Origin of the sequence: Pandoraea sputorum (assembly GCF_000814845.2) — a bacterium.
GTDB lineage: Bacteria > Pseudomonadota > Gammaproteobacteria > Burkholderiales > Burkholderiaceae > Pandoraea > Pandoraea sputorum.
Genome location: NZ_CP010431.2, coordinates 5,231,019 through 5,288,483 on the forward strand (window position 1 = coordinate 5,231,019; position 57,465 = coordinate 5,288,483).

The following is a 57,465-nucleotide window of genomic DNA, read 5'->3' on the forward strand; positions in this document are numbered from 1 at the left end:
TCTGGCGCTCGCCATCCCGCGATTATCTTACTCGCGAGATCCGAGCAAGACTCCGGGTGCCCAAGGCAATTGTTGATCGCTTCGTTCTGCGCCGAAAGTGCCCCTGCCGCCGCATTCTGTCCCGCTAGCCCGGCGACGCCTCCTCCGGCCAAACTCGCAATCGCGCCGAAGAGTGAAATTTGCGCTGCATTTAGGCCACGTCCTTCGGATATCAAAGCGTTCACCAGGAACGGAGTAAGTGCGGCACTGACTGCTCCTCCAATAGCTCCGCCCGCGCAACCGGTGCCTAACGCCGCTGAACTTGCGCACCCCAGCACTGCATGCGCGCCCACATAACCCAGCTCCCCCAACGACTTCGTCCCCAAGTCGCCGATTTGGTAAGCCAGCGCGGCACTCAGATTGCTGACTCCACTTGCCTTCAACGCATCAAGGAAACTCCCACCCTGAATCGTCGATTGCACGCCTGCCTGAATCACAGACTGACCTAGGATCGCAACGCCCTGAGTAATTGAGAAGCCTGCTGACGCCGTACCTGCCTGGCTCGCCGTACCTTCGACGAAAGTCGGCTTCACGCCCGCGAGGCTGGCCAGGCTATTCGGAGACGCCGTCGTCGAGAACCCCAATCCATCGGCACTCGAATACGTGATCCCGTTCAGCAAACCCGGCCGTAACCGCCGCCGACAGGCCCGTCTTGAGCACCGAGCCGAAGTCCAGCGAGCCGGTGAACATGACTTGCGTGAGGGTGGAACTCGCCATGGCGGTAAGCGCTGCGCTCGCCATCACGTTGCCCAGTCCGCCCGCTATGAATGTCGCGGCCGTCGTGCCCAGTTGGGCTGCGATCATTCCCGAGAACAGCGGACCTAGTGCTGCACCCGTCATGGCGGCCGCCATGATCATCCCAACCTGCTGAATCCCGAAGCTGCCGCCCTGCTTCACGAAATCCGTATGCAGGTCGTTCTGCAGCGTCTGCTGGACGAAGTTGTCGCCTAGTTGTGCAGCAACACCCGCAATGAACGCTTGCGTTGCCGCTTGGTCGACTTGACCGTTCGGGTCTAAGAGTTGGAGTGCCCCACCGATCTGATTGAACTGATCGACGTTCAGCGTCAACCCGCCCGCTGCTGCGCTCATGAAGCCGCCCGGCTGCACCATCGTGCCGGTGGTCTTCAGGTAGCCCGCGTCCTTGATGTAGCTCCAGATTTCACCGACGTCCACCACGTTCGCGCGGTTCGTCAGCGTGCCGGTGTTGACCGTCAGTGTCCCGCCTGAGGTGATAGAACCCGTGTTCAGGATGCTGCCGCCCGTCGCCGTGCTGCCGAAGTTCAGCGACAGGTCGTTACTCGCCAGAATCTGCCCGCCTGCGGACAGCGCTGTGAAGTTCTCCGGCAGGTATACCTGCGGCATTAGCGCCGTCACCGTCGGGCATTTCGCATTGCCTGTTGCCGCGCATCCCGGCTCAGGGACCGTCTGCTCGACGTACCACAGCATCGGTTGCGACAACCCTGCCACCTGCTCAGGTGTCAGTGCTTGGCCCAACTGGATGTTGTTCGTCTTCGCGTACTCCACCGCGTTGCCGTACAGCACCAGCTTCTGCTGGTCGTTCACCGTCAACTGTGACGTGCTGTCCGTCGACAAACCATTGATGAAGCTCGCCTTGCCCGTTTGCATCAGGGCCGCTTGCTGGAGTTGAATTGCTTCTTGCTGTGGAGAGAAGTAGAACGTCGTCGTGCGCGGTTGCAACGACGCGGGCAAGTTCGAGATCAGTACTTGCGGGGACACCGGATCGAGCGTTGCACCCAATCCGTCTCGCCGCTGCCCCTGCTACCGCCTAGTGCCAATATCGAACAACTCTTTCAATTCCCCATCGGAAACATTCCCAAGATATTCCTAAGAGAAAAATGATCGTTTCCTGGCGGAGTCCAAAATGGCAATCTATCAATGCCGACTCTAACAATTTGAGCTCGCCTTTTCAGGTCATCTGGTGGCAAGTTCATTTCATTATCTGTGGTCACTTCGTGCAACTCATCGAGTGACAGCGCCGACGCCACTCCACTCAACCTCCCCACTAGAAATTGATTCGTAACGACAGTCCAAGTATCAGAATCGAGCCAAAATACCAACAAGGGATCACCGTAGCCATCAATGTTCGAAGCAATTTCCCTCCCACCCTCTTTGTTTTTCCCGCAGAACTCATTCCACAGTCGAGATTTCATACCTAGCTTCCCGGCGCGCCACAATATTCTATTCTCGTACCAATCGCTTTTTTTCATTTTTTATTAACGGGAAATTTGATTATGTAATCACCAGTTGAGCTTGGTTTCTTGACGACCTGACCACCGTAGAGACTTCTTCCGCTTTTTGCGAAGCTTTCCAATAGTGCATCCAACTTAGGATTGGCGAGGAACCCGGAATCCACTTCCACTGAAGTTGCTCCTAAGGTTCCAGCATAGTTCACCAACGTTTGTACGTCGTTGTAACTCATCGTATTGGTTATACCAATCTTCACTTTGGCGACTCCATCGTCGCCCACCTTAACTGCGTCTAGATTAACACCGAGGTTCTGGGCGGCCGACTTTACCGCCGACGTGGTGTTGGCCCCAGCTCCGCTTTGGTTGCCGACAGATGCAATTATGTTCGAACCGCCACAGTCAGTGCAGATAGGCGACGAGGTCCCGGTGTTTCCCCACTGCCCCAGTTGATTCGGCAGTTCAGTTCCAAATATCTCCTGCACAAACGTCGGGAACGAGGTTATAAGTGCCTGCCATTTGGCTCGTTCGTCCGGAGAAACAGTTGTCGTCGGCCCCGAAAACTCGTCAGATTGATTTGGTTTTGACGTTCCGGGCGCGCCTGCAGGCTTCTGCAACTGGCTCATAGCAACCAGAACCGCAAGAAACAAGATGGCATGCAGCGCACTGTTGTTGACGGCCTCGTTCTGAGCTGCCGTAGCACCCGCGTTTGCGTTTTGTCCCAGTGCTCCCGCCGCTATGCCCCCCGCTAGCGACGCCATGCTACCAAGCAAAGCGATTTGATCTGGGCGAAGTGCGGAACCTTGATTTTGCGCGATTGAATTGGCAACCCAAGACGCCAGCAGTGCACTTGTGGCCCCGCCAATCGCCCCTCCTGCGCACCCCGTTCCCGACGCGGCAGAGCTTGCACATCCCAAAGCGGCATGCGTCAACGACGAGCCCAGTGCGACTTTGATTTGATCGGGGAACTCCGTAGAAAACGCATCTCCGAACACCCCACGCAGTTTCGCGTCACCAATCTGATACGCTAACGCCGCGCTGAGATTGCTGATCCCACTCGCCTTCAACGCATCAAGGAAACTCCCCCCTTGAATCGTCGACTGCACACCAGCTTGAATCGCGGACACACCCGCCATCGCCGCCAGTTGCCGCGCTATGTCACTGGTCGTCGATTTCACCGCATTGCTTGCGATCCCCTCTGCGATGCTCGGGTTCGTCCCCGCCAGATTTGCGAGGCTGTCCGACGATGTTCCTGTTGAGAAACCGAATCCGTCGGCGTCGCTATACGTAATGCCTCGGGTCAGCCCCGCGGTAAGCGCCGATGCCGCGCCCGCCGTCAGTACGGCTCCAAAGTTGAGCTTGCCGTTGGTCATCACTTGCGACGCGGCCGAAGCGAACGCGCTGGCGGCAAATGCCGATGCCATTGCATTGCCCAACGTCCCCGCTGCGAACAGCCCGCTGGAGAACAAGCCACCGGTTGCCGAGACAGCGGCTGTCTCAGCCATGGTTGCCGTCCCGCCCTGCATTAGTGCTGTTACCGCAGCGTCAAGTGCTGCTTGCTGTGCACCGGTTTCCGCTGTCGCCAATGCTAGCGATGCCCCCTGCGTTGCGATAACCGTCATGGCCATGATGACGAGCATCCCAATCTGCTGGATGCCAAAGTCACCACCCTGCTTCACGAAATCTGTATGCAGGTCGTTCTGCAGCGTCTGCTGGACGAAGTTGTCGCCCAGTTGTGCAGCAACGCCCGCGATGAAGGCTTGCGTCGCCGCTTGGTCGACTTGACCGTTCGAGTCTAAGAGTTGGAGTGCCCCACCGATCTGGTTGAACTGATCGACGTTCAGCGTCAACCCACCCGCTGCTGCGCTCATGAAGCCGCCCGGCTGCACCATCGTGCCGGTCGTCTTCAGGTAGCCGGCGTCCTTGATGTAGCTCCAGATTTCACCAACGTCCACCACGTTCGCGCGGTTCGTCAGCGTCCCGGTGTTGACCGTCAGTGTCCCGCCTGAGGTGATCGAACCCGTATTCAGGATGCTGCCGCCCGTCGCCGTGCTGCCGAAGTTCAGCGACAGATCGTTACTCGCCAGAATCTGTCCGCCTGCGGACAGCGCTGTGAAGTTCTCCGGCAGGTATACCTGCGGCATTAGCGCCGTCACCGTCGGGCATTTCGCATTGCCTGTTGCCGCGCATCCCGGCTCAGGTACCGTCTGCTCGACGTACCACAGCATCGGTTGCGACAACCCTGCCACCTGCTCAGGCGTCAGTGCCTGACCCAACTGGATGTTGTTCGTCTTCGCGTACTCCACCGCGTTGCCGTACAGCACCAGCTTCTGCTGGTCGTTGACCGTCAACTGCGAGGTGCTATCCGTCGACAAACCATTGATGAAGCTCGCCTTGCCCGTTTGCATCAGGGCCGCTTGCTGGAGTTGAATCGCTTCTTGCTGTGGTGAGAAGTAGAACGTCGTCGTGCTAGGTTGCAGCGACGCTGGTAAGTTCGAGATCAGGACTTGCGGGGACACCGGATCGAGCGTTGCGCCCAATCCACCCACGATGTAGTTCGGGCCGTTCTGCTGGCCTGTGGCACCCGTCAGGATTGACGACCCTGCGCCGCCGAGGCTCGCTGGAATCGTCAAATTCAGGCCACCGTTTGCCGGAGCCAGACTGATCACCTGCGGTGCGTTGCCGACTTGCGGCGTGTAGGTGTTCGCCGTCGTGATCCCGTTCACCAAGCTCGTGCCTGTAAGCGACACCGACTGACCCACCACGTTGCCCACGTTGACGATCTGACCGCCTGACGTCACCGTCAGATTGGGCGCTTGAATCGTCGCCGCGATGTTGCCCACCGGTGTCGGCGGGTTGATGACCCCGCCTACGCTCGTATAAGCATCCCCATACAGCGACGTACATTCCGCAGCACTGCCACAACTCCACACATCATGACGCTTGTCCGACTCGAACATGCCCGTCTCTTGCACCCAGTGCGAGTGCCAGTAGGCATTGAGCGTCTGCGCGCTGTTGACCACCGGACCACTGACGTTGATCGTCGCGTTAAGGCCCGCTGTGATCAGGCTGCCGACGTTCGTCAGCGACCCCGCGTTGATCGTCAGATTGTTCCCCGCGCCGATGATCGACGAGTTGCCTGACTGCTGATCGACGTATGCCTCGCAGTAGCTTTCCTTGTAACCACCCGCCGTCATACAGCCCGAGTACTTTTCGAGCTTGCCGTAGTTCTCGTGCACCTGAACCGGCGGCGGCAGCGTGTTCGTGATGCCACCTGCGACGTTCAGCGTCAGGTTGTTACCCGCGAGGATGTTGCCTGATGTATTGGTGAGCGAGTCGGCTGCGGTGGTGCCCGTCGCCGACGAGCCAACCCCGCCGATTACAAGATCGTGACCCGCAATCAGATCGCCGTACTTGTTTTTGATCGTGCCCGCAGCAATCGTCAGGTTGTTGCCCGCGATGATTGCAGCGTTGTTCTGGGCGTAGGTGAATGAGGTGGTGTTCGGGTTCTCGCCACGAATCTCGTTCCCCTTGTAGCAAGCGGCGATACTCGTACCCGGAGCACATCCGGCTTGCGTCGTGAACTGCTGCGTATTCCCGCCCTGATTCGTCAGACTGGCTGCTGTGATACTGACGTTGTTCTGGGCGTAGATCATGCCCTCGTTCACCAGATTACCGCCAGCGATGCTCAGATTGTTCGCCGCCGTCATGAGGCCGGTCGATGACGACCAATTGATCGCCGACGTGGATGTCGGTGCAGTCGAGTTTGCGTTGATCGTGAAACGCACGTCGGGCGACGCACCCGTCGGCCCACTATCTTGCGCTGGCGCCAGAACGAAATCACCCAACGAGTTCAACTGATTCAGGAACGCCGTGTACTGCCCCTGATCGACCCAATTGACGACGTTGCTCGTCGTGGTCGGCACAATTGCACCGTTCGACATCGATCCCACATTGAGCGTCAGATTCCGACCCGCACCGATCTGCCCGCCCTTATTCGAAAGGTTCGCCGTGGTGATCGAGATGTCGCCCCCCGCCACCATGCTGCCTTTCTCGCCCATCTGCAACGTGGAACTGGTTTGGTAGACCGTGGGCAACGCAATCGGAACGCTCGCCTGCGCACCGGCAATCGGACTGGCGCTGACTTTCCAGTAGGTGAAGCTGACGTAGTCGTCCCCGCTCTGCTTCGTCCCCGTGAGCTTATTGAGATAGACAGTCCCGCTGCCCGCGAGGGGATCGGTCACACCGACCGTGCAAATGCTCGGACCGAAAAGTGCGCACGTCTGACCTTCCCACGGATTCGCACCTGCGGGCTTGCCCTGCGCCGTCGCCCCGGTAGGCGAGAGCAAATCGCCGAGTGTTGCGTCCGCGTGTCGATTCACCGGAGACGGCGTTCCCGGGTCCCCTTCACTGACGTTGATGCGCGGCCCGTCATAGGAAATCCAATCGCGGCTCCCCACCAGACCGCTCCACAAAAGCGTTGGATCGGTGATGACGCTATTGGTGGTGGTCAGGCCGCTGCCCGCCGCCTGATCATTAATCACCGCCCCTGCATTCACCGTCAGGTTGTTCCCTGCGATGATCGTGCCGCCGATGTTGTTCAGCGTGCCCGGCAACGAGAACGTGATGTCGCCCGCCGCCTGCGTCTTTGCACCGGCGTTCGTGAAGTTACCGCCGGTCGCGCTCAGGTTGCGGTTCGCTTCGATCAGACCGCTGTTGATGACGTCGCGCGTCAACGACAGATCGCGGTCGGCGTGAATCGTCGCGCCCACACCATTGATCGTCGCCGCGTTGATCGTCACATCGCTGCCACCCACCACGCTGCCGATGTTCGTGAACCAGCCATTACTCGCAAGCGTCAGCGCACCGTTGCTCTGAATCGTGCCGCTGTTCAGGAACGACGCCAGCCCCGTCAGTACCGTGTTCGCACCGCCCAGTTGCAGCAACCCGGTGTTGTTGATGACGTTGGCCGTGATCGACATGGTGCCGCCAGCCTGCAACGCACCACCCGTCACATCGAACGTCGCCGCGCCCATCGACGCTGCAAGATTGCGCGTCGCGGCCAGCTCGCCACCCGCCGTCGTGACCGTGCCCGCGCCGTTGACCGTCAGCGCAAGATCCGCGCTCGCCGGTGATGCGCCCGTCACGTCGCCCGCGAGGATCATGCCGCCGTTGTTGTTCAACCCGCCGACGTTGAGCGTGACGCCGTTCGCGCCGAGCACCGTCCCGGTGTTGGTGAGCGCACCGCTCGCCGTGACCGACGTCGTGCTGCCGTTCATCAACCCGTTGTTGACGATATTGCCGGTGGACGTCAGCGTCAGTGCCTTCGTCGACGCCAGTTGTCCGCCCGCCTCGTTGACAATACCGCCCGCGTTCACCGACAACGGCCCGGCGCTCAGTACCGACGCACCGGCTGAGTTGGTGAACGTGCCCGCGCCTGCATTGAAGGTCGTCGCGCCATTGATGAGCGCGAGGCCGTGCGTCCTGATCCATTGCGTCGCCGTCACGTCCAATGCGCCGCCGACGATCATCGCGCCCGTATCGACACGTGCGCCGCTCAGCTTCGCGTCTTTGGTGACAAAGAGTTGCCCGCCGCTTGCGTCAAGTGCGCCGGTTGCCGTGACAGTGAAGGATTTGGATGCCGTCGTGGCACCGGTGATGACAACGTTGCCACCATTAAGCGTCATGTCGCCGACGACGGTGTTGGTACCTCCCAACGTGAGCGTTTGACCCGCACGCAGCGCGACGGTGTCGTTACCAGAGACGTTTGCGACGCTGAGATTGCCGCTCTGCGCGGTCAACGTCATCGCGCCCATGCTCGACACGCCTTGCAGTGCCGTCAGATGCGTCGCGGCAGTCGCATCGAGTGTGCCGCCCACGAGCACCTTGTCCAGCGTCAGACTGCCCGACGTGCTGGTGAGCGATGCCTTGCCCATCGAGGTCAGTGCGCCAAGCGACATGTCGCCCGCCGACGTCACCTTCACATCACCCGCCGTATCGACGCCGCCAAGCGTCAGCTTGCCGCCCGACGTGATCGACACATCCTTGCCGAACGTCAGCGCTCCATTGCTGCCGGTGATGTCGCCGCCGGATTGCAACGTCGCCACGCCCTTGCCGATCAGGTGTCCGCCCAACGCCATCGTCGTGCCGGACGTCAGCATCGTGTCGCCGTTGACTTGCGCAGCCCCCATCGTCAGCGCACTGCCCGCCTTCGCCGTGAAGTTCTGAATCGCAGTCACGGGGCCAGTCAGCGTGACGCTGCCTTGCGTCGCGGTTAGTGCGATGTCCTGATTCGCCGACAGCGCGCCGGTCACGCTCAGGTCTCGCGCAGCGGTGACGGTCACGCCCTCACCCGCAGTCACTGCGCCGCCGAGCGTCACATCGCGTCCTGCGTTGACCGTCAGGCCGGTGCCTGCGCCGACGTCGCCCGCAACGCGAACGTCACCCGTACCGCCCGCCGTGAGCGTGGCTGACTTGCCCGCCTGGATAGCGCCCACAGACAGGTCGCCCGTCGTGGTCATCGTCAGGGCATCGCCTGCGACGACGGTTCCTGTGACTTGTGTCGCACCACCTGACACGGTGGTGAGACCACCATTGCCAAACGTGAGCGACGTAGCGCTGAGCTTGCCGCCTGCGGTCAGCAGCCCGGCGACGGCATCTGCGACGACGCTGCGCACGTTGCCCAACGTCATATCGCCGCCGGACGTCAGACGCACCAGACCGTTGGCCGTCGTGTCGCCTTGCATCGTCAGTGACTTGCCCGCATTGACGCTCACGTCGCCCTGCGCGCCTGCATTGCCCGTCGTGATTGCGCCGTTCGCCGCCGTCAGCGTGAGGTTGCGCTCGGAAGCCGTGTCGCCTTGCAGACGAATGTCGCCCGTCGCAGCGCTCACCTTGACGTTATCGCCACCGACTGTCTTGCCGGTCACGGCGACATCGCGTGCGCCGGTCAGCGTCACCGTGCCGAGTGCGGCGGCGTCGCCAGTGATGGCCACATCGCCACCATCCGCCGCTACCGTCAGAGCCTTGGTCGCCTGCACGTTATGCAGACCCGCGTTGTTCGCGGCGTGGACGTCGACGTTCTGGCCGGACAGTGCGCCCGTCAGCGCTGTGTTGCGCCCAGCATCGAGTGCGACGTCGCCACCGAACAATGCCGTGCCGTCCCCGAGGATGTCGCGACCGGCGCGCAGCGCACCGATGCCCTGCACGTTGGTTTGCCCCGTCAGCGTGAGATCGTTGGTAGCGGACGCACGCAAGTCGCCCTGCACGCTCAGCTTGCCGCCAAGCGTTGCGTTGCCCACGCTCGTCGCCAGCAACGCACCGGCAGTCGTCACCTCACCACTGATGGCGAGATCGCCCATCCGCGTGATCAGCGAGAGATCACCCATCGTGAGTGCCGTCCCCGTCACCGACAGATTGCGTTGTGCGGTCAGTTCGCACGCCGCACCGCACGCCACGCTGCCTGCAAGGAGGATATCGCGCGCGGCCGTCGCCGAGAACGCATTCGGCGACGACACTGCACCGTTGAAGACGATGTCACCCGGACCACCCAGCGCGCCCGCCGTGCCGGTCGTCGTGACCTTGATGCCGGTGGCCGAGTTGAGGACGCCGAACGTCGCATTGCCTCCCGCTGTCACGTCGATGGCATTCGCCTGCACGCCGCCCGTGAGTCGCGTGTCGCCCGCCGATGCGAGTGTGGCGTTACCCGTGAAGACTGCCTTGCTGGTGCCGTCGCCAGTGTCGAGCAACGTGCGGCCCGCTGTCAGGTTCGCATTCACGCCGAGCAACACCGCGCCGAGTTGCAGATCGCGTCCGGCGTTGATCGTGACGTCGCGCAACGCACTCGTCGACTGACCCAGCGCAACGTCTTGTGCTGCGTTGAAGAAGAGATTCGACCCGCCACTCACACCGCCCGTCGCGCGAATGCTGCCGCCGCGCGCCGTCAGGTTAGCGTCGCCGACCGACTGAATCGCGCCGCCCACCACGATGTCGCGCTGCGCATTGAGCGTGGTGCCCGCGCCGCCGCCGAGCGTACCCGCCACGGTGATGTCGCGCGCGGCTTGCAACGACACCGTGCCCGGTGCGCCGGATTCACCATTGACGATCACGTCACCACCGCCCGCGAGACCCTTGGCGGTCAGTGTCAACGCGCCGGTCGACTGCGCATTTTTGACGGTCACGCTGTTGCCCGCGACGACCGTCAGACCACCGCCCTGCAACAGACCGCTCTGGTCGACGTCGCGCGCGGCGCCCACGTCGAGCGCACCGGCGAACGACGCCGAGCCTGCGCCGCTCACGTCACGGCCTGCATCGATGCGTCCGGTGCCCTGACCGTTCAACGCACCCTGGACGATTGTGTCGCGACCCGAGGTCAGCGCCGTGTTGCCCGCGACCGCCGTCAGCCCATCCATGACAACGTCCGTCCCTGCTGATGCGGTCAGTTGCGCACCCACGCCGAGCTTGCCCTGCGCGTCGACGTTGACACTGCCTTGCGTTGCCGTGAGCGTCGCATCCTTCGCCGTGCGGACGGTGCCCGTGATGTTCACGTCGCGTGCGCCGGTGAGCGTGGCGTTTTCGCCCGTCTGCAAGATGCCTGCGACTGTGACGTCGCGCGCGCCCTTCAAATTGACTGCGCCGACCACGCTCGATTCACCATTGACGACGACGTCGCCACCGCCCGCGTTGCCGTTGGCCGATACCGAGAACAGGCCATTAGACGTGACGCTGGAAACGGTCGCGTTGTTGCCCGCCGTCACACTCACGCCGTTGCCCTGCAAAACGCCGGACAGATTGACGTTGCGGCTCGCGCCGAGCGTTGCGGTGTTGGTGAACGCTGAAGCCCCTGTGCCGACGAGATCACGTCCGGCTTGCAGGACACCCGCGAGTCCGACCAGCGCGCCATTCAGCACGATGTCCTGTCCTGCGGTGACCGTGGCGTTGCCGATGGCGCTCGTCTGCAGTGCGCCGAGCGTCACGGATTGCCCGGCAGTCAATGCAAGCTGACTATTCGTGCTCAGGTTCGCGGTCGTGTTTAGATTGCCAGACGTCGCGGTAATCGCCACGTCACCGACGGCCGCCACACCACCGTCGAGTTGTGCGTCACGCTGTGCCGTGACGACGAGCTTGTCGTTCGCCTCAACCTTGCCGGTGCTGGCAATGACGACATCGCGCGCGGCATTCAACGTCGCCACACCGAAGGACGCCAACGGTCCGGCCACGCGGATGTCGCCGCTGCCGTCGAGACCGCGCGCCAGCACGTCGAGCGTGCCGCCGGTCTGGACATCGCCCAGCGTGACCGCGTTGCGGCTTGTGACGACGAGGTTCGCCGTCTGCAACTTGCCGCCAAGCGTGGCGTTCGCACCGGACGTCAGCCAGGTGTCGCCGAGGAAATGCGCGCCGCCGCCGATGTCGAGATTGCCACCGGCGTCGAGCTTGCCGGTGCGTTGGCCGGACACGTTGCCCGTCACGCGCATGTCGCCGCCGGATTGCAGGGCGACGTCGCCCGCGGCGCTCGCGCTGCCAGCCACGTCGATTGTCGTACCGGCCTTCACCTTGATGTCCGCGCTCGCCTGAATCGTGCCGGGAACGGTAACGGCATTGCCCGCAGTGATCGTCAGCGCGTTCGTGGTGCCCGCCGTCTGAAGCGAGCCCGCGACGTCGACGTCGCGCGAGGCGTTCAGTGTTACGGCATCCGCACCCGCCGTGGTGCCGTTCACGAGAATGTCGCGCGCCGCCGTGAGCGCCGCCGCGCCGTAAAACGAGACCTTGCCTTGCAGGGCGATGTCGCCACCGCCTGCATTGCCCAACGCACGCAATGCGGCGACACCGGTGCTCTGCACATCGGCCAGCGAGATGCCGTTCGCGGCTTCGACGTCCAGCCCGCCTGCGAGCAACGCCCCGGTCAGCGAGATGTCGCCCCCGGCGCGCAATGTGGCATCGGTGCCGAAAGCGAGCTTACCTTTGCCTGTGACGTCGCTGCCTGCGTGCAGCGTCGCGTCGGCTTGGCCGAGCAACGTGCCGTCGACGTTCAGCGTGTCGCCCGCGCTCAGGCGTGCGGTGCCGCTCGACGCCACGTCGCCCTGCACGTCGAGGCGGCGATTCGACGTCATGTCGAGTTGTGCGCCGGACGCCAGCGTGCCGTCGATGCGCGTGTCGCCCCCCGATTGCGTCGATACCGCGCTGTGGCCCGTCAGACGTGCACCCTGTGCGATCTGGAAATCGCCACCGGTGACGATAGACACGTTACCTGTGGCGCCCGTGCTGTCGGTGACGACAAGACTGCGCGCAGCGTTTGCGACGAGGGTGCCGCCCACCGTCACCGGTCCCGTCAGACGGATATCGCCCAGCGCACTGTCTTGCGTCGCGAGCAACAGATTGCCGCCGATTTGCGCGTCCTTCAGCGCCAGCGCCTTCGTCGCACTCAACGCGGTGTCGCCGTTCGACTGAACGTTCGCGAGCGTGAGATTGCCGCCCGCCTGCACGTCCATCGCCTTGCCCGATTGCAGCGAACCGGCCGACGTCACATCGCCAGTCGCCGTCAGCCGATAGCCGGTCTCACCGAGTCCCGTGCCGGTGAGCGCGACGTTGCCCGCACTCGTCATCTGCACCTGCTGCTGGGCTGCGTGGTTAGCGACGGTCAAATCGCCGCCCGAAGACAGCGTGAGGTCGCCCGTCGTCGACGCGAGATCGCCCGCCATGCGCACACCGAGACCTGCCGTCGTGCCGATGACCTGAATCTGTCCGGCGGTCATTGCGCCGAAGCGCGTCGCGTCGATGGCGAACGCTTGTGCGTTGCCCGTCGCGCTCTGGATGGCCTGCGCCGTATTGGCCGCGCCGTTGGCCGACGTGATGTAGCGCGTGCCCGTGCCGTCTACGGCACCCGTCAGGACCTGTTGATTGCCGGTGATGACGTTGATGCGCGTGCCCGCGTACAGGGGCGCATTGATGCCAACCGTCTGTCCGATGAGATCGATCGCGCCGACAGTGCCTTCGATGCCACTGCCGGGACCGTTCATTCCGGCGTTCCCTTCCAATTGGATGTGGCCGCTGTTGACGTTGTAGCCGAGCGCGTTGGCGTTCGCGAAATCGGTGGGTGTGCCGCCCGGCCCGGAGAGGAACTGCGGTGTACCGGTCGTAAGCGTGACACCGATGGTGTTGGTGAAGCCCGCGCCACGCACGGAGATGCCGTTCGGGTTCGCAATGATCACCGTGGCGGGCGCGCCGAAGACTTCGAGCGGACCGTTGAGTGCCGATGCGTAAGCGCCGCCGGACGACGTCACCTGATTGACGATGGTGCTCGCGGTGCGGCCCGACAGATTCGGGTTGGCGGCAATCGCGCCGCCGTTGAGCGACGTGCCGTTGAGCAGACTGTTGTTGAGGATCAGGCCCGCGGCGTCGACGTTAAAGCTCTGATACTGATTGAGCGAGATGCCGGCGGCGTTCGGGGCCGTGATGTTGACGACGGGTACGCCGTTGCCGCTCGTGGTGATCTTCGGTGCAAAGACGACCGGGGCGGTCGGATCGGTGATCGGCGCGGCGGACGCTGTCTGCATGTCGACGTGAAGACGCAACGACGCGAGCGAGCGCAGCACCGTCAGGGCGGTCTCGTCGAAGCCCGCTTTCCCGGCGGCATTCGCCGCCAACTCGCGTGCGGCCGACTGACTCAGTTCGAACGTTACTGAGATGGGGCTGACGAGCAGCGTCAGCGCAACGCAGGCCGCAATGGCTCGCTGCCACACACGTATCGCAGGCTTCTCCGGGAAGTGGAAATCGATCGCCTCGTCGTCGACATTCATCGACTGACGTGCGTTTTCTCCAGCTTCGGTGATTCCTCGCGAAGATGCGTTCATGGCGTGACCTGTTCGTTTTTTGGACGTGCGTACCGCGAGGCCGCCACACAACGTGCGGCGGCCCGATGACCTGCCGGATTACTGCTGGATTACTGCTGGATGCGTGCGCTCTTGACGAGATCGCCGATCATTTGCGCCGTGGCCTTTTCCATCGCCACCTGTTCGAGTTGCTTGCGCAGCAACGGCGCGCTCTCCTCGAACTTCGGAATCTGCGTGGCGCGTTTGTCGTCAACGCGCAAGATCCACAGTTGATCGCCGATCTGCAACGGCTCGCTCGACACACCGCCCTTGGGCAGCTTCACCAGCGCTTCGGCAATCGGCTGCGGCCAGTTCTGCGTGTTGCCCGCCGTGATCGGCGTCTTGAAGGACACCCAGTTCAACTGACCGCCCTGTGCGGCATTCGGCCCCTGGCTGTACTGACGCGCCAACGCCGCGAAGTCGCTGCCCTTCTTCAGTTGATCGAGCACGGTTTGCGCGGTGACGGCGTCGCGCACGGCGATCACACTGGCGTGGTACTCGTTCTCGCCCAGCGTGGCGACGACCGCGTCGTACTTCGCCTTGACGTCGGCGTCGCTGACCGGTGCAGCGTTGAGGTGCTCCGTCATGAACGCGCGCGTGACGATCATCGTCTTCGCCGCTTCGACGGCCGCTTGCACTTCGGGGCGCGTGTCATAGTGTTGCTTCTGCGCCGCCTGCTTGAGCAACTCGTTGGCGATCAGTTGCCCCTTGAACAACTCGCGCAGTTGCGGGCTGTCGGGCTGGCCGCTTGCCTTGACCATCGCGTCGACGGACACCTTCGAGATCGCCACGCCGTTGACGCTGGCGACTGCATCCGCCGGTAACGGCTTCTGTGCGCTCGCCTTGCTGTCGACTTTGTTGTCGCCCTTGGCATCGGCCTTCGCTGACGACGGCGCAGCCGCCGACTTGGCCGCCATCGCCGGTAACGTCACCACGCTCAATGCTACGCATACCCCTGCAGCCATCCACATACGGCTGAACTTCGCTTTCATCGATACCTCTCCCACAACGTTGACGGACGCTGCGAGCCGGTCGCCCGCACGTCCGCATCTTCGGAATTCATCCCGCCCAGTTGAGCGTGACGAGAACGACACTGCCTTTCGGTCCCATGGACGACGGCTGCACGAGCGCACGGCCCGCCATCAACTCGCCAGAGAATGTCTGTCCACGGAACTGCCATTGGGCGCGAACCCCGGCACCGGCGCCGATCAGCGTCGGCCAGCCAGCTTCGGCCACCAGATGTGCTTTGCCGCCGTCGAGGAACACGTACGGCTCCCAGCGCAGGCCTTGCCAGACAGGTGCGTTGGCCCACACAGCTTCGTTGCGGACGTAGAAACCGCTGTCGCCCGCGATACCGCCCTGCATGAAGCCGCGCACGGAATCCGTGCCACCGAGGAAGATCTGCGCATTGCCGAACAGGGCGACGGCGCTGTACTGGCCGGTGAGCGTGGTGCGCCATGTCCAGACCGTCGGGCCGATCTGCGCGAGCGGCATCTGGACGGTCGTGCTGGCGTCGAGCTTGGTGAACTGCGCGTGGGCGTCCTGCTTCTGAATGCCGTCGAAGTCGCGCGAGGCGTCGAGCCAGGGCAAGCCCTGCGAAACACCGAGCGACGCCGTCAGCGCGCCAGGCTGGCCGTTGCGCGTGAAGCGCCAGAGGCCGGAGACGCCGACGCGCAAGATCGTCAGGTCTTGTGGCGAGAGCGGAATGTCGTTGACGTCACGCTCGGTGGAGAGCTTCGTGAGGGTGACGTCGAGACTCACTCGCCCCGATGACGAACGTCTGAGAACGTTGTTCCAGCCGAAAATCTGGCTCAGCGTGCGGCCGTAGAGCAAAGCCGTGCCGCCGATGATCTGCTGGTATTCGGAGAGAGCTGCGGTGTAGCTGAACGTCTGAAAACCGTAGGGGACGGCCGCCGATACGACGAGCGCATTGCTGTCGCGCGTGCCCACGTACGAGAAGCTCAACGATTCCTGCAAGCCGATGACGTTGCCCGCCTCCACCGACGCGCGTGTGCGCCATTTTCCGGTTGCCGTGCTGCCGTAGTTGTCGAAGCCGACGTTGTAGTTCAGACGGCTGCCGAACGGGTTCCGGATCGCCACAATCGATTCGCCCGCCGCCTGCCCGGGGAGAATCTGTATCTGCGCCTGATTTCGACGCAGGCGGTTGATCTGGTCGACGCCCTGTTCGAGCGCGGGAAGTTCGAGCACATCGCCGACCGATGCAGGAAAGGCCCATGCCGTACCGGCGTCCGTCAGCAGACCGCCCCCGTCACCTTGTTTGCCATCGCCCGTGGCCGAGGGACGCAACGCGCCTCCGTTCAATGTGAAGCCGCTGATACGGCCTGCGACGACCGTAATCGCCAGTGTGCCGGATGACAGGTTCTGCGGCGTGGCGAGGTAGGCGCGCGTAGTGATGAGACCGCGTGCGACGAAGGCCTCCGTCAGGCGACGCATCAGTAAGTCGATGCGTCGTCGCCCAAGCGACTTGTGCAGGAATGGTGCGGTGATCCGGTCGAGTTCCGATGCACTGAGGACGGTGTCGCCTTTGAAGACTATCCGGTCGATGCGAAACGTCGGCTCTGGGTCCGGCAACGTGTCGATGTCGGCGTCTGCCGGGAGGTCCGGCACCTGTGGCGACGCCGCTGGCGCCACTTCGATCTGCGCGGGCTGCCGGTCGAGTTCGCGCTGCAACTCGCGGCTGCGTTGTTCGTCGAGCAGGCGCTGTGCGGGGTCCTGTTGCGGCGTAATGCCTGCGGAAGCCGACGGTATCGGCGGCAACCCGGGGGGCGTCTGCGCGAATGCGTTGTGCATCGTGCCTGAGATGCCCATCAGCGACGCGACCACGATGCGCGGGAGGTGCGTGCGGCGAAATGTGTGCTGCATGATCATAGGCCGAACCACGTCGTCAGACCGAGATGCGTGCCGATCCTGACCGGGTCGCGATACGGCACGAAGGCCGTCTCGATGCCCTGCGCTGCGCGCACGCCCTTCGCCCCGGCAATGACACCGCCCTTGATCACGCCGCGCCCGGTCAGCACGACCTCACCGGAGGCCGCAGAGAACAAGCCGCCGTCGTTCTGCGCGTAGATCGCCGCCCAGCGATTGCCGAACCACGCCTTCAGGCCACGCGTACCGTTGTAAGCGGTGTATCCAAGCAGGCCCTGTGCGGTGACGAGTGGCGCGTCGACCGTGAGATTGCCGCTCCAGGCGATGACGTTGCCGCCGATGTTCGCCGCACTTTGTCCGGCGGCGAGCGAAATGTTGCCCGATGCCTGCATTTGGCCGCCGAATGACGCCGTCGTGCTCGATGCCTCCGCCCGGCAAAAGATGAAGCACGAACGCTGGTACGACGCCTGTCCCGTCATGATCGCCTGATTGACGAGCGTGTTCGTCGCCGTCACGCGGATATCGCCGCCGTTGGTCAGCACGGTGCCGCCCGTGTTGTAGACGTTACGGCCCGAGAGGGTGACGTTGCCTGCGTCCGCAATGATGTACGAGAGCTGGCCCGGTGCAGGAAGCGAGCCGTAGTCGACGGAGAAGCCTTCGTCGCGTGTGGAGAACAGCAGCCAGCGTCGGCCACTATTGGCGTAGGCGGTCGCGACGCCGCCGTTCGCGCCTTCGGTGTGGGAGATGACGTCGCTGAGATCGCCTTGCGCCACCATCGTGACCGACTGGTTCGATTCGACGCGCGCGTTCAGGTTGACGATGTCGCGTGCTGCGCGCATGACGACGTCGTCGTTCACACCGAAGACGACGCCGAACGCACCGCCCGGATTGGCTTGGTCCGAGGTGTTGGTGATCGTCCCGCCAGCGTTGAACGTGATTGCGCCTTCAGACGACGTCAATGCGCGCTCGCGCGTGACACCCTGAATCAGGCTGCTGATGTTCGTGATGTCGCCCTGAGCGTTGACGACGATGCCGCTGCGCGAGGAGACGAGCGTCGATTGGATTGCGCCCGCGTTCGCCACGAGTACGCTGCCGCTGGACAGGTTGATTGAGCCGCCGGTGAGGATCGACGCGCCGCGCATCGCGGTTTGTCCGCTCGCTTGCCATGACAGATTGTTAGCGACGTTGATCTTGCTAGACGGGGCGAGGAGCACGTCGCCTGCGGAAGTCAGGGAAAAGTCGCCCGCGTTGGCCATCATCGCGCCCGCGTGACGCACGCCCGCGCCGAGGTCCGTCGTCAACAGCTGAATCCGGCCTGATGTGATGCTACCGATCGGCTCGATGTCGAGGGCGATGGCGTTAGGGTTGGATTGTTGATTGTTGGCGAAGGTGATCCAGTCGTTGTTGTTGTCGTCCGGCGAAAAGCTTGTGTTGAGCGAGACCTTGCTGCTACCGGCGATAACGCGCACATATGCCGTGGGCGACGAGAAGTCGTTGGTGATGGGGGCACTCACCTTGACCGTCTTGGCGATGAGTTCCAGACCGATCAGCGTTCCAGCGAGTCCGCCGCCGGTGACTTCGATGGTGCCCTGGCCGGTATTGAGCACGACGTTGCGCTGGTACAGGCCGGGGGCGACGAGAACGTCGCTGAACGACACTTGCCCGGTACTGAGCGCGACGTGGCCGGTGTTGACGAATGATCCCCCGTTGACGGTGATGCCGTTCGGATTTGCGAGGATGACGTTCGCGCGCGGCCCGGCCACGGCGATCTGCCCCTGAATCAGGCTGGGGGCGGTTCCCGTCACTTCGTTGACGATTGTCCGTGCGTTCACCCCCGTGTTGTTCAGGGTCGCACCGGCGCGGTCGACGTTGAAGCTGGTGTACGTGTTATGTGAGACGCCGTAGACGGGGGCTGCGATGTTGACATTCTGACGTCCGTTAGCGCCAACGGTGACGGAGGTCGCGGTGCCGCCGTCCGGGACAATGCCCGCGGCATGGCAATGCGCGGCCGCGGCGAGCAACGTCGCCAGGCCGTACCTCGATACCCGTTGAAACTGTTGAAACCGCCGAATCCCCGAACTGCGATTGCTGCGTTTGCTGTGCCCGCCAATCCCGCCGGCCAACGGCGAGACTTCGCGCGTTGATTGCCAAGGCATCTGATCTTCGTTCTTTTGATTGTGATACTGCTCGCAACATCCGAAGGACGCGTCGAATGTGACTCGCGGTCACATCGTCTGCGTTCCCCGAAACGGCATCTCGTGCACCGGCAATCGTGGTGTGCCAGTTTTGCGCAAGACGCCGCGCCCCTCGGATTCCTAACTGGTGAGAACCAGCCCAGACAGAGCATTACGGATCGGCATTCGGATTTCTTTAGGGTTTCGACGTTTTTATTTGTTTTTTCTTACTCCGATGCATTTTTCGTGACGACCTGCCGCGCCTGGACTCGACTCGAAACGTCGATTTATGTTGAACTACGCATGATTACGTAACCCATTGATTTTTTGAATTTTTTAATTTTGACAACCACGAAAGAACCCACTCATGTCGAGATTGTTGTGACAGCAACGTCTAACCGCTTTATGGGAACCTGTTCAGATATTTAGGATTCCACTTTGTAATTGAGGTTTTTTCCATGAATTGCGATCATTGCCAGATTGAACACAGAGGCCCGACATGAACATCATGAAGAAAGCACTGATCTGTTTCGCGATACTGATGTGTGGCGCATCGGGTTCAGCCTTTTCGCAGAGTTGCGCGAACATAGGCGACAGCGACCGTCGTGCTTATTGCTACGCCAGGCAAGGCAACGGAAGCTGCGCAAACATCGGTAGCAGCGATCTGCGTGCGCAGTGCTATGCCGAGAAGGGCAATGGCAGTTGCGCGAGCATCGGCAACAGCGATCAGCGTGCTTATTGCTATGCCAAGCAGGGCAACGGAAGCTGCGCAAGCATCGGCAGCAGCGATCTGCGCTCGCAGTGCTATGCAGAGAAGGGAAATGGTAGTTGCGCGAGCATCGGCGACAGCGACCAGCGCGCGTACTGCTATGCCAAGCAAGGTAACGGAAGCTGCGCAAGTATTGGCAGCAGCGATTTGCGTGCGCAGTGTTACGCGGAGAAGAGATAAGAGTGCCGGGATTGGCGGGATTGGCGGGATTGGTGGGATTGGTGGGATATCGAGCCGTCCCGGCGCTGAAGGGCGGCGGCCACGCTGGCCCCATCGGCCTGCAGAAAGCACAAAGGGTTACGTGAAATCACGTAACCCTTTGTCTTGTTTGGTGCCGGCTGCAGGACTCGAACCCGCCACCTGATGATTACAAAGCCTTTGCCAAAACTCATAAAATCAAAAACTTAGGTTCACTTTCGCGTTCGCAATTCGGTGCAATTCACTGGTATAAAGGCCCCGTCAGAGCGAGGTCAAAGCATCAATTGCGAACGCGATGCAGCGGTCTATTCAGCGCCCGATGCTTGCCGAATCGAAGCAATTCCGGCTTTGGCTTCTTCGATCCTTTGTGTGAGCGCTTTCACAATCCGAGCGCGGCCCGCTACCATTCGCGCCCGAGTCCCTGGCAAATCAAAATCGAGGTCAATTTCCTTCCGTAGGCATCGGAGCAGCTCGACTTCCAAATCGACGGTGTCTCCCGCGTCCAGCAATGCCGTCACGGCCTGAATCTCTCGCTCGCTGTATGCGATCCGTAGCTGTGTAGCACGGTCTGCCAGTGTCTTCTTTGACTGCTCATGGGTCGCGATTAGCTGCGTCGTTCTCTCGAAGGCTGCCGCGTCTGGGTGATCTCCGGAAATCATGGCGCGCTGCGAAGCGTACAGCTCTTGTTGCGTTTCATTGTCGCGAGCATGTGCGGTCTCGATCGCGACGATCTGCGCTCGGATTTGATCCAGCGCGAACCGTTCCCCAGCGACCAGTACCCACAGCTCTCGAACCTTCTGCAAGTAGTTCATCATCGCGGCCAACGTCTCCGCGTCCGAGATGAGAAGCACCTTTGTCATGTGCGACAACGCTGCGCTGTATTCCCCGTGAATCTTCGCCGTCTGCGTTGTGCCGTCGAGCATCAGCCCGATGCATTGCGTCACCGAGCTGCATCCCTCCGTCGCGGGCAACAAGATATCCCGCTTCAACTGCATCACTCGCTCTTTGTCGGCGCGACGCTCCTCGGCCGCACGATCGGCAGCTCGTTCCCGCGCATTAGCTTGGGCCGTGAGATATATGCCGCCGATGCCGATAACCGCCACGACCGTATCAGACGCGAGTTGCAGCCACTTGATGATCCAGAGCGCGACAAGCGCTCCGACCCCGTATAGCACCACCTTGTATTTGTTGGTCATGGTTCGTTGGTGTTGTGAATGTCAGTTAATAACGTCGACACGGTACGCACCGGTTACCTCAAGGCATGCCATAGTCAGCCCCGCTCGAAGTATCTCATCCGCAAAAATCCGGCAGGGGTCGGGAAAAAGGTAACCGAGGTAACCGACCCTCAAAAACTGGCTGTGGCCCCTTACCAGCAAAGGCTTTGTGAGATTTAGACAAAAGGTAACCAGCAGAATCCTTTATCCATGCGGGTTTCTAAGCGATTTTTTGGAGTGGTTACCCCGGTTACCTTTTCCCCGACACCCACAGTAAAATAGCCTCGCTCGTTGAGAGTCGGTCGCGGGTCAGATCCCCGCCGGCTCCACCAAACACCTGACCGTCAACGACAACGAACGACAGTCAAAAATCTAGTAAGAACGGGCCTTCGGGCCCGTTCTTCATTTCTACGCCATTGTCGGTGATTGTCGTTGGTTGTCGCGAAAACGGCACGTAAACGGCACGCGAACGGGGGGGCAAATGCAGTTGGGAAAGCTGTGGCGAGATCCGGTGGTGTCTGGTCTGATGGTCGCGGGAATTGTTGGAGCGCTCGGTGCCTGGAATTTGGATACCCTCGTTAAGTGGGCCAGTGCGGCTACCGGCTGGTTATCAACGGCCATTTCGGTTCCACATTGGCTTCTCGTCATAAGCGGTGTGTTTCACGCTATTCTCCTGTTCGTCATAGTCAGATTCTTGACCGCATACCTCAAAACTGAGCGGGAACCGGATTTTGTGCGGAAATTTGATTCGGGAGTTTTCCGAGAGCTTCTTTGGACCTGGGAGTGGAAAGTTAGCAGGGGCAAATATTTCCCAACGAATCTCTCGGGACTTTGTCCAAAATGTTTTTACGACATCCCGCCTTCAACCAACCAGGAGGGGGCGTTTGAGACGATGGAAATGCTCCACCACCTGACCTGTCCCAGTTGTAATTTCCAGGCAACCGTTCGGACACCACTCGGCAAACCACCGCAGCAAGTCATCTTGGCCGATATCGCTCAGGCGGTAAGAACCGGTGCGTGGAAGAACATGCGTCGCCCCCGCGCATAGGCTTGACGCATATCTGACCTGATTGTGTCTTCCATCTCGCGATAGACTCCCCAAGCGGTTCGCTAATCGATATCCAAAACATACGAAGAATCGGGGGCTGCATGAGTACGACCGGCATTGGCATCGGAGATTGGCCTACCTGGATCGCCAGCGGCGTTTCTTGCTGTTCAGCGATCATCGCGATCGCAGCCCTGTGGGTAGCGAACGTTGCCCGCAAGGATGCAGCAAAGGCGAGCGAATCGAGTCTTACAGTGGCGACTCAAGCGTGGCTGGACCAATATTTATCCGGAGTGACGCGTTGGGCCGAAGATGTGGTTCACGCTATGTCTGAGGCCAGACACATTGCACTGTTCGCCCGCAAGGCTCAGCGCCAACCGGACTTTGGCGACATTCCCACCAGACTCTCCGCTCTTCTCGACCGAGGGCGCTGGTACTTTCCCAACATGGAACACGAGGAGTACGGAGTTCAAAAGCCACACGCCTACCGAGGAATCAGGCAAGACATTCTTGAGTGCGTATTCGAGGCGTACTCCCTCGTGTCCGCCGAGGCTTCGAATTTCGACTTAGAAGCCCTGCTGTTTGATGAACAATGCAAATTCGTCAGTTGGATTCAACTGCGCCTTGACCCGCGACAACGCGACGAAGCGGCAACTCAAATTCTGGCGATGTACGACACGGCGGACCGAATGAGAACCAAAACGCCGTAAGCATTCACTCAGTGCTGAGAATGCCTGTTGGACGACAGGTATAACATGACCATCCCGTACCAGATTTTTCTGAGTTGCCTTCTTATGGTCCAAATGCCGAATGACGTCGAGACGAGTGTTAAGACCGTTGATTGCACGAATCTCGATGATTTCTGGAATCTGTTATCACCGCTAACCGGCCATTTTGATGCGCCGTCAGGGCAAGTCATTTATCGAGGCCAGCGCGACAGCACTTGGAAACTGGTGCCCGCTGTCTATCGTCAAGATGAGGTTAACAAATACAAGCGCGGCATGATGTCCACGCTCAAAGACCAGCCTGGCCAAGCGATCTTCGAGTGGTTTCTGTTGAATGGTTTCATCGAGTTTTGTGACCAGCGAGGCATGTCTGTACCCGGCGACTCCGTAGACTTCCGCAACTATTTCACCTTCGACAACATAACCCGCCTTCATGGGGCTAATAGCATTTATTGGCCGCAAGATCGTGTCGTGCCACTCATGGCTTTAGCGCAACATCACGGCATTCCAACCCGGCTGTTGGACTGGACCAGAAACCCGTATGTTGCTTGCTACTTCGCAGCTGCGTCGCACTTGATGCACTGGGAAGACAATGCCCAAAAGCTTGACGAGAGCAACGTCCACGACAAAAGCGAGACGTTGGCTGTTTTCATACTGGATGCTGGCTTTCTTGGTGGAGACGACCGGCTAAAGCACCTACGAGTGCCGGGCAGCACATCCGCCAACCTCTCGGCTCAGGCCGGTTCATTCGTCCTCGTCAACAACACCGGCTATCGAGGGGAGGAATTTACCTTTGGCGTATCTCTCGAGTCGCAACTCGCAAACGACCGCATCCGCCTCATCAAGGCAACGTTGCCAGCCGCGCTTGCAGGAGACCTGCTGCTCCGTTGTCAAAAGTTCGGCGTGTCAGCCGCATCGCTGTTCCCGGGGTACGATGGGCTGGCCCGAGCCGTGCTTGAAGAAATACTGGCGTCGGACTTTGTCAGTCGCGTTGGGACACCCTATCGAGAAGTGACCTCTTTGGCTCGGCAAGCCGACCAAGTTCGTAACCTCAAGAGGGTTTAATGCGCATGCTCGCATAGCGGACCTGATGCGTGGGCTTGGCGCATGAGACTGCACACGCATGACGCACCCTCGTATGCCCTCCCTCGCCAGTACCGGCGGGCCTCTACGGTCTGTGAATAGGTGCATAAAAAGTGTTCGATCAAGCGCGCAGGCGTGGCGGGGTCATGACCGCGCGCGCCGGCCTTTGATGGTGGGGTGCCCGCCAGCGGGTAAAACGCCGGGGGCAACGCCCTTGCCCGCCTGCACAACGGGCTGGCCCCGCCTGTCTGACCTTGCGCCTACCCCGCAACACCAGCCGGTTGTGGGGCCTCTGGTGCGGCCTCGGCTTTGGGCTACAATACTGTGCATAAACACAGTATTTGACCATGGTACGCCGACCGACTTCCCCACCGAAACGAAGGGCATTGACCACGCTCGAGCTGCGCGCGATATGGAAGCGCGCGCCGTCGCCCGAGGTGCGAGAGCTGCTATGGGAGATTCACCGGTTGCACGGCGTGCTTGTGGGATGTCGCGGCGAAATGGAGATCGTCAGGGCCGCGTGGCGCGAAGAAGTCGGGGGGTGGCTTGTCGGTATTGAGACGATGCGCTCACGGCTATTGAGTGAGCCGTGCGTGGCGGAGGCTGGGTATCACTACGAGCGTAACGCGATAGCCCAACCAGAACCGGGGACTGCGCGCGCGAGCGCGCCAGCCGCCGGTCCTGAAGAGGAATAGCCTGGCGAGTTAGGTCGCTTGCTCGCCGTCGGTCAGCGCGTAGGGTTGGAAGCGCATCACCTCGTCGCCAAGCCAATCGTTCACGGCTTTCATATCATCTTGGAGCGGAACGATTTCGTTCACGCCGAACACCTTCGCCGCCTTCTCCACGTCGCCAAAGCCCGATGTGTTATTCGGGATCACGCTCATCAGTTGCGGCGGCACACGGTGCGCGGCCAGCAAGTCGTCGCGCGTCACGTTCTTGATGTTGAAGAACTCGTCCTTCGCCGCGACCTCCGAGACCGGGATGATCTGCATGCCGTCCTTTTTTCCGTTGGGCGCGTACATGAACAGGTTGCGGAAGTTACCCGGCCCCTTCGAATCCTTCAGGGCCGTGCGCAGCGCATCGACGTCGGTCTGGCTCTGCGCGGCGTCGGTCATGTACAAGATGAAACCCGCGTGACTGCCGTTCTTGTAGTAGCGCCGGCGAAACAGCGTCGCGGACTCGTTCAGCCAGGCGGCATTAAGGGCGGAAAGGTACTCGGGCAGGCCGTACACCTCCTGCTCGATATCCGCGCCCATCAGGTGGAACACGTCGCCCTTTGCGAACTGCGACTCCTGCCCCACTTCGGGCACCCACCAATACGATTGGAGGTCGAGACTTCGACGGGTGTACTTCGTGAGCAACGCCTTGAGCGTCAGCGGTCCGCCGAGCCGGTTCTTTCTCAGCTCCAGGTAAGCGTTGCCGAACACCAGGTAATTGAGAGCGAACTCCTTGAACTCGGCCCGCGACAGGAGCTTGTGCGGAATAAACGTCGAGGCCAGGATATTGCGCTTCACGTAGATTGCCGAGCTGTGGTGCGGTGCAGCTCGAAATGAGCGCGCAAGACCTTCCCAGGATATCGGGGGTTCGTACCACTTCGACATCCGCATGCACTCGAGATACGACAGGATCTCCCGCTTATCGAGAACCGCGACAGGGTCACCGAAGGTGAAGGCTTCGACGCCTGGCATCGGTGCCGGCGCAAGCGTCGGTTTGGCTTCGAGCATCTCGGCCCCACGTGCACCGAATCGCGTGTTTCGTTTCTTGCTCACTAGTAAATCTCCATAAAGCTTTGGCCCGCGCCGGTGCTGCCATCGATGCCTTCGTTCGACATTGCGTGCATCGTTGCCCAGGCAATGTCTCCGTGACTGGCTTCTTCCGACCGGTCCGCCTTGAAAGTGATTTGCCCGCCGCCAGCGGTCATCGTCTTGCGAATCGTCATGAACGACTGCGTGATATCGGTGTGGCCGGCGTCGTATTCGAGTCGGCCCTTGCTCATCACGTCATGCGCCTTGAGTACGAGCTGCGTTTTGACGTGGGGCGAATAGGTGAAACCGACCACGCCCGGGAAGAACTTCTGCACGAGCTGGAAGACGGCGTCGCCAATGCCGGTGCGGTCGATGCCGATGAACGTGACGGTGTAGCGCTCGGTCGCCTTCTTGATCGCCGCCGCCTGCGCCTCGTAATCGAGGCCACGGAACGGGATACGCTCAAGAATGCGGAACTTGCCACCGGGCACAGCCGGCGGGGCCAGCACCACGAGTGCTGCGGAGTCCCCCATGCCGCTGGCCCCGTTCGGGTCGTAGCCGAGCCATACCTGGCGATAGCCGAACGGCCGAGCAGCGAACGGCATGAAGTCTTCCCACACCTCCCAGCTGTCGACCATGCAGCCCTGCAGCAGGCCGAATTTGAAGACGGCCAGCATGTCGTCGATGAACTGGCACAGCAGCAGGTTCGCGAAGTCTTCCGGGCCGTACTCGAGCCGCAATTGCTCCAGGTCGAACAGGTTGCAGCCACCGGCGAGCGCATCTTCCACCGTGACGATCTGACGCCACTGCCCGTCGGGTGCCAGCACGCCGCGCGCCAGCGCCTTGTGCGACAGATCCAACTGGATGCGCTGCTCCTTCGGTCTACCCTTGTTGAAGAGGGCACCACTCCAGAATCCATACGCCTCGTGCGCAAGCGTCGACGGCGTGGAGAAATAGGTTTGTCGCCAGTTCTTATGGATCGACATACCCGACGCGACTTTTCGCAGCTCGCGAAACTTCGACGTCCAGAAGTACTCATCGAAGTACAGATTGCCGTGGTAGCTCTGCGCCGTGCGGGCGTTCGTGCCGAGGAAGTACAGATTCGCGCCGCTCATCGGCAGCAGCATTGGTGAACCGCGCAGCTCGACGTCGGCTGCGTCCTTCGCGAACTGCGCAATGTACTGCTGGAAAACGTGAGCCTGCGCCTTACTTGCCGAAAGGAAAATCTGATTTCGCCCGGTGTCGAGCGCATCCATGAGCGCTTCGCGAGCGAAGTACCACGTCGCGCCGATCTGCCGACTCTTCAGGATGTTGCGGATTCGGTGCTTCTGTCCCGACTCATACCAGACGCGTTGGTAGTCGAAGATCGAATCCATGAACGCGTCGCGTAGCTGGCCGAGCTGCTTGTCGCTGATGCTGTTCTTCTCGGGCTTCTTGCGCGGCCCGCTGTTGCGGCTCGCGATCTTCGGGTTCAGATCGACTTCGTTGCCCGTCTGCTGGTACTTGTGTACACGCTGCATGCGCTCGATCTGTCGGCCGAGCAGATCGATTTCTTTAAAGTCCTTCCCCTCTTTGTCCTCCTTGCGCACCAGCTGGATCATTCGCGCCTCGAGCGATAGCTCGACGCGGTCGACCGGCGCGACCTCTTTCCACTTGTACCGTCGGCTCCAGCTGTGCACCGTCGACGGTTTGACGCCGATCTTTTCCGCGATACGCGCAACGCGCCACCCTGCGAAATACAGGTTGCGTGCCTCGATGTGAGGGGCGGTGTCGGTGGCGAGCTGTTGCGTCATGCCGACAAGGTTGCCCACGCGCGCGCGGACGGTCGACGCGCCAGTGTTGTAAGGCTTGGTGACACAACAGCATTGCGTTGCTCCGCGCGCGGCCGACGCCGAATATGGGCCATGTTGAATGCTCACCAGAGGAAAGCCCAACATGTCCAAGAAGTCGAAGTTCTTCGTCGTTGCCACCGAGGGCGACACGACCGACGGTCGCAAGATCGGTGCAGATCAGATCACGCAGATGGCTGGCAACTATGACCCGGTCAACAAGTACGGTGCACGCGTGAACATGGAACACATCAAGGGGATTTACCCCGATGGTCCGTTCCGGGCATACGGTGACGTCGTCGCACTCAAGACGCAGAAGAACGCCGAGGGCAAGTTGCAGTTGCTCGCGCAGATCGATCCGACCGATGACCTGGTCAAGATGACGAATCAGGACCGCCAGAAGGTCTACACGTCCATCGAGATCGCACCGAACTTCGCGAACTCTGGTGAAGCGTATCTGTATGCACTCGCCGTTACCGACAACCCGGCCAGCCTGGGCACGGAGATGCTGAAGTTCAGCTCCACCGCGACGAATAGCCCGCTGGCCGCTCGCAAGCAAGCGCCGGAGAACCTGTTCACGGCCGCGCTGCCGTTCACGCTCGAACTCGAAGACGAGGCCGAAGCTGGCGACACCGGCGAGGTCACCATGACGGTCAAGGGTTCCAACTCGTCGCTCATCGAGCGCTTCACCGCCGCACTGTTCGGCCAGAAGCCCACACCGACCACGCTGCCGGCGAAGAGCCCCGACGCGACCACGAAAACGGATGAGTTCACGGCCGAAGCGGCAGCGAAGGCCGGCGCGGACGCAGCCGCGAAGGTGCTGGAGCAATTCAGCGCGAACGTCACGGCCGCGATGAAGCCGGTGGCCGAGGCCATCGACAAGCTGCGCACCGATCATGACACCCTGGTTCAGAAGCTCTCCGATACGGACAACAGCGCCCAGCGCGCTGCCGCTACCGGGGGCTCCCAGTCCGCCGAGCTGACCGACTGCTGATCGCAGCCCTCACCACCACACGAAACCCACCGTACCGGAGAAACACACATGCGCAAGGAAACCCGCATCGCCTTTAATGGCTATCTGCGCCAGCTTGAAAAGCTGAATGGCGTGGATTGCGTCACCGAGAAGTATTCGGTCGCGCCGTCCGTTCAACAGACGCTCGAAACGAAGATGCAGGAGTCGACCGAGTTCCTCAAGCGCATCAACGTTATCGGCGTGCCCGAGCAGCAGGGCGAGAAGCTCGGTCTCAGCGTTGGCTCGCCGCTCGCGAGCACGACCAACACCGACGTCAAAGAGCGCGAGACCATCGACCCGACGGACTTCGATCCGAACGGATATTTCTGCACGCAGACCAACTTCGACTCGCACCTGAAGTACTCGAAGCTCGACGCATGGGCCAAGTTCCCGGACTTCCAGGCACGTGTGCGCGACGCCCTCATGGTCCGCCAGGCACTCGACCGCATGATGATCGGCTTCAACGGTGTGTCGCGTGCCGCCACATCGGACCGCGTTGCGAACCCGCTGCTTCAGGACGTCAACAAGGGCTGGTTGCAGAAATACCGTGAACAGGCACCGGCGCGCGTCATGAATCATGGCAAGACCGCAGGCAAGGTAGTCATCGGCGCTGGCGGCGACTACGCCAACATCGACGCTGCGGTCTACGACGCCCTGGAGAACCTGATTGATCCGTGGCACCGCGAAGACACCGACCTCGTCGTGCTGTGCGGTCGCGCGCTGGCGCATGAGAAGTACTTCCCGATGATCAATCGCCAGCAGCCGCCCACCGAGCAGCTCGCGGGCCAAATCATCATGAGCCAGAAGGCGATGGGCGGTCGACCGGCGGTAATGGTCCCGTTCTTCCCGGCTACCGCGTTCATGATCACCCGCTTCGACAACATCTCGATCTACTTCCAGGACGGCGCGCGCCGCCGCTCGGTCATCGACAACGCGAAGCGCGACCGCATCGAGAACTTCGAGTCGAGCAACGACGCGTTCGTGATCGAAGACTACGGCCTGGGCTGCGTGGTCGAGAACATCGAGTTCGCACCGGAGTAAGCATGCCATCACCCGCTCAACAACACTTCATGCGGGTCACCGCGGCGAGCGCCACCGCCGCCGCGGCAAACACCGATGAACCCATCGTCGCCACCGCTTACGAGCACCAGCTGATGCAGCTGGCGCAGGACAAGCGGCAATTGAGCGGCATCCAGTCCACGGAAAAGAAGGCAGACGCCAAGCGCGAGATGCTGCCGAAGTACGACGCCTGGGTCGACGGCGTGCTGTCGAGCGGGCGCGGCGTGCAGGACGACGTCGTTATGAACGTCCTCGTGTGGCGCATCGATGCAGGCGATTACGCCGGCGCGCTGCCCATCGTCGCGCATGCCATCGAGTACGGGCTGAAGATGCCCGAGCCGTACACCCGCACGACTGCCTGCGTCATCACGGAGGAGTACGCCGACATGGCGCGCAAGGTCCGTGGTGGCGGCGGCGAGGTGGACGTCTCGAGCCTGCTCGCCGTGGCACGCATGACCGACACACAAGACATGCCGGACCAGGTGCGCGCAAAGCTCTTCAAGGAAATCGGGCTTGCCCAGATCGAGACGGACCCGCCGGCAGCGTTGGCGCGTCTGAAACGCGCGCTCGAGCTGAACAAGAACGTGGGCGTCATCAAGGAAATTGAACGCCTGGAGACGAAGCTCCGAAACAAGAATTCCACCGACACCGGCGACGCCGGTAGCGGTTGACACCGAGCGTACCCCGCGCCGGGCGGCAGGGGGCTGACGCAGGCTTGATCGCCCACGCCGACGCTCCCTCCACCGCCCACTACCCAACGGAACCATCGTATGTCCTTCCTCGCACCCGCACCGACCAATGACGCCGGCGAGACCGTCAAGAACGACGGATTCTTTCCGGATATCGATCTCACGACGATGCGTGACACACAGCGTCTCGACGGCACCGTGACGGAACCGCGCCTGAAGTCTGAAGTCATCGAGGCGGTCTTGTACGTCAACGGGGCATTGTCGAGCTGGCGCGCGCAGCGCATGGCCGAAGGCTGCGCAACGCTTGCCGACGTGAAGATGGTCGGGGGGCAGGCGGTACCGGAAGTCGCGGGCACGACGGCGTATGTGCTTCGGTACACCCGCGCTGTCTTCTGCTGGGCACACGCCAGTCTGATCGAGCGGTACCGGAATTTCGACGCGACGGCCACCGCCCGTAAGGAAGACGACGTAACCCGCCCAGGTGCCGACGAGCTGCGCCGCGATGCCAATTGGGCCATCAACGACATTACCGGCGCGACGCGCTCTACCGTGGAGCTGATCTGATGCGCGTGCGAGCGATGCAGAACGAGACCGTTGATGCGATCTGCTGGCGCGTCTTCGGCCGCACGCAGGGCGTGGTCGAAGCGACGCTCGCGGCAAACCCCGGCCTGGCCGACCTAGGCCCCATCCTGCCTCACGGCCACCCGATCGATCTACCCGACCAACCCGCACAGGCTGAGAAAAAGACCGTGCAATTGTGGGACTGACCATGACTGAACCTGTTACCACCAACGCCACGGTCGCCACGGCCGGCGTCGCCCTGATCTCGCTGTTTCCCGGCGTCGATGCCGCCGTGGTCATGGGGGCCTTTGCCGGCGCTGGTGTCTTCGTGCTGGCCTCCGATGACCTGGCACCGTTCAAACGCCTGGCGTTCTTCCTCATCTCCTTCGTGGCCGGTTGTCTTTCCGCCAGGCTGAGCGCTGACCTGCTCGGCTGGGGACTACCCGAGCGCATTGCCGTCAACCCGGCTGTCGGTGCGCTTGTCGCTGCCGCCGTGGTCATCAAGCTTTTGCTCTGGCTCATTCGCCGCGCGGAGAACCCCGACAAGCTGCTCGACACGTTCAAGGGAGGTCCGAAATCGTGAACACCCTCGAAATCATCAACGCGACGCTCTGTGCCGCGATTGCCATGCGCCTGATGCTCTTCCGGCGCGCGGCAGGCAGTCACCGACCAGCCGCCGCCTGGCTCGCCTATGTGCTGACGCTCGCAACCGCCTCGGTGCCGATTCGCGTCATCTTCGGCGCACACCCTGCGGTCGACGTCACCACCGTGGCAATCGATGCGGTGCTCTGCCTGGCTGTGTTCGCCGTGCGCGGCAACGTGGTGGATCTGTTCCGGTGTAGCGCCGGCGAAGAGAACCCCATCACTCGAATTCTGAGGAAGGTCAATGACACCGCTCGATAACGTACTTCGCGAGGGCAATCACGGCGCGGCCGTGCGCGCCCTTCAAACGTCGCTCAAGGCATTCGGCGCGGCCATCGACGCCGACGGCTGGTTCGGCCCCGTCACCACCAGCGCTGTCATGGACGTGCAGCAGCACTTCGGCCTTGTAGTCGATGGAATCGTCGGAACGAAGACTCAACAGGCGCTCGCCGCTGGCGCTCGTGCGCCGGCACACCTGACCAGTGCCGACCTTGTCGCAGCTGCCGACAAGCTCGGCGTCGAGCTGGCCGTCGTGCGCGCTGTCAACGAAGTGGAGAGCCGGGGCTGTGGGTTCCTGTCCGATGGCCGGCCCGTCATCCTGTACGAGCGCCACGTCATGTACCGGGAAGTCGGCTCTGCCGGACTTGATGCCGCTACGCTCGCGAAGCGCTACCCGAACTTGGTCAACCCGAAGAAGGGTGGTTACGTTGGCGGTGCGGGCGAGCATAAGCGGCTCGCTGACGCATGCACCATCGAGCGTGCGTGCGCGCTGTCGTCTGCGAGCTGGGGCGCATTCCAGATCATGGCGTACCACTGGAAGCGTCTCGGCTATGAGAGCGTCGAAGCGTTCGTGGATCTCATGCGCACGGGTGAGGCCGCCCAGCTCGACGCCTTCGTTCGCTTCGTCCTGGCAGATCCTGCTCTTCTCAAGGCCATGCGGGCGAAGAAGTGGACCACTGTTGCCGAAATCTACAACGGTTCCAGCTACGCGCAGTACCTCTACGACGTGAAGCTGCTGCGCGCGTTCGACAAGTACAAAGCGCTGGAGGTGACAGCATGACTCTGGTCGGAAAAGCGTTAGCCGCATTGCTGACGGTCGCTTGTGCTGCTCTGCTCCTCTCCGTCCAACAGTTCCGTCTTAACGCTGCCGAGCACCGCGCCGACGCGGCCGAGCAAGAGGCCAAGCAACTGCAGGTCGATTTGAACGACGCGCGCGAAAACCCAGTAGTCATCACGCAGTACGTCGACCGAGTGCGGGAAGTCCGCGTCAAGGGCGACACGATCATCCAGAAGGTACCCCTCTATGTCACTGCCCAAGCTGATGCTGCTTGCATTGTGCCTGTCGGCTTTGTGCGCCTGCACGATGCAGCAGCAACCAACACCGCGCCTGACGATCCCAGCGATTCTGATGCGCGACCCTCCGGCGTTGCGCTCTCTACCGTCGCCGCAACCGTTGCCGACAAGTACACCTCCTACCACGAACTCGCAGCCCGCTTCGACGCCTTGCGCGACAAGCTGCGTCGCAGCCCCTACGTAAGGATCGAAGAAGAGAGTGTCACACCGTGAAGAAGCCCAACGCTTTACGAGCCGCCCTGGTCGAGAACAATCCCTATCTGCGGCAGAACCCCGGCAAGCTGCACATCTTCGTGGATCACGGTCGGCTTGAGGCCAGCAGCGAAGCGGGTAGATTGGGATCAAAAGGCGGTTCGTTTCGCTATAGCTACACGCTCAACATCATCGTCACCGACTATCCCTACGACTCGCCCACGCTGATGATGCCGATAATCGCGTGGGTCCGTGATTGGCAGCCCGAGCTGCTGGCGAATCCTGACAGGCAACGCGACGGCATCAAATTTGAGGTCGACATTCTCAACGACGCGGCCGCTGACGTCTCTATTGAAATCCAACTGACGGAAGCGGTCGATGTGCAATACGTCGAGGGCAAGCCGGTAGCGTCCTACCGTCCGGAGCCGATGCTCAGCGACCAGGTTCGTGCGTTCCTCGGAGTTGACTGATGGCAGGCGACATTCGCGAGCTTGACGCCTGGGCGGTTTCATTGCTCAACTCTCTCGATCCGACCGGCCGTCGTACGCTCGCGCGGCAGATCGCTGGTGAGCTGCGCCGCCAGCAGCAAGCACGCATCTCAGCCCAGACGAATCCGGACGGCGAGCCTTACGTGCCTCGCAAGCCCCAGATGCGTGCAAAGGCCGGACGCGTGCGACGAAAGATGTTCACCAAGATTCGCACAGCGCGCTACCTCAAGATCGAAGCCACGTCAGATAGCGCCGTCGTGAAATTCACCGGCGAAGTGCAGCGCATCGCGCGCGTTCATCATTTCGGGCTTCGCGACCGTGTCGAGCGGAACGGCCCGACAGTCCAATACGCAGCGCGCGAACTTCTTGGCATCACCGACGGCGACCAAGCGGCCATTGCGGACCTCGTTCTGAAGCACATCGCCAGATAGTCGTATCACTGGCCTGCGGACAACCGATCAACTGCTGGAACGTGTGCCCCGAACATGCCGTGCAAACAAAAGCATGTGTGTTCGTACATCTTTCGGACATTCCTATCCCCAGACAAGATTCCATCGAAATACGTTGCGTAACCGACCAACGTCATATCGACAAAATCATTTCTGAGATTAGCAGCGCTGCGGTTCGCAAGTGATCCTAGTGCATACAGCCTCACGCCGTGCAGGTACACTGCCGTTGCTACTCTAAATATGGGCATATTTGCGGCTTCTTTCAGTGATGCCAGACGTTTTCCCATACCCGCCGCGCCTATCATGAACGCCGTAAGCTCAAGGATGCTATTCCCGATCTTGTCTCGCATTTCGTCGCTATATCCCGACTCGTTGCGAAACGCGGCTCGCTCTTGGGGCGAAAAAATTTCAGAAAAGGTTGTCAGCGCCTGACGCATTTCCTCCGCACCAAATTGGAGCTTCGAGAAATGTTCGCGAGCAAATTTTGCGTGCCTCTCAACTGCGCTGACGTATGCGGGATCTCCATTCACCGCCTTCTCTAGGGCATCAAGAAACTTCGGAAATTCTTCGCTCTGGGTATCATCAATTAACCTTCTTTGCAGACCGGCCAACTTGCCGTGCATGAATTTCAGCTTTCCTCCCCCCTTTAGGACGAGAACTTGACGCGGGAAGTCCTTAAGCACCGACATTGATTCAGCCATGGTCTTGATCGCTTGGTGCTTATATGCTTCCATAGCGACAACATCAGCGAGGACTGCTAAGTTCTTGGGTGACTCTGAAAGAAACGTGCGCAGGTCATCTGTTCTCAATTGATTGCTATCAATAAGGATCTTCGCCACCTTGCGCTCCAATAGGGATTGAATAAGTCGGGATTTTAAACAGGCGCTGCAATTTACCGCCGAAATTCCTCCGTAGTGTTGTGCTGGTCGCTCACACAACTCCAATCCGGTGACTCCTTCCCGCGCGCGCGGCATCCTGCTTTCATGGATGCCGAACACAACCGACTCATCGCCAATCTGATCGCCACGGGCACCGTCGCAGAGGTCACCTATAAGCCCCTGCGTGTGCGCGTGCAGATTGGCGAGCGCCGCACCGACTGGCTCGCGTGCATTCAGCCGGCCGCTGGTCGCGTGCGCATCTGGTCCCCGCTGAGCAAAGGCGAGCAGGTCACGGTCTTCTCTCCGAGCGGCGAGACCGGCAACGGCATTGTGCTGCGTGGTCTGCCGTCTGATCTCATCCTTTCCCCGTCGGAAGATCCCAACGAGTTCCTGATCGATTTCCCAGACGGCGCGCGCATCGTCTACAACGATGCCACCAGCGCGCTCAACGCCACCGGAATGAAAACGGCGACGGTTAAAGGTAGCGAACTCGCGACGGTGGATTTTCCGAAAGCCAACTTCACCGGTGACGTACATGTAGCCGGTACGCTCACCGTCGAGAAGCTGCTGACCTACAACGGAGGGATGTCCGGACAAGGTGGCGAGGGTGGGAAGACCGTCATTCAGGGCGATATAACCCACGAAGGCGGCAAGCTGTCATCGAACGGCGTCGTTGTAGACGAGCACGATCACGGCGGCGTCCAGCGTGGCGGCGACAACACGGATGGCCCGAACAAATGACCTACCTCGGTGTAAACAAAGTCGACGGCTCGAATCTGAGCGACCTGGACCACATCAAGCAATCCGTGTCGGACATTCTGACGACGCCCGTTGGCTCACGGGTCATGCGGCGCGAGTACGGCTCCATCGTGCCCGAGCTGATCGACCAGCCGAGCAACGACTACACCCGAATGCTGATTCAGGCCGCCTGCGTCCTTGCGATTACGCGCTGGGAGCCGCGCCTGTCTCTCACCCGACTCACGTTCAACATCGGCACCGGCGACGACATTGGCAAGGCCACCGTGGACTTTGAGGCGGATCGCATCGACGGCGGACGCGATTCGTCGCCTGTGTCCGCCAGCATTACGTTGGGACGAGGTGTTGCATGAGCGCTCTTATCGACTTCTCGAAGCTGCCCGCCCCTGATGTTGTCGAACAGCTCGACTTCGAGACAATCCTGAACGCCCGGAAGGTAAGCCTGCTCTTACTGGTGCCCGAGGACATGCGTGCGGCTGTCGCGGCGACGCTTGAGCTTGAGTCTGAAATGCTGACCAAGCAGCTGGAGGAAAACAGCTACCGCGAAACAGGATGGCGCCAGCGCGTGAACGAGGCGGCTGAGGCCATCATGCTGCCGTATGCGAAAGGGAACGACCTGGACAACCTGGTCGCCTTCTTCGAAGTTGAACGGCTGACCATTGTTCCGGCCAACCCTGACGCGAACCCGCCCATCGAAGCCGTCTACGAAGACGATGATGCGCTGCTCGAGCGCGCTCAAAACGCCTATGAGGGCCTGTCGATCGCTGGCCCGACGAAAGCGTACGAGTTTCATGCGCGCTCGGCGGACGGACGCGTGGCGGACGCGTCATGCGTGAGTCCGGAGCCATGCGACATCCTGATCACGGCCCTGGGCGCTGCCGATGACGGCACCGTTCCCGAGGAAGCGCTTGCCGCCGTCCGGACGAAACTCAGTGAAGAGGATCTGCGCCCCGTCGGCGACCGCGTTACGGTGCAGGCCGCAAGAGTCGTCCTGTATGAGATCGACGCGGACCTGATCGTGGCGGACTCCAGCCCGGAGAAGTCGCTCCTGCTCCCGGCCGCAATGACCAACGCCAAGGCGTATGCCAAGGCACGTCGACGCCTAGGCCAGAGCATCTATCGCGCGAAGATCGACGCGGCGCTGGGCGTCGAAGGCGTGGACAACGTCGAGATCCTGCTGCCGGCCGCCAACATCGCCCGCAACAAGGAAGAGGCAGCGATCTGCACGCGCATCACGCTACGGCTGAAACAAGAAGACGGGACGCTGCTCGGTTCGACGGTTGCGGAACTCGTGGCAGCGCAATGAAGAAATCGCTTCTCCCCGCCAACGCTACTGCGCTCGAGCGTGCGGTGGCCGTCGCGCTCTCCGACATTGAGCGTGTGCCTGTGCCCCTGCGCGATCTGTGGAATCTGCGCACGTGCCCCGTCGCTCTCCTGCCGATCCTGGCATGGACAGTCTCTGTCGACCGCTGGGACGACGCCTGGCCGGAGGCGACGAAACGTGAAGTCATCCGCAAGAGCTTCTGGTTGCATAAGCGCAAGGGCACCATCACGGCGCTACGCCGTGCCGTCGAGCCGCTGGGCTACCTCATCGAGGTCATCGAGTGGTGGCAGGAAAAGCCCGTCGGCCGGCGCGGCACCTTTCATCTGCGCATCGGAGTACTCGACACCGGCATCACCGACGAGATGTTCAACGAGCTGGTGCGCGTCATTGACGACGTAAAGCCCGCCAGCCGCCACCTAACCGGAATGAATATCAGCCTCGAGCTTCGGGGCTATCAGTACAACGGCGCGGCCGCGTATTTCGGCGAGGAGCTTACGGTGTACCCGTACACGCCCGAAGCGGTCTCCGTTGATGGCCCGGCATACGCCGGCGCTGCCGTCCACATCATTGAAACTCTGACCGTCTATCCATGACTGCGACCTACTTCGCTATTGCCACCGACGTTGGCAACGCCAAAGATGCAAACGCAAAGGCCCTCGGCCTGCCGCGCAAATATGTCGCGCTTGCCATTGGCGACGGCGGCGGCGATAACGCCCCCGTGCCCACCCCCAAGACGAGTCAGAAGGCGCTGCTCGGCGAATGGCGTCGTGCGCCACTGAACTCCCTCGATGTCGACCCGAAGGCACCGTCGCAGCTCATTGCGGAACAAGTCATTCCTGAGACCGAGGGCGGGAAGTGGATTCGCGAGCTGGGGCTGTACGATGAGGACGGCGACCTTTGCTACGTCTCGAACGCGCCCCCGACATATAAGCCGACGCTGCCCGAAGGCTCGGGCAAGACGCAGTCCGTGCGGATGATCCTCATCAACTCGAGCGGCGTAAATGTCGAACTGAAGATCGACCCCAGCGTGATCCTTGCGACCCGTGAATATGCCGACAAGGCCATCACAGTCGCAATGAAGGCTCACGTCGAAGCCGCCGACCCTCACACTCAGTACTTCCCGAAGGCCGGTGGGCTTATCACTGGCCCCGTCACCATGGGCCGTGTCACAGGCGATTTCAATTTGGACTGGCTATCCGTGTTCGGACGTATTCGCGGGGTATCGTCCACTGGAGCGCTGACGGCATCCAATGGCAAGGGGACTGGACAGACCTCTCTGCACCTGAAGCGCGAAGATGCGGACGTCGACACGAAGACCTGGGAAATTATGCACGGTAGTAGCGGCACGTTCGCGCTGCGTGCCGTTGCTGACGATTACAAGTCGACTACCACCGTCTTCTCCGTTGATCGGCCCGCCGGCATTACGTCCGCAGTCATGCGCCTGATGCAGAGCGGCGGGCGTCTGCTTATCGCAGGATCGCCCGACGACGGCGTTAGCCCACTTCAGGTCAAAGGTGTCGCAACGTTCGACACGCCTGCACGTGGGGACAACTCGCGCCGGGGCGCAACTACCGAATACGTGACCACCGCGTTAAAGGGCTTCCCGCCGATCTACTCCATTCAGGCGCTGCCAGCGTCGAACGTCGGGCCGATCATAGTCGCGGAGGTTGCCGAGGTCTGGGTGTGGTCCGCAACTCAGTACTACGCCGGCTATCGGTCCCCTCTCTGCGGCCGGCCTTTGGATGGTCACACATTGGCCCCCCTTCCGAGTGAGATCGATGCCGTTGGGGGCACGCTGAGCAAGTTGGCGTACGCGTCGCTGTGGGCTTATGCACAGGAAAACGCGCTGGTTGTCGCTTCCGGTGCCTGGTCAGCCGGCATGCATCGGTTTGTGGATCTGGGCGGGGACAATTTCCGTGTTCCCGATCTGCGCAACCAGTTCCGCCGCTACACCGGCACTGACGCTGACACTGCAAATGCAAGAACGCTCGGAACGTACATCAAGCGTGATGCCGACCAATGCAGGGCCATGAATTCAGCCTCGGTCCGGGCGGCGCCAACATCTTCGCGTTCATTGGCGGAGGCGACAAAGGGCCGTCTAGCGGGGGCGAAACATATACAACCTTCAGCAAGACATCCGGGGCTGTTTCGGACGGCAAGAACGGCACCCCTCGGGTCGGGAAAGAAACGTCGCCAACGAACACGGCATACGCGCCACGAATCCACGTCTAAATATGCAGGCGCGGCGCATAGGCGGTGTTTGTCGGACGACTTTCCGATGACGTGCGGATGACCCGGGCATTGTCGAAACTGGAGTTCACAAACAACTCGGTAGCGCCAACCGAACGGTCGAAGTATTGATCGCCTGCCTGAACGCCGAAATGTTGCCCGCTCGGACAGCGTCACCCTGCATCAGCTGACGTTCCGAGCGTTCTTGCATTTGCAGTGAAGCGGACGCTACACGTGAATACGAGGTGCATAGGCGGCGTTCACGGGCGGGTTTCGTTGCCACCCACGTTTGCCGTGGACGCTGCCGGGTAACACCCCCAGTGATCGCGCTTGCACCAGTTCCGCTCTGTACCGGTTGGGCGATTCCATACGGATGGCTGTGCGCCCGGAATTGATCAGCTTGGCCGCTGCCTAGCGTCCGCGCATTTGCAGTGAAAGTACCTTTAGGAGAAGCACGATGGAACCCAAAACCGTTTACCAAACCGACGAACACGGACGCTTCCTGTATCCGACGACGGCCCACGAACTGTTCCTGTCACCGGGTAAATACAACGTTCCTTATGGCGCCGTCGAAACTGAGCCGCCGGACACGGAGACCGGAAAGGTGCAGAAGTGGACCGACGGCGTATGGAAGCTGGTAGAAGACAATCGAGGCAAGAGCCTCTATGTCGTCCACAGCGGCGACAAGTACTCGCTTAGCACCGTAGTAGAAATCGACGGTGAAAGCGTCACCTATCATGGCGCCGGCCCGATTCCCGCGTGGCTAGCGGAAACGCCCCCCGTGGTCACGACACCGCTGTCTTCTGACGAGTAACGTCATACGTCCGTAGAATCTCGCTCAGATCGAATCCGCGCAGCCTGCTTACGTCCAAGCGGGCTGCGCGCAATCTTTCTCGCCAGCTCGCGGCCGTCCGGGTGGTAGTAACGCAACAGCATGCGGGTGCTTTTGTGTCCGCTTATCTTCGCCAACTCGTGCAACTGGAAGATCGGAGCCAGAACCGACGTCGCTTCGTGCCGCAGGTCATGCAGCCGAAGATCCGTAAAAAACAATGGGTTCGGGCGACGCCCGAGGGAGCGGCATAGCGCTTCGTAATTCGTACGTGCACGCATCCGCGCGCGAATGAAGGCTCGCGTGGCTGCACCCGGTGTCACAGAGAATATCGGCCCTCGCTGCGGTTTTCCGGCGAGGTACTGACGAAGGGTCTCGCGTGCCCAAGGCGTAAGCGGAACGTCCCGAGACGTGCCGTTCTTTGTATCCGGCAAGTGCACAACGCCATGCAACAGGTCCACATGCTCTCGCCGCATGTGACAAATCTCCGCTCGGCGCATCGCCGTTTCAGCGGCCAGGGTAACGATGACCGGTAGCTCGCGCGACGAGGTCGCGCGGATGATCCACTCAAGCTCGCTGCGCGGGCAATCCTCAGCCGATACCCCCCGCATGCGAATCTGCCCCATAACGCGCCTATCGCGAGCGTCATCCACCATCGGGCGACGGACGAGCTGAACGGGGTTCGCCAGCTCGGTCCACCCCCAGTCCTTGCGCGCGACGGTGAAAACGTGGGAGAGAAACGCCAGTCGGCGCACGACCGTCGCTGCTGCCTTCTCGGTCGCCCACTCGTCGCGAAGTGCAATGACATCCGTGTTTCTGATCCGATCGATCGGTCGCCCTGCGATGCGAGTGGACAACCACGTCTTCGCAATCGATTGCTCTGCGGTCTGGCTCTTCTTTAGGGGAGAGACTTCGATTAGATACCGGCCAATGGCAGCGGCAAGGGTTGGGGGCGTGGTCCGCCGAAGGCGACCAGGCTTCATTGCAGGTTTCGACACAGGTAGCGACGTGGTGACGACGTGTCGCGTACTGGAATGGTGCCGGAGCGATACAACCAGGGGACGGGACCTATACGGGTGTTGTGCGAACTGACACGACAACACTCGTCGCGTGCGCCTTGCGCGTGCGTGAGGGATGCTGCGAGCAGGCTCCAACACCCGATGGCGAACGCGTCCGCAGATGCTCTCGGAGTATTGACCAGGCGACGACGTGCTGGGTGTTGGAAAAGACGCGGCGACGTGTCGGGTGCGCTAACACCCCACACGCCCCGCCCCCGCAGAAGTGCCTGCAAGTTTGGCAAGGCCGCGCCACCTGTCGACAGGCCGCGAAACCTTACCACAATTGTGCAAGGCTTTCACATGCAGGAAATTCGCTGCGGTTCGTGCAACCGCAAGCTCGGGGAAGGCGAGTATGTTCGCCTCTCCATCAAATGTGCCCGTTGCGGCACGCTTAATTTCTTGAGGGCCGAGAGTCCCATACCAGCGCGCCATAGAGCGTCGGATATGAGGACACCCTCCCATGAGCAACAAGGCCCCCCATCAACTCGCTGATTTTCAAAATCGCGTCTTCCGAGAAGATGCGTTGAGCGTCATGCGGCGTTTGCCCGACCAGAGCATCGACCTGGTGTTCACCGATCCACCGTATTCATCTGGCGGGCTGCATAGCGGTTCGCGTACGCGCCCGCCTGGCGAGAAGTACATTAACAGCTCGAATGGCCTCTACCCGGACTTCTCTCACGACAACAAGGACCAGCGGTCGTGGACCTTCTGGTGCATGACGTGGCTGGCCGAGGCGTATCGCATCACGCGTGCTGGCGGCTACCTCGTTTGCTTTGTCGACTGGCGGCAATTGCCCAGCCTGACCGATGCGGTGCAGGGGGCCGGATTCATCTGGCATGGCGTTGCCGTGTGGGACAAAACACAAGGCTGCGCGCGGCCGCGCCGTGGGGGCTTCTCAGCTCAAGCGGAATACATGGTGTGGGCGTCGCGCGGAAGCTTGCCGAAGGACTCAGGCACGTTTCTGCCAGGTGTCTTTACCGAGCGCCTACCGCGTCCGAAGCAACATATGACGCAGAAGCCTGAAGAGCTGGCGCGCCAGGTCGTCCGGCTCGTTCCTCCCGGCTCCACGGTGCTTGACCCGTTCGCGGGCAGCGGCACGTTCTTGCGTGCCGCGCAAGAGGCTGGCCACGCGTTCATCGGGTGCGAGCTGGAACCCGCCTATCACGAGATCGCATGTGAGCGACTGAAAGCCGCGTAACGCGCGTTTGCGTGTTCGTTGTTGTGCCGTCACTCGACACAACACTGCGCTCGTGCTTCTCGCGCGAGCGCGAGTGATCCTACTGGCAGGCTTTCCAACACCTCCGGAGGATCTGAATGCCAACCGATTATCACCACGGCGTACGCGTGCTCGAACTCAACGACGGCACGCGTCCCATCCGTACCATCGAAACTGCCGTCATTGGCATGGTGTGCACGGCGGAAGACGCAGATGCGGCTGAATACCCGCTCAACACACCCGTTCTGAAGACGAACGTGCAGGCCGCTCTCGCCAAGGCGGGCACGAAGGGCACGCTCGCGGCTGCGCTCGACGCCATCGCCGACCAGACCAACTGCGCGACCGTCATCGTGCGCGTGGCCGAAGGTGCCACCGACGCGGAGACCACCTCGGCCATCATCGGCGGCACCGCAGCCGACGGCAAATACACCGGCATGAAAGCGCTGCTCTCGGCGAAGAACAAGGTCGGTGTGCAGCCGCGCATTCTCGGCGTGCCCGGTTTCGATAGTCTCGCCGTGTCGTCCGAGCTGACCGGCCTGGCTCAGAAGCTCCGCGCGTTCCAATACGCGTCGGCATGGGAATGTGCCACGAAGGAAGAAGTCGTCACCTATCGTGAAAACTTCGGCGCGCGCGAGACGATGCTGATCTGGCCGGATTTCGTGAGCTGGGATACCACGAAGAACGCCGAAGCGTCGGCCTACGCCGTTGCGCGTGCCCTCGGCATGCGCGCCAAGATCGATAACGAGACGGGCTGGCACAAGACGCTTTCCAACGTGCCGGTCAATGGTGTTACCGGCCTCTCGAAGGACGTCTTCTGGGACTTGCAAGACCCGTCGACCGACGCTGGCTTCCTGAACAGCCACGACGTCACGACGCTGATCAATCACACGGGCTTCCGCTTCTGGGGTTCGCGCACGTGCACGGACGATCCGCTCTTCGCCTTCGAGAACTACACCCGCACCGCGCAGATCCTTGCCGACACGATGGCCGAGGCGCATTTCTGGGCGGTCGACGGCCCGCTTAATCCGTCGCTGGCGCGCGACATTATCGAGGGCGTCAACGCAAAGCTGCGCTCGATGGTCACATCGGGCTATCTGATCGGCGGAGCCGCCTGGTACGACGAGACGGCCAACACCAAGGAAACGCTCAAGAGCGGCCAGTTGTTCATCGACTACGACTACACGCCGGTCCCGCCGCTGGAGAACCTCCAGTTCCGTCAGCGCATCACCGATCGATACCTGTTCGACTTCGCGGCCAAGGTCGCGCAAGCCGCCTAATCGACGTCTCCCGAGGAAACGAACATGGCATTGCCGAAAATTCTCAAGAACTTCAACGTCTTCCACAACGGCGAAAACTGGATGGGCAAATGCGCGGAATTCACGATTCCGAAGCTGGCCCGCAAGATGGAGGCGATTCGCACCGGCGGCATGAATGGCGAGGTCGAAGTCGATCTCGGCATGGAAAAGATGGAGTCGACGCAAACCTACCCCGGACCGATGCGCCAGGTGTACGAGCAGTGGGGCATCTCGAAGATCGACGGTGTAATGCTGCGCTTCGCAGGCTACATCGAGGACGACGATAGCGAAGGCTCCGGCGACTCCATTGAGGTCGTGCTGCGCGGTCGCTACAAGGAAATCGACCCCGGTTCGTCGAAGGCCGGCGACAAGAGCGACTTCAAGCCGACCATGTCTGTGACGTATTTCAAGTACTCCGTGAATGGCACGACCGTTGTTGAAATTGACCTGGTCAACTTCATCGAGGTCGTGAACGGCGTCGACCGACTCGCAGAACAGCGCAAGGCCATCGGCCTGTAATCCATATGGCCGGCTCATCACCGGCCCCTTCTACGCTTCAAAATCCGCGGAATTTCCATCATGAAAGAAATCATCCCCCTCGACACCCCGATCCAGCGCGGCGACAACAAAGTCGAGCAGGTCGAAGTGCGTAAGCCCGGTGCCGGCGAGCTGCGTGGCGTGAATCTTGTCGACCTCGCGCATATGGACGTACTGGCACTCATGAAGGTGCTGCCCCGCATTACGACACCGACGCTTTCGGAACAGGAAGTCGCCCGCATGGACATTGCGGACCTGATGCAGATCGGGATGGCGGTGACCGGTTTTTTGGCTCCGAAATCGGTGAAGGCGGACGCATACCAGCAGACGTCGACGACGCCTTCGCCGACGTTGCAGTGATATTCGGCTTCCAGCCATCCGCAATGGACGACTGGAGCCTCACCGATCTCATCAAGTGGCGCGAACGCGCCCGCGTACGTAGCGGAGCAACTGACGAATGAGCGACGCAGGGCGAAAGCTGCAGCTCGAAGTGCTGTGGAAGACAGTCGACCAGATGACCGCTAACACGCGGAAAATCCTCGGCACCAATAAGGAGATGTCGCGTGGTCTCAAGGAGACACGCGACCGCCTCAAAGAACTCGAAAAGACGCAGAAGACGGTCGGCGAGTTCCGCGAACTCCACAAGGGTCTGCGCGGCACCAGCACGGCCCTGCACGCCGCCGAAGAGCGTGTGCAACAGCTCGCACGCGGCATCAAGGAAACGGAGTCACCCACGCGCGCCATGACGCGCGAGTTCAATGCGGCCGTGCGGGCCGCGCGCGATCTGAACAATCAGCACCAGCAGCAGAGCCAGAAGCTCCAGGCGTTGCGAGATCGCTTGTCGGCCGCCAAAGTCAGCACGCGCGACCTGAGCGCGCACGAGCGTCAGCTTCGCGGCGATATCGCAGCAACCAACGCAGCAATGTCGACGCAACGCGACCGACTGGTGCAATTGCAACGTCAACAGGAGCGAATGAGCGCGGCACGCGAGCGGCGCGACAAACTGCGTTCCGCTGCGGGCGCAATGGCCGGCGCTGGCATTGGTGCCACCGCCGCCGGCGCAGTGCTAGGCATGCCCGTAAAGAGCGGCCTGCACGAGTCGAAGCACATGGCCACGGAGATGCAGCGCGTGCGTGCCCTGGGACTCAGCGATAAGGAGACAAAAGAGGCTATCGACTTCGCGCGCCAGATGAAGACCTTCGGCACCAGCCGCACCGAGAACACTGAATTGATGCGCGACGCGTTGACGGTGTTTGCCGACGCGCACCACGCGGAGATGGTGACGCCGCTGCTTGCGAAGATGAAGTTTGCCAACAAGGCGCTCTACGGCGACGAGAAGGGAGAAGAGAACGACAAGAAGTTCATGGATATGCTCAAGGTCATCGAAATGCGCGGTGGCCTGGCGAGTGAAGCCGAATTCAACAAGCAGGCCAACATGGTGCAGAAGGTGCTGACGGCGACCGGCGGTCGTGTCGGCCCCGAGGAATGGCTCAACCTCATCAAGACCGGTGGCTTGGCCGCGAAGGGCATCAACTCGGACGCGTTCTACTACCAGCTCGAGCCGCTGGTGCAGGAAATGAGCGGCAACCGCGTCGGCACGGCGCTGATGAGCGCGTACTCGGGGCTGTATCAGGGCCGAACGACCAAGCGCGCCGCGCAGAACCTCGACGCGTTGGGTCTCATTGGCGACCGCAGCAAGGTCACGCCCGACAAGGCAGGGCAGATCGCGCACATCAATCCTGGCGCGCTCAAAGGCTCTGAGCTGTTCCGCGAGAACCAGTTCGAGTGGATGGAGCAGGTGCTGCTGCCGGCGCTCGCTGCCAAAGGCATTACGGAGAAGCAAGCCGTGCTTGATGCCATCGGCGGCATCTTCTCGAACCGCACCGCATCGAACCTGTTCGGCCAGATGTACCTCCAGCGCGACCAGATTCGCAAGAATGAGAAGCTCAATCGGGGCGCGGCCGATATCGGCACTCTCGACAAACTCGCGAAGGATAGTCCGACCGGCAAGGAGCTGGACCTGCAGGCGAAGGTTCACGATTTGTGGCTGGAGATGGGCGAGCGCGTCTTGCCCATGTATGTGGCCGGCGTCGAGGGACTCTCCAGCGTCGTCAAGGGGCTGACGGGCTTCATGGAGCGCCACACCGTTGTCGCCCAAGTGGTCATGGTGGCGATTGCTGGCATCGCCGGCGCGCTTCTGCTGATCGGTCCGGCCATGCTCGCTATCGCGGCCGTGCTTGGCCCCCTCGCGGTCATGCGATTCATGATGCAAGCCGCAGGCATTCAGGGCGGCGTGCTGTCGACCGTCATGCGATTGCTCGGTGGGGCCATTCGATTCGTTGGCAGCTCGCTTCTGTGGATGGGGCGCATGTTGCTGACGACACCGATTGGCCTCGCACTGACCGCCATCGCCGTCGCGGCCTATCTCGTCTATCGGAATTGGGACCAGGTGAAGGCGTTCTTCATCGGCGTCTGGAATGAAATCAAGGCCGCGTTCAGCGGGGGCATTGGTGGCGTCGCCGCGCTGATTCTCAACTGGTCGCCGCTTGGCATCTTCTACCGGGCATTCGCTGGCGTCATGAGCTGGTTCGGGGTGGATCTGCCGAGCAAATTCACCGAGTTCGGAGCCAACATCGTGCACGGCCTGGCCACTGGCATCACCTCGGCGGCGTCATATGTCAAAGACGCCGTAGTCGGTCTGGGCGAGCGGACGGTGTCCTGGTTCAAGGAGAAGCTCGGCATCCACTCTCCGAGCCGCGTATTCGCTGAGCTGGGCGGCTTCACGATGGCAGGGCTTGAGCAGGGCATCACGGGCAATCAGGACGGGCCGTTGTCTGCCGTTCAACAGCTCGCACGCCAGATCGCTGGCGCAGGTGCTGGTCTGGCTATCGCTGCCGGCTCGCCAGCGCTGGCAAGCACGGTGTTCGATATGCGCCCGCCGATCTCTTCGCCGCTTCAGAGCGCCGCACCGGCGGCGGGCAACCACTACGAGATCCACATTCATGCGGCACCCGGCATGAATGAGGCGCAGCTCGCGCAGTTGGTCGAGCGCAAGATCATCGAGCTACAGCGCAAGGACGCCGCGCGCGCCCGCTCTCGCTTCGGCGACAAGGATTGAGGAACGCATCATGATGATGGCTTACGGGCTGTTCGTATTCACGCTGAGTACCGTCTCCTACCAGGAACTGTCGCGCCAGCTCAACTGGCGTTATGCCGCAAATCCCCGCATCGGCTTGCGCCCTGACCGGCAGTTCCTTGGCCCAGACGAGGAGCCGATTACGATGCGCGGCACGCTGCTACCGGAACTGACCGGAGGCCGAATGTCGCTCAAGATGCTCGAGACGCTCGGTTCCCAGGGTAAGGCGTGGCCGCTCCTTGAAGGGACCGGCAACATTTACGGCATCTACACCCTTGAGAGCCTGGAGACCACCAGCACGCTGTTCTTCGACAACGGTGCCCCCCGCCGCATCGAGTTCACCGCGACGTTCAAACGGACAGACAACTACGATCTGCGTCTCCTGGGACTCGCGACTGGCCTGCTGGGCGGTATGGCGGGAGATCTTCTCGGGAGTGTTGGCGGTCTCGTTAGTGGAGCCTTGGGGGGAGTGGGTAGCCTAGTTAGCGGAGCCGTTGGCGATGCTGTGGGCGGACTGGTCAGTGGAGTCGCTGGCGGGGTTGTGGGTAGCCTCGCGGGCAATATCGCCAGCGACCTCGCCCGCGATGTCGTCAGCGGTACCGTCGGTAAAGTGGTGGGGAAGGTACTGTGATAGAAGCGTTCGGAAGCCTCTCCGGTCTGGCGGATAGTGCCGTGAGTATGGTCAGTGGTGTCGCGGGCATGGCGGGCAAGTTGCTTGGTGCGCAGGACGACATGGTGCCGGTGCCCATCTACCGAATCACCAAGGACGGCAAAGACATAACGGGGGCATTCACCGGCCGGCTTATCAGTTTGTCGTTGGAGGAGAACCGAGGGTTCGAAGCGGACCAGCTCGATATCGAGCTGGACGACGCCGACGGCACGCTCGAGCTGCCGTCGCGCGGCGCAAAACTCGCGGTGGCGTTCGGGTGGAAACACGAGGGCCTCATCGACAAGGGGAAGTTCACCGTCGATGAGATCACCCATACCGGCCCGCCCGACCGCATCGTCATCCGCGCGCGCAGCGCCGATCTGCGCTCTGGCCTGACGAAGAAGCGGGAGTCGTCGTATCACAACGTCTCGCTGCTCGACCTGGTCAACCTGATCGCCCAGCGTCACAACCTCGGCGCCATGATCGCGTCCGCGCTGGCAAACCAGTTGCTGTCCCACATCGACCAGACTGGCGAATCGGACGCGAGCTTTCTAACCCGCGTGGCGAAGATGTTCGACGCCATCGCCACCGTTAAAGCCGACAAGCTGCTGTTCACGAAGCTGGGTCAATCATTGACGGCATCGGGTAAGCCGCTCTCGCGCCTGACCATCACCCGGCAGCTCGGGGACCAGCATCACTTCTCAGTTGCAGACCGTGAGTCGTTCGATTCCGTGGTTGCGTATTACCAGGACACCCGGGCGGCGAAGAAGGGACAGGTCGTGGTCACGTCAGTGTCGGAGACGAGTACGTCGACGTCGACCGGTACCGCGAACGGCTCAGGCAAGAAGCGTCAGAAGGCGAAGCCGGAAGCGCCGGTGGTCGAACCCACAGGCAACACGAAAGAGCTGCGACATACCTACGCCAGCAAAACGAACGCCCTGCGCGCCGCGCGCGCCGAGTGGCAACGCATACAACGTGGCGTCGCGACATTCTCGATGACGCTTGCGCGCGGCAACGCTGGGCTGTTCCCCGAGGTGCCGGTGTCTGTGCGAGGGTTCAAGCCGCAAATCGATAACACCGATTGGCTTCTCGCCAAGACGCGGCATACGCTCGACTCAAACAGCGGATTCACGACGCAGATCGAGCTGGAGATTAAGGCAACTGAGGTGCCCGACGAGAAGGAGTGACAACGCGCGTGCGGCAACGAGACCGCACGCGACTGTTACCACGCGGGCTAGACGATGAACATTGCCGCAGCATCAAGACCGTCCACGGCACCTTCATTGAGATTTAGGTCCAGCATCTCGATCACCATATCGGCCATTTCATCTTTCGCGCCCCGCTCGGGTTGTTCACTGTTAAGGCGACGATTTAGCGCACCGGCACATAAGTCCGCAAGCTGAACCAACGGATTCGACTTAGACGACACCGATACGATATCAGTCAAAACTAGTTTGTCTCCGTGCACGCGCTTGTACTCAATATTCACTTGCTTTTTCAGATCACTTAGAGCGAACTGATCAAGAGATTGCTCCTCATCCACCGCTGCGGAGACTTTTCTTGGCAAGGACACGCGTTGGGTGTCGACCTCGTGAAAAGCACCACGCTCAAGCATATGTCGGTGAAGAAGCGCGACGACCTCTTCTATTGATCGCTTCGTTTTTGCCTTTTCAACGGCGATCGCCTTAAAGCTAAGAAACTCACGATTTGCGAGTACCACACCCAGGTATTCCCGCAACGTGTCTACGTCCTGCCTACCAAACCGCGAGAAATGCACTTCTCGCTTTGCCCAGGGGGACTTGGCCTTCCATTCATCGATGGCCTTTGACACTTTGTAGACAGATCCGCCGCTCAGAACCCAAACAGCAGCCACGATGACATACCGCGCTGTCTTCCCCGTTTCGTCGGCGTAGACCCACATAACAGGCTGCGGTGCCTGATCGGCAATGACCTCGGCCTCCATCGCCTCTTCATTCTTACGGCGTCGGTTGCGAATTTTTGCGTCGGCCTGATACAGGCCGTACTCGTTCTGAATCTTCGCGCGATATCGAGCTATGAGCGTAGTGCGCTCCAGCTTGAACAGGTCGCGTGCGTGGATGAGTCCTTCGTTGAAAAGCTCCGGTTGGAACGTCTCCCAATACTTGAGGCTCAACGTCACGTCGCTATTTCGAGTGCTTTGGTGAAGATTCAGTATCCATGCGACCTTTGCCCGCACTGTACTGAAATTGCCCGCAGCGACCTCAGCAATAACTTCGGCCTTTTCTTTCTTCAGTCGCGCCCGGCGCGCTTCGTCCTCAACGTCATCCGTGATGTCCCGTTCGCCATCCTCGGGCAAGGCGTCTAACGTTTCCTCTATGGCTTCCATCTTTCCAATCTCCGTATCGATCAAAAGAGCGCATGCCTTCTCAGAACCGCTAAACACTACTTTTTGTTTGCTGGCGTGCCGATTGTTTCCCAATGCGCACCGGGACCATCTAAATTCGGCAGACATTCGCGGGTCTTGCTTCCGGCAATCGGCAGAACGCTCCCCACTGAGTAGACCCCGCTGCCGAAGTAGCATGCATCGCGCCCGGAGCGCCCCTTCGCCTCAATCTGCCCGGTGTAAAACGCCGCAGTAATCCCGATAGCACCGGCGAATAAAACTGACATGGCTACGCCTGCCCAAACTCGCGCGGCCCGAGCTTGACGCTCGACTAGTCCCAATTCGCCGGTCAGACCAATGCAACCCTGGCAGGGCGTCGGGTGAAAATGAATCGTGGGGGCAACACGAGATGCGTCGTACGGCCCGGAAGGCGCATCGACAGCCCAGGAGTCGTTAAGCCCAACGGCGTTGTTCTTCTCAAGCTCATCGAGAAACGACAGGGCCGCCATGAACTCAACCTTGGGAAGATCGAGAATGCGCTCGATGCCGAACCGGGTGAAGATGATGCGATATACGTGCACCAGTTCGACGCCGCCCGCCTCAGCGATGGGTTCGGCCTTCGCCTTGATCGCCTGACGTTGCAGATCCGTGATCGTAGGCAGTGGCTCATTGCGAGGCGCACCGTTGATCGTGATGACGTTGCTTTGAGAGGGGCCGTGTGTGGTGTTGACAATACTGCCGCCGGCCACCTGACCGACGTCACTGTGGAAGTTTTGCTCGTTCATCCCCGAAATCCTTACCCCGCCATCGTTGTGTGTATGCGAGGTTCAACCTGGTAAAGAACTACTTTTTCTTCTTGGTGCTGCCGAACGTGAAGGTTTGCGGAACTGTCACATCGCCGGCGATCTGCTGGCCGATATTTACGCCGCTGTGGAATGTCTGCTGCACCTTGGCTGGCGCCGTGCCCCCGACAAGCGCACCCAATGCCGCTGCTTTCACGGCATCTGATGCTTCGCGAAAACGGCGGACCAAATCTACTTCGCCTTCCGTCAGAGTGCTATCTCCCGGCACCCCAGTCACAACGAAGCTCACATCTACTCCAGCACGGGCGATAGCCGCCAAATAATTTGCGTCAGGACTGCGCACGTTACTTTCGTAATTGCTTTGCGCATTCTTTTGGACTCCTGCGATAGCCGAGAAATCGGATTGATTAATGCCCAAACGTTTGCGTTCGGCTTTGAGTCGCGACCCAATGGTATCCATTTGATGGAAATTTATTGACATTCCCTCAATCGAGGGAAATAATAAGGCTTGTTCAAGGCTTTCAACGAGTATATCGCCATGCCCAGCAAGGCCAAAACTCCCCGTGTCTACTCGCCGCGAGGCGAGGCGGTCAACGAGGTCATTTACGTGTCCGTCACGGCCACCGAGAAGAGCGCCATCAAGGCGTTTGCACGAACCACTACTGGTGACCGCGAGATCACGACTTCATTCGCGTCCCGCTCCCTGATTGCCGTTGCACTCGCGCTTCGCGCCCGCGACGTGAAGACGTTTGAACGTCTGCACGCGACGCTGGCCGAGGACGCGTCCTGTTCCTAATCCGTAGCGATTGGAGGCCGTCGTGTATCTCGATCCGAAAAGTGTCCGCGATAACCGTATGACGCTCCGGCTCAATGACGCCGAGTTGGCCGTCATCACGTCGATGGCGCAGTACCTCGGTGAGCAGCCCGCCGCGCTGGCGCGTGAGCTTCTACTGCGCCAAGCAGCAGAGGCGTTCGGCCTGCTTGGCAATGTATCGCTGGACGCCGCCTAAGCGAAGTCGACAAAGAGCCGCTCATCAGATGCCGGAAATTGAAATTGCCGTTAGTGACGACGAGCTGGAGCTGATCGAACAAGTCCGCGCCACGTTGGCTCTTCCGAGCATTGAGGAGACCGCAACGTGGTTGTTGAAAGTTCGTGTGCGTGAACAGATGGAGCGTGTCGCAGGTCGGCGACGCGCGATTTACGACGTGAAGAAGCGAGGAAGTGCGCGATGAAGATGGTTTGCCCTCACTGCGCGCGGCGTTTGAAGATCCGCACCAGTCGCATCATGTCGCGCCAGACGAGTCAGTTGTATTTCCAGTGCGAGAACGTCGAATGCGCCTTCACCTGCATGGCGCTTCTCTCGATAGTTCATACGCTGGCACCGAGCCAATCACCGGACCCTGCCGTATTTATTCCGACAGGTAAGGCGAAGCTCAAGCAAGACGAAGACGATGATCGGCAGATGGATCTGCTGAACAGCACCGCGTAACTCGCGACACCGAATCACCCCAAGTTCCCCTCGCATCGTGCCCCCTACGGCGCGAGGGGTTTTTTTTGCCCAAATTTCCTGAGCGGGATGAGACAACGATGAATGCAAATGCATTTCCGGCCGATGAGCTGCGCCGCGCACAACGTGCGATGGGTATCGAAGAAACGCCGGTGGAAGCTCTCTCCCCGTACATGCGAACCACTTTGGCAGTCGTCGCACGTTGTGCTTTAAACCGGCCGGCTGCACCACTGCCGCAACCCCGCGAGATCTCTGGCGTTGACGTTAAGCGTCTCTCCGCCGGTGACCGCGATTAACGTAGCAGGAGCAACCATGCGTAACCGCAATACTCGTTGTGACCTGATTCACCGGTCAGCCCTCGGCGGCTACACCATCGAAGGCCCTTACAACCGCAATCGGGGTGTTCGCAGCCTCGTCTTCCGCCTTATCGCGTGGATCAGAGGTGCCCGATGAATATTCGCACTTTCGGGCTTCCGCCGAGCTTTCCTGACTCACTCGTTCCCGATGCCGCAGTCAACTTCATGGCCGAGCATCGCGGTCGAACCCTTGAAGAGGCTATCGACGCCGGAACGGCGCGCGGTTACCACCCCACCGTCTGGCCGCTGCCCCAGATGGCGGGCAATTGGGCATACGGCTTCGGCATTGTTGTCGATAGCCTTGTTGTTCCTTTCATCGTTGACCTGTCGTACTTCCCCGCTGGTCATGCGTGAGGGAGCGCACCCGTGCAAATCAAGGAACCTTCTTTATCACGAGGGAATGCAATGAACCATCGAGCGATCTTCATTATCGAGTCCGGCAAGGCTCTCCACCTGGTCAGACAACACATCAGCGAGCGCAGGCGTGTGGCTCAACAAAACGGGGCAATGTCCGCCGAGATTGGGGCCACTGAGATTTCGACTAGCCGGGACGACGGCACTGTCATGAGCGTCCGGTTCGGCGACAAGCACCATCCAGATTTCACGAAGCCTGGGCGCTACGGTAGCCGTCCTAAGAAGAGAACTGAATGGGCAATGCGATTCGAAGCCCAGGAAGGTTACGACAACCCTGCCTACGTCATCGCGCAGGAGTTCTCAATTCCTTTGAGCGTGTCCTATTCGCTTCCGGACGGCGGCAAGGGGTGGGAGTGCTTGGGAATTCCTCTTAGAGAGTGTGGATTTCTGTTTTTTAGCGCAGTTGGACCGTACGCAATGTGGGTTCCCGACATTCCCGCTGTGATCGCGGATTTCGAAGCACGTGGGTGCGCGGTGGATGAGTCCCTGAAGTCATTTTCGCTTTCCTTTGTGGGGTGCCGACGCATTGAGGAAGAGGAGTGGGAGATTCTCGTGGCACAACACAAGCTTGCGGAAAAGCGCGCCGTTCGCGTCGCTCAAGGCGGGAGCTGCACATGAAAAGCGTTCTTGCAGCGATTGGAGCCGCATGGCTCGTGCTTCAGCTACTCGCCGCGATGGGGGTAATCGATCAGTACGTATGCATTTCTACGTCTGGCGGTTGCAACCAGCAGCGCGTCCTATATACGCGACTCGCCCTATGAGAGGCCTCGCCCGACTCGCTGGCGTCTGGTGTAACGACCGCGTTTTTCTCGCGTGGCTCGAGGATCTCTCTGGCCACGCGTTCACGACCGATGACGCCGTCGAGCTGATCTACCTCAAATGTGGCATCGGCTCGCGGCGTGAGTTGGAGACCAACCCCGACGCCGCTGCGATTTTCTTGACGGAGATTCGCGAGCCGTTCATGCGCTGGCGTGCTGCGCACCCTGACGAAGTAGCCAAGTACTAACTTAGAAGACCATGAAAGACAGCCTTCACAACGAACTTCTGCCCCGCCTCTTGAATGATTACCAGTTCAAGGAGCGCGGTGGCTACTTGCGGCAGGGGGTGTGCCCGGATTGCGGCAAGAAGGAGCTATACACGCACGCCGAACACCCGTGGGTTCTTCGTTGTGGTCGCCTCAGTAAGTGCGCATGGGAGGGACACGTCAAAGAGATCTATCCCGACCTCTTCGAGAGCTGGACCGATCGTTACCAGACGCCAACAGAAGCCAATCCCAACGCTGCCGCCGACGCGTACATGCGGGAGGCGCGCGGCTTTGACGTTTCCGTTGTCGGCGGGTGGTACACACAGGAGCAGTATTTCGACCGTGAGGCGAACGCGGGCACGTCGACCGTGCGCTTTCCGTTCGCTGGTGGGTATTGGGAGCGACTCATCGACAAGCCGGGGCGTTTCGGCAAGAAGAAAGCGCGCTTCAATCCCGGCCTTCAATATCAAGGGCAGTGGTGGAAGCCGCCGGTACTGGTATTTCAAAGCGTTCGCGAGCTTTGGCTCGTCGAAGGCATCTTCGATGCGATTGCGCTCCATCACCATGACATCGCCGCCGTGGCCGTGATGTCATGTAACAACTATCCCGAGCATGCGCTGCGCGACCTCGCAATGTCGTTATCGGAGTCTGGCAAAGATCGCCCCACCCTTGTCTGGGCACTCGACGGCGATGCCGCTGGCAGCAGCTTTACCCGCAAGCACGTCGAGCGCGCACGGGAGTCCGGCTGGAAGTGTTCGGCCGCGCAGATCCCGCAGAGTGGCGGACGCAAACTCGACTGGAGCGACTTGCATCTGCTCGACAGGCACCACGACACCTCGAAGCGTCACCGGCTTTCCAAGGACGGCTTGGCTGAATACCGCCATCACGGCGCGGTGCTGATCGCAAAGAGTGCCAGCGAGAAGGGCATGCTCATGTACTCGCATAGCGACGGGCATCGTTCTGAGTTCGACTTTGAATTCGGCAAGCGGCTGTACTGGTTCAAGTTCGACCTTGATCGCTACAACAAAGCGCGTGACGAGATCGAAGACGGTCCCCAAGCCGCTGACATGAGCGACGAACAGAAGCGCGAAAAGGCGTTGCAGCAGGCTGGCAGCATCCGCCCAATCGCCAACTGTTTTCCGATGCCGTTGTACTTCCAGCAGAATCGCATCACCGACGAAAGCTGGTACTACTTCCGCGTGCAATTTCCGCACGACGGCCCCGCCGTGAAAAATACGTTCTCCAGCTCGCAGATCTCCACCGGCAGCGAGTTCAAGAAGCGACTGCTCGGGATCGCACCAGGTGCGGTCTATTCCGGCACGAGCGGCATGCTCGAGCGGATGATGGAGCGCCAGCTCTTCAACATCAAGAGCGTGGAGACGATTGACTTCATCGGTTACAGCCGCGAGTACGGTTGCTACGTTCTGGGTGACCTCGCCGTCAAAGACGGTCGCGTTCACCAGATCAATGGCGAAGACTTCTTCGAGATCGGCAAGCTTGCAGTGAAGTCGCTGAATCAGTCTGTGGCGCTCTCTATCAACGACGATGCAAAAGAATATCGGGACGACTGGCTGAACCTGTTGTGGACTTGTTTCGGTGCCAAGGGACTGGCAGCACTGGCCTATTGGCTCGGCTCGCTCTTCGCCGAGCAGATCCGCGCCACGCAGAAATCGTACCCGTTTCTTGAGATCGTCGGCGAGGCTGGCGCGGGCAAGTCCACGTTGATCGAATTCCTCTGGAAGCTGTTTGGCCGACGCGACTACGAGGGATTCGACCCAAGCAAGTCATCGCTGGCAGCACGCGCGCGCAATTTTGCGCAGGTGTCTGGTCTGCCCGTCGTCCTGATCGAGTCAGACCGCGAGCGTATCGGCGAGGACAAGACACACGTGAAGTCGTTCGATTGGGACGAGCTGAAAACGGCGTACAACGGCCGCAGCGTGCGCGCCCGAGGCATGGCGACCGGCGGCAACGAGACGTATGAGCCACCGTTCCGTGGCGCTATCGTCATCAGCCAAAACGCCACGGTGAATGCGTCTGCCCCGATCCTGCAGCGCATCGTGCATCTGCACTTTGACACGTCCGGCCAGACGCCGCGCACTCGTGAAGCCGCGATTGCGCTCGAGAGCCTCCCAACCGAAGTGGTGTCGGGCTTCATTCTCAATGCAGCCAAGGCCGAATCGAAGATCCTCAAGACGATTGAAGAGCGATCGGCAGTGCATGAAAAAGCGTTGCTCGCGCTACCCGGTATCAAGTCCACCCGTATCGCGAAGAACCACGGCCAGCTCATGGCGTTGGCCGACGCGCTGTGCCACGTCGTCGCGCTCACCGACGAGCAGAAGGCCCAGCTCGCTAGTCAGGTGGAAGCGATGGCGCTCCAGCGTCAGGAAGCGATTAACGACGATCACCCGATGGTGCGCGAGTTCTGGGAAGCGTTCGACTATCTCGACGGTGCCGACCATCCCCGCCTGAATCACTCGCACGATCCTGAGCTGATCGCGGTGAACCTCAACCACTTCGTGCAGGTTGCGGCCGACCGGCGCCAGCAGATCCCGTTGTTGCGCGATCTCAAGCAGGTGTTGCGCACCAGCAAGCGCCGTCGATTCATCGAGTACACGACCGTGAAAAGCGCAATCTATGCCCGCGACGGAAACCCTACGGCACCGACGACCATCAAGTGCTGGCTGTTTGCGAAGGAGGCGTCGTGAGTCCTTATCTTTCCCGTGAGGAAGTGCGCGAGCTGACCGGAACCCCGATTCGCAAGCGGCAAGTTCGCTGGCTGCTGGCCAGCCGGTGGCCGCACGAGATTGACTCGCATGGCAGGGTGCTGATCGCTCGAGCGTATCATGACAAGCGCTTGGGGATCGTCAG

The 57,465-nt window shown here is 60.9% G+C and carries 55 protein-coding genes (2 of these 55 running past the window's edge); 40 read left to right on the forward strand and 15 right to left on the reverse strand.

Annotated features, from left to right (window positions below):
• From NA29_RS23105 to NA29_RS23130, 7 genes are all read right to left on the reverse strand, one after another.
• Nucleotides 1–572 carry the 5' portion of a DUF637 domain-containing protein gene (locus NA29_RS23105; protein ID WP_503423037.1) on the reverse strand. It extends 352 nt beyond the left edge of the window, so 572 of the gene's 924 nt are visible here — the first part of the coding sequence; it begins with the start codon at nucleotides 570–572; its stop codon lies off the left edge, out of view.
• Between the two features lie 19 nt (nucleotides 573–591).
• A complete protein-coding gene (locus NA29_RS23110) occupies nucleotides 592–1,797 on the reverse strand; it encodes a hypothetical protein (RefSeq protein WP_052252343.1) in 1,206 nt (401 codons plus the stop codon).
• A 53-nt stretch (nucleotides 1,798–1,850) separates the two neighbouring features.
• Nucleotides 1,851–2,210 (reverse strand): hypothetical protein, encoded by a 360-nt coding sequence (locus tag NA29_RS25900; protein WP_150777534.1) that lies wholly within the window; start codon nucleotides 2,208–2,210, stop codon nucleotides 1,851–1,853.
• Nucleotides 2,211–2,263: 53 nt separating this feature from the next.
• On the reverse strand, nucleotides 2,264–14,092 hold the full coding sequence (locus NA29_RS23115) for a two-partner secretion domain-containing protein (RefSeq protein WP_084104078.1): 11,829 nt from the start codon (nucleotides 14,090–14,092) through the stop codon (nucleotides 2,264–2,266).
• Nucleotides 14,093–14,181: 89 nt separating this feature from the next.
• Nucleotides 14,182–15,102, reverse strand: coding sequence for a peptidylprolyl isomerase (locus NA29_RS23120; RefSeq protein WP_039393518.1), 921 nt, complete (start codon nucleotides 15,100–15,102; stop codon nucleotides 14,182–14,184).
• A 67-nt stretch (nucleotides 15,103–15,169) separates the two neighbouring features.
• Complete coding sequence (locus NA29_RS23125; RefSeq protein ID WP_224786881.1) at nucleotides 15,170–16,993, reverse strand: ShlB/FhaC/HecB family hemolysin secretion/activation protein; 1,824 nt, start codon at nucleotides 16,991–16,993, stop codon at nucleotides 15,170–15,172.
• Nucleotides 16,994–16,995: 2 nt separating this feature from the next.
• Nucleotides 16,996–19,152 (reverse strand): filamentous hemagglutinin N-terminal domain-containing protein, encoded by a 2,157-nt coding sequence (locus tag NA29_RS23130; protein WP_084104082.1) that lies wholly within the window; start codon nucleotides 19,150–19,152, stop codon nucleotides 16,996–16,998.
• A gap of 517 nt (nucleotides 19,153–19,669) precedes the next feature.
• On the opposite strand from NA29_RS23130, the gene NA29_RS23135 reads away from it, so the two are divergent.
• Nucleotides 19,670–20,119 carry a hypothetical protein gene (locus tag NA29_RS23135; protein WP_197701865.1) on the forward strand — a complete coding sequence of 150 codons (450 nt, stop codon included), beginning with the start codon at nucleotides 19,670–19,672 and terminating at the stop codon, nucleotides 20,117–20,119.
• A 323-nt stretch (nucleotides 20,120–20,442) separates the two neighbouring features.
• Here the strand turns inward: NA29_RS23135 and NA29_RS23140 are convergent, their stop codons facing one another.
• A complete protein-coding gene (locus tag NA29_RS23140; RefSeq protein WP_039393520.1) occupies nucleotides 20,443–21,333 on the reverse strand; it encodes a hypothetical protein in 891 nt (296 codons plus the stop codon).
• A 499-nt stretch (nucleotides 21,334–21,832) separates the two neighbouring features.
• On the opposite strand from NA29_RS23140, the gene NA29_RS23145 reads away from it, so the two are divergent.
• The 3 genes from NA29_RS23145 (at nucleotide 21,833) to NA29_RS23155 (ending at nucleotide 24,186) form a co-directional block, all read left to right on the forward strand.
• A complete protein-coding gene (locus NA29_RS23145; protein ID WP_039393521.1) occupies nucleotides 21,833–22,399 on the forward strand; it encodes a hypothetical protein in 567 nt (188 codons plus the stop codon).
• A gap of 101 nt (nucleotides 22,400–22,500) precedes the next feature.
• Entirely contained in the window at nucleotides 22,501–23,106 is a 606-nt protein-coding gene (locus NA29_RS23150; protein ID WP_052252345.1) for a hypothetical protein, read from the forward strand.
• Between the two features lie 45 nt (nucleotides 23,107–23,151).
• Nucleotides 23,152–24,186: an FRG domain-containing protein gene (locus tag NA29_RS23155; RefSeq protein WP_231965093.1), complete on the forward strand. Its 1,035-nt coding sequence runs from the start codon at nucleotides 23,152–23,154 to the stop codon at nucleotides 24,184–24,186.
• 722 nt (nucleotides 24,187–24,908) lie between these two features.
• Here the strand turns inward: NA29_RS23155 and NA29_RS23165 are convergent.
• Together NA29_RS23165 and NA29_RS23170 are read right to left on the reverse strand one after the other, a co-directional pair.
• Nucleotides 24,909–25,973, reverse strand: a complete 1,065-nt coding sequence (locus tag NA29_RS23165) for a phage portal protein (protein WP_371328948.1) — start codon at nucleotides 25,971–25,973, stop codon at nucleotides 24,909–24,911.
• Entirely contained in the window at nucleotides 25,973–27,742 is a 1,770-nt protein-coding gene (locus NA29_RS23170) for a terminase ATPase subunit family protein (protein WP_052253128.1), read from the reverse strand. The genes NA29_RS23165 and NA29_RS23170 overlap by 1 nt, the downstream gene beginning before the upstream one ends.
• A gap of 142 nt (nucleotides 27,743–27,884) precedes the next feature.
• Here NA29_RS23170 and NA29_RS23175 point away from each other — a divergent pair, with 142 nt between their 5' ends.
• From NA29_RS23175 to NA29_RS23225, 11 genes are all read left to right on the forward strand, one after another.
• Nucleotides 27,885–28,772, forward strand: coding sequence for a GPO family capsid scaffolding protein (locus tag NA29_RS23175; RefSeq protein ID WP_039393526.1), 888 nt, complete (start codon nucleotides 27,885–27,887; stop codon nucleotides 28,770–28,772).
• Between the two features lie 48 nt (nucleotides 28,773–28,820).
• Nucleotides 28,821–29,831 carry a phage major capsid protein, P2 family gene (locus NA29_RS23180; protein ID WP_039393528.1) on the forward strand — a complete coding sequence of 337 codons (1,011 nt, stop codon included), beginning with the start codon at nucleotides 28,821–28,823 and terminating at the stop codon, nucleotides 29,829–29,831.
• A 2-nt stretch (nucleotides 29,832–29,833) separates the two neighbouring features.
• The gene (gpM, locus tag NA29_RS23185) at nucleotides 29,834–30,520 is read left to right on the forward strand and encodes a phage terminase small subunit (RefSeq protein ID WP_039393530.1); all 687 of its coding nucleotides are present in this window, start codon (nucleotides 29,834–29,836) and stop codon (nucleotides 30,518–30,520) included.
• 99 nt (nucleotides 30,521–30,619) lie between these two features.
• A complete protein-coding gene (locus NA29_RS23190; protein WP_039393532.1) occupies nucleotides 30,620–31,102 on the forward strand; it encodes a head completion/stabilization protein in 483 nt (160 codons plus the stop codon).
• Nucleotides 31,102–31,305: a tail protein X gene (locus NA29_RS23195; protein ID WP_039393533.1), complete on the forward strand. Its 204-nt coding sequence runs from the start codon at nucleotides 31,102–31,104 to the stop codon at nucleotides 31,303–31,305. The genes NA29_RS23190 and NA29_RS23195 overlap by 1 nt, the downstream gene beginning before the upstream one ends.
• Nucleotides 31,306–31,307: 2 nt before the next feature.
• A complete protein-coding gene (locus NA29_RS23200) occupies nucleotides 31,308–31,682 on the forward strand; it encodes a putative holin (protein ID WP_039393536.1) in 375 nt (124 codons plus the stop codon).
• Nucleotides 31,679–32,002 (forward strand): phage holin family protein, encoded by a 324-nt coding sequence (locus NA29_RS23205; RefSeq protein ID WP_039393537.1) that lies wholly within the window; start codon nucleotides 31,679–31,681, stop codon nucleotides 32,000–32,002. The genes NA29_RS23200 and NA29_RS23205 overlap by 4 nt, the downstream gene beginning before the upstream one ends.
• On the forward strand, nucleotides 31,986–32,801 hold the full coding sequence (locus NA29_RS23210) for an N-acetylmuramidase domain-containing protein (protein ID WP_039393539.1): 816 nt from the start codon (nucleotides 31,986–31,988) through the stop codon (nucleotides 32,799–32,801). The genes NA29_RS23205 and NA29_RS23210 overlap by 17 nt, the downstream gene beginning before the upstream one ends.
• Complete coding sequence (locus tag NA29_RS25905; protein ID WP_039393540.1) at nucleotides 32,798–33,307, forward strand: hypothetical protein; 510 nt, start codon at nucleotides 32,798–32,800, stop codon at nucleotides 33,305–33,307. Before NA29_RS23210 ends, NA29_RS25905 begins: the two co-directional genes overlap by 4 nt.
• Nucleotides 33,304–33,756 carry a phage tail protein gene (locus NA29_RS23220; RefSeq protein WP_039393541.1) on the forward strand — a complete coding sequence of 151 codons (453 nt, stop codon included), beginning with the start codon at nucleotides 33,304–33,306 and terminating at the stop codon, nucleotides 33,754–33,756. Before NA29_RS25905 ends, NA29_RS23220 begins: the two co-directional genes overlap by 4 nt.
• Nucleotides 33,756–34,205: a phage virion morphogenesis protein gene (locus tag NA29_RS23225; protein WP_039393542.1), complete on the forward strand. Its 450-nt coding sequence runs from the start codon at nucleotides 33,756–33,758 to the stop codon at nucleotides 34,203–34,205. The genes NA29_RS23220 and NA29_RS23225 overlap by 1 nt, the downstream gene beginning before the upstream one ends.
• A gap of 5 nt (nucleotides 34,206–34,210) precedes the next feature.
• Here NA29_RS23225 and NA29_RS23230 read toward each other — a convergent pair whose 3' ends face one another.
• On the reverse strand, nucleotides 34,211–35,062 hold the full coding sequence (locus NA29_RS23230) for a hypothetical protein (RefSeq protein ID WP_157127448.1): 852 nt from the start codon (nucleotides 35,060–35,062) through the stop codon (nucleotides 34,211–34,213).
• A gap of 144 nt (nucleotides 35,063–35,206) precedes the next feature.
• Between NA29_RS23230 and NA29_RS23235 the strand changes: the two genes are divergently transcribed.
• From NA29_RS23235 to NA29_RS23260, 6 genes are all read left to right on the forward strand, one after another.
• Nucleotides 35,207–35,842, forward strand: a complete 636-nt coding sequence (locus NA29_RS23235; RefSeq protein ID WP_039393547.1) for a phage baseplate assembly protein V — start codon at nucleotides 35,207–35,209, stop codon at nucleotides 35,840–35,842.
• The gene (locus NA29_RS23240) at nucleotides 35,839–36,210 is read left to right on the forward strand and encodes a GPW/gp25 family protein (RefSeq protein WP_039393548.1); all 372 of its coding nucleotides are present in this window, start codon (nucleotides 35,839–35,841) and stop codon (nucleotides 36,208–36,210) included. The genes NA29_RS23235 and NA29_RS23240 overlap by 4 nt, the downstream gene beginning before the upstream one ends.
• A complete protein-coding gene (locus NA29_RS23245; RefSeq protein ID WP_052252346.1) occupies nucleotides 36,207–37,163 on the forward strand; it encodes a baseplate J/gp47 family protein in 957 nt (318 codons plus the stop codon). Before NA29_RS23240 ends, NA29_RS23245 begins: the two co-directional genes overlap by 4 nt.
• Nucleotides 37,160–37,774: a phage tail protein I gene (locus NA29_RS23250; RefSeq protein ID WP_039393550.1), complete on the forward strand. Its 615-nt coding sequence runs from the start codon at nucleotides 37,160–37,162 to the stop codon at nucleotides 37,772–37,774. The genes NA29_RS23245 and NA29_RS23250 overlap by 4 nt, the downstream gene beginning before the upstream one ends.
• Complete coding sequence (locus NA29_RS26415; protein WP_072633366.1) at nucleotides 37,771–39,474, forward strand: phage tail protein; 1,704 nt, start codon at nucleotides 37,771–37,773, stop codon at nucleotides 39,472–39,474. Before NA29_RS23250 ends, NA29_RS26415 begins: the two co-directional genes overlap by 4 nt.
• A 393-nt stretch (nucleotides 39,475–39,867) precedes the next feature.
• A complete protein-coding gene (locus NA29_RS23260) occupies nucleotides 39,868–40,224 on the forward strand; it encodes a hypothetical protein (RefSeq protein WP_039393552.1) in 357 nt (118 codons plus the stop codon).
• 2 nt (nucleotides 40,225–40,226) lie between these two features.
• On the opposite strand, the gene NA29_RS23265 is transcribed toward NA29_RS23260, so the two are convergent.
• A complete protein-coding gene (locus tag NA29_RS23265; protein ID WP_306592138.1) occupies nucleotides 40,227–41,096 on the reverse strand; it encodes a tyrosine-type recombinase/integrase in 870 nt (289 codons plus the stop codon).
• A 501-nt stretch (nucleotides 41,097–41,597) separates the two neighbouring features.
• Between NA29_RS23265 and NA29_RS23270 the strand changes: the two genes are divergently transcribed.
• The 9 genes from NA29_RS23270 (at nucleotide 41,598) to NA29_RS23310 (ending at nucleotide 49,317) form a co-directional block, all read left to right on the forward strand.
• Complete coding sequence (locus tag NA29_RS23270) at nucleotides 41,598–41,789, forward strand: Com family DNA-binding transcriptional regulator (protein ID WP_084104088.1); 192 nt, start codon at nucleotides 41,598–41,600, stop codon at nucleotides 41,787–41,789.
• Nucleotides 41,758–42,495 carry a DNA-methyltransferase gene (locus NA29_RS23275; protein ID WP_039393556.1) on the forward strand — a complete coding sequence of 246 codons (738 nt, stop codon included), beginning with the start codon at nucleotides 41,758–41,760 and terminating at the stop codon, nucleotides 42,493–42,495. Before NA29_RS23270 ends, NA29_RS23275 begins: the two co-directional genes overlap by 32 nt.
• 116 nt (nucleotides 42,496–42,611) lie before the next feature.
• The gene (locus tag NA29_RS23280; protein ID WP_039393558.1) at nucleotides 42,612–43,790 is read left to right on the forward strand and encodes a phage tail sheath protein; all 1,179 of its coding nucleotides are present in this window, start codon (nucleotides 42,612–42,614) and stop codon (nucleotides 43,788–43,790) included.
• Between the two features lie 24 nt (nucleotides 43,791–43,814).
• Nucleotides 43,815–44,327, forward strand: a complete 513-nt coding sequence (locus NA29_RS23285; protein WP_039393560.1) for a phage major tail tube protein — start codon at nucleotides 43,815–43,817, stop codon at nucleotides 44,325–44,327.
• Nucleotides 44,328–44,387: 60 nt separating this feature from the next.
• A complete protein-coding gene (locus NA29_RS23290; protein WP_095178490.1) occupies nucleotides 44,388–44,705 on the forward strand; it encodes a phage tail assembly protein in 318 nt (105 codons plus the stop codon).
• Between the two features lie 23 nt (nucleotides 44,706–44,728).
• Complete coding sequence (locus NA29_RS26605) at nucleotides 44,729–44,806, forward strand: GpE family phage tail protein (protein ID WP_072633477.1); 78 nt, start codon at nucleotides 44,729–44,731, stop codon at nucleotides 44,804–44,806.
• Entirely contained in the window at nucleotides 44,803–47,463 is a 2,661-nt protein-coding gene (locus NA29_RS23300) for a phage tail tape measure protein (RefSeq protein ID WP_039393562.1), read from the forward strand. The genes NA29_RS26605 and NA29_RS23300 overlap by 4 nt, the downstream gene beginning before the upstream one ends.
• 10 nt (nucleotides 47,464–47,473) lie before the next feature.
• Nucleotides 47,474–48,112 (forward strand): phage tail protein, encoded by a 639-nt coding sequence (locus NA29_RS23305; RefSeq protein ID WP_072633367.1) that lies wholly within the window; start codon nucleotides 47,474–47,476, stop codon nucleotides 48,110–48,112.
• A 47-nt stretch (nucleotides 48,113–48,159) separates the two neighbouring features.
• Entirely contained in the window at nucleotides 48,160–49,317 is a 1,158-nt protein-coding gene (locus NA29_RS23310) for a phage late control D family protein (RefSeq protein WP_095178491.1), read from the forward strand.
• A gap of 47 nt (nucleotides 49,318–49,364) precedes the next feature.
• Here NA29_RS23310 and NA29_RS23315 read toward each other — a convergent pair whose 3' ends face one another.
• Genes NA29_RS23315 through NA29_RS23325 form a run of 3 tightly spaced genes read right to left on the reverse strand, consistent with a single transcriptional unit; the run spans nucleotide 49,365 to nucleotide 51,776 of the window.
• On the reverse strand, nucleotides 49,365–50,495 hold the full coding sequence (locus NA29_RS23315; protein WP_052253129.1) for a DUF3800 domain-containing protein: 1,131 nt from the start codon (nucleotides 50,493–50,495) through the stop codon (nucleotides 49,365–49,367).
• Between the two features lie 56 nt (nucleotides 50,496–50,551).
• Nucleotides 50,552–51,277, reverse strand: coding sequence for a hypothetical protein (locus NA29_RS23320; protein WP_052252350.1), 726 nt, complete (start codon nucleotides 51,275–51,277; stop codon nucleotides 50,552–50,554).
• A gap of 58 nt (nucleotides 51,278–51,335) precedes the next feature.
• Nucleotides 51,336–51,776 (reverse strand): helix-turn-helix domain-containing protein, encoded by a 441-nt coding sequence (locus NA29_RS23325; protein WP_231965101.1) that lies wholly within the window; start codon nucleotides 51,774–51,776, stop codon nucleotides 51,336–51,338.
• Nucleotides 51,777–51,803: 27 nt separating this feature from the next.
• On the opposite strand from NA29_RS23325, the gene NA29_RS23330 reads away from it, so the two are divergent.
• The 10 genes from NA29_RS23330 to NA29_RS23370 form a co-directional block, all read left to right on the forward strand.
• Nucleotides 51,804–52,091, forward strand: a complete 288-nt coding sequence (locus NA29_RS23330; RefSeq protein WP_039393565.1) for a hypothetical protein — start codon at nucleotides 51,804–51,806, stop codon at nucleotides 52,089–52,091.
• A gap of 22 nt (nucleotides 52,092–52,113) precedes the next feature.
• On the forward strand, nucleotides 52,114–52,305 hold the full coding sequence (locus NA29_RS23335) for a hypothetical protein (protein WP_039401584.1): 192 nt from the start codon (nucleotides 52,114–52,116) through the stop codon (nucleotides 52,303–52,305).
• A gap of 28 nt (nucleotides 52,306–52,333) precedes the next feature.
• Nucleotides 52,334–52,528 (forward strand): hypothetical protein, encoded by a 195-nt coding sequence (locus tag NA29_RS23340; RefSeq protein WP_039393568.1) that lies wholly within the window; start codon nucleotides 52,334–52,336, stop codon nucleotides 52,526–52,528.
• Nucleotides 52,529–52,581: 53 nt separating this feature from the next.
• The gene (locus NA29_RS23345) at nucleotides 52,582–52,785 is read left to right on the forward strand and encodes an ogr/Delta-like zinc finger family protein (protein ID WP_257125709.1); all 204 of its coding nucleotides are present in this window, start codon (nucleotides 52,582–52,584) and stop codon (nucleotides 52,783–52,785) included.
• A gap of 98 nt (nucleotides 52,786–52,883) precedes the next feature.
• On the forward strand, nucleotides 52,884–53,099 hold the full coding sequence (locus tag NA29_RS25920; RefSeq protein WP_157127450.1) for a hypothetical protein: 216 nt from the start codon (nucleotides 52,884–52,886) through the stop codon (nucleotides 53,097–53,099).
• A 153-nt stretch (nucleotides 53,100–53,252) separates the two neighbouring features.
• Nucleotides 53,253–53,513, forward strand: coding sequence for a hypothetical protein (locus NA29_RS25925; protein WP_157127453.1), 261 nt, complete (start codon nucleotides 53,253–53,255; stop codon nucleotides 53,511–53,513).
• Between the two features lie 12 nt (nucleotides 53,514–53,525).
• A complete protein-coding gene (locus NA29_RS23355; protein WP_157127454.1) occupies nucleotides 53,526–54,191 on the forward strand; it encodes a hypothetical protein in 666 nt (221 codons plus the stop codon).
• A 139-nt stretch (nucleotides 54,192–54,330) separates the two neighbouring features.
• On the forward strand, nucleotides 54,331–54,579 hold the full coding sequence (locus NA29_RS23360) for a hypothetical protein (protein ID WP_039393576.1): 249 nt from the start codon (nucleotides 54,331–54,333) through the stop codon (nucleotides 54,577–54,579).
• An 11-nt stretch (nucleotides 54,580–54,590) separates the two neighbouring features.
• Nucleotides 54,591–57,302, forward strand: a complete 2,712-nt coding sequence (locus NA29_RS23365; RefSeq protein ID WP_039393578.1) for a toprim domain-containing protein — start codon at nucleotides 54,591–54,593, stop codon at nucleotides 57,300–57,302.
• Nucleotides 57,299–57,465, forward strand: the 5' portion of a protein-coding gene (locus NA29_RS23370; RefSeq protein WP_257125710.1) for a DUF4224 domain-containing protein. The gene runs 61 nt beyond the window's last position; only the first 167 of its 228 coding nucleotides appear in the window; the start codon lies at nucleotides 57,299–57,301; the stop codon falls past the right edge of the window. The genes NA29_RS23365 and NA29_RS23370 overlap by 4 nt, the downstream gene beginning before the upstream one ends.

Coding starts and splice junctions, on each gene's coding strand:
- NA29_RS25900 (WP_150777534.1), bottom strand. CDS start 2,210: ATGAAATCTCGACTGTGGAATGAGTTCTGCGGGAAAAACAAAGAGGGT.
- NA29_RS23115 (WP_084104078.1), bottom strand. CDS start 14,092: ATGAACGCATCTTCGCGAGGAATCACCGAAGCTGGAGAAAACGCACGT.
- NA29_RS23120 (WP_039393518.1), bottom strand. CDS start 15,102: ATGAAAGCGAAGTTCAGCCGTATGTGGATGGCTGCAGGGGTATGCGTA.
- NA29_RS23125 (WP_224786881.1), bottom strand. CDS start 16,993: ATGCAGCACACATTTCGCCGCACGCACCTCCCGCGCATCGTGGTCGCG.
- NA29_RS23130 (WP_084104082.1), bottom strand. CDS start 19,152: ATGCCTTGGCAATCAACGCGCGAAGTCTCGCCGTTGGCCGGCGGGATT.
- NA29_RS23135 (WP_197701865.1), top strand. CDS start 19,670: ATGAACATCATGAAGAAAGCACTGATCTGTTTCGCGATACTGATGTGT.
- NA29_RS23140 (WP_039393520.1), bottom strand. CDS start 21,333: ATGACCAACAAATACAAGGTGGTGCTATACGGGGTCGGAGCGCTTGTC.
- NA29_RS23145 (WP_039393521.1), top strand. CDS start 21,833: ATGCAGTTGGGAAAGCTGTGGCGAGATCCGGTGGTGTCTGGTCTGATG.
- NA29_RS23150 (WP_052252345.1), top strand. CDS start 22,501: ATGAGTACGACCGGCATTGGCATCGGAGATTGGCCTACCTGGATCGCC.
- NA29_RS23155 (WP_231965093.1), top strand. CDS start 23,152: ATGACCATCCCGTACCAGATTTTTCTGAGTTGCCTTCTTATGGTCCAA.
- NA29_RS23170 (WP_052253128.1), bottom strand. CDS start 27,742: ATGACGCAACAGCTCGCCACCGACACCGCCCCTCACATCGAGGCACGC.
- NA29_RS23175 (WP_039393526.1), top strand. CDS start 27,885: ATGTCCAAGAAGTCGAAGTTCTTCGTCGTTGCCACCGAGGGCGACACG.
- NA29_RS23180 (WP_039393528.1), top strand. CDS start 28,821: ATGCGCAAGGAAACCCGCATCGCCTTTAATGGCTATCTGCGCCAGCTT.
- gpM (WP_039393530.1), top strand. CDS start 29,834: ATGCCATCACCCGCTCAACAACACTTCATGCGGGTCACCGCGGCGAGC.
- NA29_RS23190 (WP_039393532.1), top strand. CDS start 30,620: ATGTCCTTCCTCGCACCCGCACCGACCAATGACGCCGGCGAGACCGTC.
- NA29_RS23195 (WP_039393533.1), top strand. CDS start 31,102: ATGCGCGTGCGAGCGATGCAGAACGAGACCGTTGATGCGATCTGCTGG.
- NA29_RS23200 (WP_039393536.1), top strand. CDS start 31,308: ATGACTGAACCTGTTACCACCAACGCCACGGTCGCCACGGCCGGCGTC.
- NA29_RS23210 (WP_039393539.1), top strand. CDS start 31,986: ATGACACCGCTCGATAACGTACTTCGCGAGGGCAATCACGGCGCGGCC.
- NA29_RS25905 (WP_039393540.1), top strand. CDS start 32,798: ATGACTCTGGTCGGAAAAGCGTTAGCCGCATTGCTGACGGTCGCTTGT.
- NA29_RS23225 (WP_039393542.1), top strand. CDS start 33,756: ATGGCAGGCGACATTCGCGAGCTTGACGCCTGGGCGGTTTCATTGCTC.
- NA29_RS23235 (WP_039393547.1), top strand. CDS start 35,207: ATGGATGCCGAACACAACCGACTCATCGCCAATCTGATCGCCACGGGC.
- NA29_RS23240 (WP_039393548.1), top strand. CDS start 35,839: ATGACCTACCTCGGTGTAAACAAAGTCGACGGCTCGAATCTGAGCGAC.
- NA29_RS23245 (WP_052252346.1), top strand. CDS start 36,207: ATGAGCGCTCTTATCGACTTCTCGAAGCTGCCCGCCCCTGATGTTGTC.
- NA29_RS23250 (WP_039393550.1), top strand. CDS start 37,160: ATGAAGAAATCGCTTCTCCCCGCCAACGCTACTGCGCTCGAGCGTGCG.
- NA29_RS26415 (WP_072633366.1), top strand. CDS start 37,771: ATGACTGCGACCTACTTCGCTATTGCCACCGACGTTGGCAACGCCAAA.
- NA29_RS23260 (WP_039393552.1), top strand. CDS start 39,868: ATGGAACCCAAAACCGTTTACCAAACCGACGAACACGGACGCTTCCTG.
- NA29_RS23270 (WP_084104088.1), top strand. CDS start 41,598: ATGCAGGAAATTCGCTGCGGTTCGTGCAACCGCAAGCTCGGGGAAGGC.
- NA29_RS23275 (WP_039393556.1), top strand. CDS start 41,758: ATGAGCAACAAGGCCCCCCATCAACTCGCTGATTTTCAAAATCGCGTC.
- NA29_RS23280 (WP_039393558.1), top strand. CDS start 42,612: ATGCCAACCGATTATCACCACGGCGTACGCGTGCTCGAACTCAACGAC.
- NA29_RS23285 (WP_039393560.1), top strand. CDS start 43,815: ATGGCATTGCCGAAAATTCTCAAGAACTTCAACGTCTTCCACAACGGC.
- NA29_RS23290 (WP_095178490.1), top strand. CDS start 44,388: ATGAAAGAAATCATCCCCCTCGACACCCCGATCCAGCGCGGCGACAAC.
- NA29_RS26605 (WP_072633477.1), top strand. CDS start 44,729: ATGGACGACTGGAGCCTCACCGATCTCATCAAGTGGCGCGAACGCGCC.
- NA29_RS23300 (WP_039393562.1), top strand. CDS start 44,803: ATGAGCGACGCAGGGCGAAAGCTGCAGCTCGAAGTGCTGTGGAAGACA.
- NA29_RS23305 (WP_072633367.1), top strand. CDS start 47,474: ATGATGATGGCTTACGGGCTGTTCGTATTCACGCTGAGTACCGTCTCC.
- NA29_RS23310 (WP_095178491.1), top strand. CDS start 48,160: ATGGTCAGTGGTGTCGCGGGCATGGCGGGCAAGTTGCTTGGTGCGCAG.
- NA29_RS23315 (WP_052253129.1), bottom strand. CDS start 50,495: ATGGAAGCCATAGAGGAAACGTTAGACGCCTTGCCCGAGGATGGCGAA.
- NA29_RS23320 (WP_052252350.1), bottom strand. CDS start 51,277: ATGAACGAGCAAAACTTCCACAGTGACGTCGGTCAGGTGGCCGGCGGC.
- NA29_RS23325 (WP_231965101.1), bottom strand. CDS start 51,776: ATGTCAATAAATTTCCATCAAATGGATACCATTGGGTCGCGACTCAAA.
- NA29_RS23340 (WP_039393568.1), top strand. CDS start 52,334: ATGCCGGAAATTGAAATTGCCGTTAGTGACGACGAGCTGGAGCTGATC.
- NA29_RS23345 (WP_257125709.1), top strand. CDS start 52,582: ATGTCGCGCCAGACGAGTCAGTTGTATTTCCAGTGCGAGAACGTCGAA.
- NA29_RS25920 (WP_157127450.1), top strand. CDS start 52,884: ATGAATGCAAATGCATTTCCGGCCGATGAGCTGCGCCGCGCACAACGT.
- NA29_RS25925 (WP_157127453.1), top strand. CDS start 53,253: ATGAATATTCGCACTTTCGGGCTTCCGCCGAGCTTTCCTGACTCACTC.
- NA29_RS23360 (WP_039393576.1), top strand. CDS start 54,331: ATGAGAGGCCTCGCCCGACTCGCTGGCGTCTGGTGTAACGACCGCGTT.
- NA29_RS23365 (WP_039393578.1), top strand. CDS start 54,591: ATGAAAGACAGCCTTCACAACGAACTTCTGCCCCGCCTCTTGAATGAT.